We start from the raw sequence: 57,671 nt of genomic DNA on the forward strand, positions 1-57,671 counted from the left end.
CTCGTCGTCCACCTTGTCGAGCACTTGCGCCAGCACGCCGGCCAGCGCCTGGCTCACTTGCCCGGCATTGAGCGGGTCGCACAGCCATGCGCCCGCGCGGCCGGCCAGGTCGGCTTGCCGGATGCGTTCGGCCACGCCTTCCTCGGTCACGAAGTGGTTTTCCACGAAGCTGCCCAGGTTGGCGCCGATGCTCGCTTTGCTGTTGGGGATGATTGCGGTATGCCACAGCGGAATGCCGAGCGGATGGCGGAACAGGGCGACGACGGCAAACCAGTCGGCGATCGCGCCGATCATCGCGGCTTCGGCGAATGCTTCCAGGTAAGCCCAGGCTGGATGTTGCCCGTGCTGCGAGCGGGCGATGGCAAACAGCACGGCGGCGGCCAGCAGCAGGCCGAGCGCCACGCGCTGCATGGTGCGCAGGCGGCTGCGCTTGTAGGTATCTTCGGCGGCGTCGAGCTGGCCGACAATATTGGAATCGTGTGTCATGGGTTGAATCGTCGTTGCTTGCTGTGTTAAGGCCGCCACGATGGATTATCGTGGGCATGGCCGGGAAGGTGAGGCTATGGGGGCAGGCGCCAGGATGTGCCGCACCGGGCAGGCGAGCGGCGCGGCGCCTGGCCAGTCACGCGCGGGCCGGGTCGGCGTCGTAAGCGCCGGCGCTGAGCGCCAGTGCGCAGGGGCCGAACAGGTTCTTTTCCGACGACTCCCCGTCGTTGAGCATATTGAAAACCGTTTCGCCGGCGCGCAGCGGATGGGGGCCGGCGGCCTCGGCGAGCACGAAAGCACGCCACCAGCCCTGGTGGAAACGGATGCGGTGCTTGCGTCGGGATTCGGCGGGCAGCTTGCCGATTTGTTCGCTCAGACTGCGATGTTGTTCCTGCATCAATGCATCCTGTCGTGGTAAGGCCGGGCCTTGCGTGCGCCGGCGGAGAGGTAAAAAGTGGGTCGGGTGCGGCATTGCCGACAAAACTGAATGGCACATTGCGCCAGTCATCCATCTTAGCAAGATACATTGCCAAAAAAAAATAACGACAAACGCTTTCTATCTTTCCAATTAGGCAATAGACTTGCTAAGTGAATTTTGAACGGAACGCGGTTGGGGGTGCTCCGGCCGGCCACACTGCGCGAGGAGATTGCCGGGTTGGCGCGCAAGATGGGAGCAGTACACCAGACAGCCGCGTGGCGGGGCGAGCCGATGCCGGCATCGCCGGGACCTGCCACTTTCAGCGCTAAGACCGGAAATGTTGCTGACTCATGAGCCCGATGCTGTCTTCCGAAATCTACTCAACGTGATTCTATGTCAAAACCAAAAAAGACTGCGTCCAAGCCTAAAAAGGCGCTGCTGCTGCCGCCGCCGCCACCACCGCCGCCCCAAGGCAATCCCTTTACTTACTACGTCCCCAAGTCAGCGACATCGTTAACTGTTGCGACCAAACCGACCGGTAGCGCTGCTTACAAAAAGCCGTTGGGGTTCATCCATGCTAACTTCAAAACGACGTCGGTTGCGCCATTTGGGGCGAAGACGACGCTTGCCGGTCACCCCGTGATCAACAAGCAGGATGTAAAGCGCGCCGCGCTTGAAGGCGGGTATGGACCTCAAAGTATGTGGACCTCGCGTCTGGCGATGAGTGCTGCTGAAGCTGCGGAACTTCAACGATTTCTTTTCTCTCGACTCGAATCAGTTATCTGCTGCGTTCAAAAAGATATCAACGACGCATGGACGATACTTCCCTTCTTGCGACATGTCGAAGCTTCGGATAAAAACCTGTTGTCTTTCACTCTCGGAGGAATCGGGACTTTCTTGACGGCTCAAAACTGGCTTGCAGCCGGAGGCCAACAACTGGAATTCTGCCTCCACAAAAGCATTTACACCAAAGCGCTCATCAAATTCGATTCAGCGAAAAACAAGTCGCCGGACTATTTAATCCAGTCGAAAAAGAAACATTGGCATGTCTTCGAAAGCAAGGGAGGGCGCAGCGATGACCGGGGTCAGCGGATTCTCGAAGGGTTAGAGCAACTTGATTACCAATTTTCGGTCGGATGGAAACATTCTCGCCCAAAGCCGGCAACGACCTCGGTGTGTGTACACACGAGTGTGGATGCTAATAGACGGCTTGAAATCATGGCGGTTGACCCACCAGAAAATGATGTCATTGAAAAAGACAGGCCACGGCAGTCGTTCGCGCTGATTGAAGGCGTATGCAAGCTTTTGCTCATCCTGAAGACGATTGACCAGTTTCGTGCTTTAACCGGGATTGCGGATACGTTCGCCGAGTCTGACCAGGAGTGGACTTTTGAAAAAACAAATCGTTTCGGCGAGCTTGTAGTCGGTATGCCTACAAGGTATTTGAGATATGAATATGGTGTTCGCGCGCGCGTCGCCATCTATCTTGCTGCCGATGAAGCAGCCTCCGACTACCATTCCAAAGGAAATCGTCAAAGCTTCTGGAGACTGCTTCGGGAAAAGATGGAATCGCTGGACCGTGCTCTCCCACCGCATCTGCAAAACGATAACGCCGAAAGGGAGATGGGTTCCTCTTTCATTGTTAACGACATCTTCCGGATTTTTTTCGACGAAGGGAACCGTAGCTTCAGAGAACGGTGTGCTTCACGCCTGCAAATGACTGAATATTGGCGACCGTTGTGGGTCACGGAGGTTGATAAAAGGACGGTTTTGACTGCCGAGCACACTGGGGTCTTCACGAGCGGAGGAATGTATATCCGTCACGACGGAAATCCGACCCCCGCTCCCGGCGACGATGAGTCTGTTTGATCTGACGTGCAACGACGCAGGAGCGCTGCTCTCGGCGTCGTTCATCGCAGCGGCGTCTTCCGGAACGCCGCAGGTTGCGCCCATCGGCATGCCTGAATGTGAATTTGCTAACAGTACAGTCAATCTGTTGTGGGTCTATTTCCTGGCGCGTAGTTCAAGCAGGTAGACATCGTTTTCGCGCAGCGGCAGGGTAAGGGCAAGGCGGCCGTCGGCGCCCACCCGCACCATTCTTTGCTCGTCCGGCTTGCCGCTCGCGAGCGATTTCAGGGCGGCGACCTGGTTTTTCGCCAACTGCTTGGGCGACCCCATGCCGATGTAGGCGGTAAAGGCGTCGTTGCGCCGGTAGCCGACCGTGGAGATATCCACCGTGTAGCTGCCGCGTGCCAGGCCGCGCAGGCGGATATCGACCTTGCCTTTGTCCTTCGGCGGCAGGTCCTTGATGAAGTACTGCTGGTTATTCACCGCCTCGGGCAGGGTGCGCGTGTAATCCCACAGCAGCAGCTGGACGCTGCCCTGCCGGTCGGTGCTGGCGAACGACTGGCTGTCGCTGTTTTTCAGTGCGGCTGGCGCCAGCTGGTTGAGGAACTGATAGGCGAAATAGGCCGGCTTTTTGATTCCCTGGGTATTCATCAGGCCAAAGCCGCCGTGAAATGCCTCCATGCGCGGCCCCGCTTCTTCGAAAATATCGGTAAACACCCAATACGACATCGACTGGGCCGTGGCGCCGACCTGCTTGAGCTTTTGCAGGATATAGGCGGCCTGCTGATAACTGTCGTGGCTCGGGTCGGCCGGCGTGTACGAGGAACTCCATTCGGTGTAGTGCAGCTCCAGGCCGGGCATGGCTGATGCCGCGATTTGCTTGCGGCTGCCGATCACATCGCCGCTGATCGCAGCGTCGTCCTTGCTCAACACCGTGCCCGTGCTGCCATATTCGTCCAGGAAGCCTTGGTCGACACCGTAGGTATGGGTGCTGACGAAATCGAGCGGTACGCCATGGCGGGTGCAGTAAGCGATCATTTCCGGTATCCACGCCGCGCCGGCCGTAGCGGGACCGCCCACCTTGTAATTGGCGTTGACGCTCTTGAGCGCGCGCGCGGCATGGCGGTACAGCTTGAAATAATCTTCCTGCGACCCTGCCCAGAAGCCGTCCAGGTTCGGCTCGTTCCAGACTTCGAAATACCAGCTTGCCACCTCATCGGCCCCATAACGTTCGGTAAAGTGCCCGGCCAGGGCCTTGATCAGGCGCTCCCATGCCGCATAGTCTTTGGGCGGGGTGACGTTACCGCGCCACCAGAAGATGGTTTTATCGCCGCTGGCCATGTGCGACGGCATGAAGCCCAGTTCCACGAACGGTTTGACGCCGATGCTCAGCAGATAATCGTACAGGGCGTCGATATATTGAAAGTTGTATTGTTCCTTGCCCTGCGCGTCGACCCGGTACACGGCCATGTCGTCGGACAGCAGTCCGTGCATGCGGATGTATCTGAAACCGGCGTCGCGTTTGATCTGTGCGAGCTGCTGCTGCCAGTCGGCGCGCAGACCTTCGTTGGCGCGCCCGGCGCCGATGGACATATTGAATGCCGGTGCCAGAGTGCCATCGACCGCGTTGGCATCGAGTTCGATCACGCGGGTTTGCGCGCGCCCCGCCAGGGGCAGCACCAACATGGCGATGAGCAGAAAGAGGCCGGTTTTCCGAGTAATCATGGTCGCGCTCCGAGGCAGGCAGTCGTTAGCAATCTGCCATTCTGCGAGCAAGCCGGTGGCGCGGCAATGCCGAAAAGAGCGTTGTCGCGTTATGAAATTCGCCAGCGCCGCTCACGGGATGGAACCAACGTCCGGCCCGGCAGCGGCGTACGCAGCAGGACGCTCAGGGCGTCATTTCCGGCGCCGACAGCGTGATGTTGGTGAGCGCACCGCTGTCGTGCAGGATTTTCTGCGCAATCACGCGGTTCGCAGGCGCCAGCACGCTGAAGTGATTCGCGCCCTTGACCGGAACGAAACGGATGTGCGGGTTGCTCGTCGCGCTGCGCATGGCGAGCAGCGAATCGATGTTGCCGGTCGCGCCTTCGATGACAAACACAGGCGAGCGCACCGATGCCAGCCAGCGCGCTGGCGAGCGCAGCAAGGCTTCGCGCGGATCGGCGGGATTGAAGCTGGTAAAGCGGCCACCGTAGCTACCGATCTCTCCGACCGGGCCGAAAGCGAAGACAGCGCGAAAGCGCGGTGAGATCTCGGCGGTGAGCAGCGCCAGGGTGCCGCCGGTACTGTGCCCGCCCAGGTAAATCCGGTCCGGGTCGACGTAGGGTTGTTTGGCCAGGTAGGCCGCGGCGGCGAGCACGTCGTCGACTTCACCGAGAAAACCTTCGGGCTCGCCGGGATTATTGTTGCCGCCGCGTAGAGACGGAAACATCATCACGATACCGGCCTTGCGGAAAGCGCTCGCGCTCTGGTCGTTGTCGGCCGGACTCGGCGACCAGACATCGCCAATGCTGCTGGAATCGCCGCCGGTCATCCAGACGATGGCCGGATGCTTTTTCCCATCTTTTGGATCGGGTGTCAGGTAAGCGCCGAGTTTGCCCGGGGCGGCATCGTAACGCACGAGCTTGAAGATATCGGCGGGCGGCGCGGGGATGGGTTCTTGCGCGCGTGGCTTGCGGATCGTTGTGGTGCGAAAACCTTTACGGGCGTCGGCCAGCATGGATGTGTCGGCGGCGTTGGCCGCGCGCGCGGATGGGGTCTGCGCGAGCGCGTGCGAGTGGGCGCCAACAGCGGTCGACACCAGCAGCAACAGTGCGGGTAAGCGGGGGAAATTCATGGTCCATCCTTTCGTTGCGACGCAATGGCGTCGGCAGGTAAAGCGGGCAAGCGTGCCATGGAGTATCGGGCAGGCTCGGGAGCGTTGTGCGGCGGCAGAGGCGAAGACGCGTGTTTTCTGCGGCGCAGCAACACTTGCAATATAGAAAAACTTTAATGGTCTGGCAAGGGTTTTGTGCGGAGGGGGCCGATACGCGCATTGACCAGCGCACAAGCACCGATCTCACCACATCGGTTAGGGAGCGGGACCTGGGGCGCAGCATTGGAGGGCACCTGTCGCGGGCGCCCGGGCCGGGGCCGCGCTTATTTCCCGCTCAGTGGGTCGAACCAGAGTTTGGCGCGCGACAGCGGCGTGCGCGGCGTCCGGCGTGGATTGTCTCGCCAGCGAAGCCGGGCTGGTTCCCGACGGCCCTGGCATCCTGCTTCGGTCGCTTCGAGTGCGTTGCCTGTGCGATGTTGTGTTTAAATGAAATCCTTTTTGATTGGAGCGAGGATGACCGCACATACCGCAATGGCCCCCAAATGGGGCATGGCGCTGGACCTGGAACGCTGCATCGGATGTCATGCCTGCTCGGTGGCGTGCAAAGTCGAAAACTCGGTCCCGCTCGGAAACTTCCGCACCAAGGTGTATTACTACGACTTTGCCGCCATCAATCCCTTCAACAAGAAGGAAACCATGAAGCGTGCCTTTTTGCCGACACTGTGCATGCAGTGCGAGGACGCGCCCTGCCTGAGCGCCTGCGAACAGGACGCGATCACCCGCGACGCCGACGGCATTGTGCGCATCAACGACGACAAGTGCGACGGCGACCGCGCCTGCATCAAAGCCTGCCCTTACGGCGCGATCCACCAGGACCCGGTCACCAAGCTGGCCGACAAATGCGACTTCTGCTCGCACCGGCTGGAAGCGGACCTGCTGCCGGCCTGCGTTGAAGTGTGCCCGGCCGATGTATTCGCCTTCGGCGACCTGAACGACCCGGCCAGCCGCATCAACGCGTTCAAGCAACGGCACGGCAAGGACCTGTCGGTGCTCAAGCCCGAAGAGAAGACCAGGCCCGCTGTCAAATACCGCGGCATCGGCACGGCCGTTCCGCGCGCGATGGAAAAGAAAATCCCCAAGGGCCACAACCACGATCCTTTCTCCTATGAGATCGATACCTGGAGCCAGTTGCAATCGACGTTTGCCCGCTCCACCGTGAAGAAAGGCTGAGAACATGGACCGCAGATCATTCATCAGGAACGGCATCGGATCGATGGCCACGCTCGGCGTTGGCGAGCTTATTCTCCTCAATCCGTCTACCGCGCAGGCGATGTCGTACCGGCCGCTGGCCAACGGCCAACAGCGCAAGATCAAGAACAACTACAAGACGGCCACGCGCATCACCAGCGTATGCCTGAACTGCTCCACCGTGTGCGGCATTGAAGGCTTTGTGCAGGATAACAAGGTGATCAAGATCCGTGGCAATCCGCTCGACCCGAACATGGGCAGCCACATGACGTGCGCCAAGGGCCAGTCCGGCCCCACCGTCAACGATTATCCGGAGCGCTTGCTGTATCCCCTCAAGCGCGCCGGCGAGCGTGGTTCGGGCCTGTGGCGGCGCATCACCTGGGAAGAAGCGTACGAAGAGATCGCCCGCCGCATTCGCGCCAGCGTCGATGCCGGCCACCCGGAACGCGTGTGCATCCACCAGGGCCGCTCGCGCATCGAGGCCGAGATCGGCCGCTTCCTCGACGCCATCGGCACGCCGGTCTTGCTCAATCACCGCGCGATCTGTTCGTCGAACAAGCGCGCGGCCAATTATGTGTCGCTCGGCGAAACGGACTGGGAATCGATCGATGCCGAGCGCTGCACCTACTTCCTGAACTTCGGCGCCAATTTCTATGAGGCGCACCAGGGCGGGCTGCATCTGGTGTCGCGCGTGGTCAAGGCACGCTACGACCATGGGGCCAAGCTGGTCACGTTCGATGTGAGGCTGTCCAACACTGCCGGGCGCAGCGACGAATGGCATCAGCCGTTTCCCGGCACGGAAGGCGCGATTGCCCTGGCGATGGCGCACGTGATCGTGCGCGAGAACGAAGTCGATCGGGATTTTCTGGACAAATTCGTGCAGCCGGGACTCGACACCATCCGCACCTGGCTGGCGCCATGTACGCCAGCGTGGGCGGCGAAGCTGTCGGGCGTGGCGGCGGCCGACATCACCCGGCTGGCGCTGGAATTCGCGCGCAAGCGGCCGGCGGTGGCTGCCTTTACCAATCGTGGCACCGGCGCGCACTACAACGGTTTCAATGCCGAGCGCGCGGTCGTCATGCTCAATGCCCTGGTGGGGTCGGTGGCCAGGGAAGGCGGCTATTGCTACGGCCTCGATGAAAAGCTCTCGCCGGCGCGCTACCCGGCGCCCGAGCCAAGGCCGCCCAAGCCGACCATCAGGACCGACCTGGAAGACCCGCCGGAGTGGCCGCTGGCCAACCGCTGGCAAAAGATGAAGGTCGGCCAGGTCGTGTTCGACTATTTGCGCCAGGGTCGCGCGAAGCTGGACGTCTACCTCAGCTATACGATCGCCGCGCCGATGACCTGGCCGGAAGGCCGAAGCACGACCGTCGAGGTACTCAAGGATGAAAAGCTGATTCCCTTCCACGCCTGTTCGGACGTGGTGTATTCCGAAATGGCGCATTACGCCGACATGATTTTGCCCGATGCCACCTACCTGGAACGCTGGGGCATGGACATCCGCAACAATATGGAGCTGCAGCATTTTGTGACGCTGCGCCAGCCGATGGTGACCCCGCCCGGAAGCGCGACCAGCTTTGCCGACGTGCTGTTCGAAATCGGCAAGCGGCTCGGTCCCGGGCAGGCGAAGTACTTCAAGTTCGGCAAGCACGAAGACTTTGTGCGGCACCAGTGTTCGAAGCTGCCGACCAAAGGCGCGGACGGCAAGATATTCAAGGATGGCTTCGAGTATATGAAGCACTACGGCGTGTACGTCGATAGCGCGGCGCCCAAACCGTACGAGGTGTACCGCAAGCCGCTTGCCGCGGCGCTGGTGCAAGGCAGTCGCGTGGACGAGCAGACACGCGTGATCTACAAGGCCGATGACAAGGGCAAGGAAAAAGCGGTCGGGCTGATGGTGGACGAGGTGCCGGTGCGCGGCTTTACGACGCCGTCGCGCAAGTTCGAGATCTATGCGCCCGAAGTGGCAAAGGTGGCCAGCACGATCGGCATGCGTGATGACGGGCTGCCGACGTTCCATCAGGTCCCGTCGCACGTGGACCTGGCGGCCGATCGCTTGATCCTGACCACGTTCAAATGGAACGTGCACACGCAGGGCAGGACCGCATCGCAGAAGTACCTGGCCGAAATCGTGCATGACAATCCGATGTGGATTCATGCGGCGACCGCGAAAAAACTGGGCATCAAGACTGGCGACACGGTGGAGCTGACCACGTACCGGCCGCTCAGCGGCGCGGCGGGGGACAAGGCGTACCGGGGCACGGGCGAGGTGGTCGGCTTGGCGCGGGTGAAGGCGTTCGTCACCAGGGGCATTCATCCACGCGTGGTGGCGGTGTCCAATTCGCTGGGCTGGATCACCGGTGGGCGTTCTTGCGAGGGCGAGCGCGGACGGCGCGTGGAGGCGGCGGCCAAGGGGCTCGCGCCCGATGCGGCGCAAGCGTTCGGGCCGGCGCCGGCGGTCGACGACCTGGAGTTCGGCTTATGGTGGGACGAGAAGAATGGCGGACGTGGGAGCGGGGTGAATATCAATGCGATCCTGCCGATCAATCCGCAGCCGCTGGTGGGGATGCAGGCGTGGTTCGATACGGTTTGTTCGATCCGGAAGGTGCTCTGACGGCGCGAAACAATACCACATAGCGCAGTGCCAGTCCGACAGGCTGCTAGTTGCTGCCCATGCGCGACGCGTGTCGGCGCACGGGCAGCTTGCCAGGATCTTATTGTGTGGCGATGGACTGCTTTTGCTTGCGGCGCGCGGCGAGCAAGACCGCCAGCCCGGCACCGAACATCAGGTAGCTTGCTGGTTCAGGAACTGGCGACGTGGTCCAGGTGCCCTGGTCGCCGATCAGCACCGCACCTTTGACCCCCGGCGCCCATACCGTCGCCTGATCTATTGCTTCATTCGGGGCGTAACGGACGTGGTTCGCGGACAGTGACATGATCTCTCCCAGGTCATTCGACATGGAGAAATGCCATGCTTTCACGATGCCGTTTTCAATTTGGAAGTAATACCGGTTCAAGTAATTGGACGCGCTTGAACTGAGCTCGAGTGCGCCAGCACTACCGCTCCAGGTAATTTGATTGGTCTGCGAGCCCCGAAAGCCGTCCAACGACCCGGAATAATCGTCGGCCACATTGAACGTGAAGCTCGCCAGCACCCGGCTGTTGGTCGGGTTGATGCCATCGAAGGCAAATTCGTTGCCAGTATAGTTGTAGGTGGCCGCTTGGGCGGACAACGCACTCGCTGCAGTCAACAGCAGGGTAGCGCTAAGGCGAAGCAAGTTCATTGAGATCTTTGGAGGTATTGACGAAGTAGCATCATATAAGAAATTTATCCAAATGGAAACTTTAATGTCTCGTTTGAATGCAATCTTGTTGTTGCCCTGTTCGTGCGCAGGTGGGCGGCGTGATCTTGCGACGCGCCCGGGAGCGCGAAAAGCGATGACGTACCAGCCATGCCGACGCACAGGGCGGAAATGAAAAAGCCCCACTGTCTGGGGCTTTTCTGGTGGTGATTCTCAAGACAAACTTTGGTCGGGGTGAGAGGATTCGAACCTCCGGCCTCTGCGTCCCGAACGCAGCGCTCTACCAGGCTGAGCCACACCCCGACGGGTGGTCGATCTCACACCTGATAAATTAATAGCGTCAGTGGTTCCTGTCAACTGCGAAGGTACACAGTTGCAGCAGGCTTTGCTTGTACAAACTCTCCGGCAAGCTTGCAATGGCGCTTGCGGCCCGCTTGGCCGCAATGTCCGCCTCGCGCCGCGTGAAGTCGAGCGCGCCGCTGCTGGTCACCGCCGCCAGGATCGCGTCGAAATGCTGCTCGTCGCCCTGTTCGATGCAATTGCGCACCAGTTCGCGCTGCTCCGGCGTGCCGTTTTCCATCAGCCAGATCAGCGGCAGGGTGGGCTTGCCTTCGCGCAGGTCGTCGCCGACGTTCTTGCCGATTTCGCTGGCGTCGCCCGCGTAGTCGAGCACGTCGTCGATCAACTGGAAGGCCGTGCCCAGCGAGCGGCCATATTCGCCGGCCGCGCTGATCTGGTCATCGTTGGCGCCGGAAATGAGCGCGCCCAGTTCCGCCGCCGCCTCGAACAGCTTGGCTGTCTTGGAGCGGATGACTTTCAGATAGCTTTCCTGCGTCACATCCGGATCGTGCATATTAAGCAGTTGCAGCACTTCGCCTTCGGCGATCACATTGGTCGCGTCCGACAAGATCTGCATCACGCGCATATTGTTCAGGCCAACCATCATCTGGAACGAGCGCGAGTACAAGAAGTCGCCCACCAGCACCGAAGCGGCATTGCCGAACAGCGCGTTGGCGGTCTGGCGCCCGCGCCGCATCGACGATTCGTCGACCACGTCGTCGTGCAGCAGGGTGGCGGTGTGGATGAATTCGACCACGGCGGCCAGCTCATGGTGGGCCGTGCCCTGGTAACCATAGGCCTTAGCCACCAGCAACACCAGCACGGGCCGGATGCGCTTGCCCCCGGCGCTGATGATGTATTCGGCGATCTGGTTGACCAGGCTGACCTCGGAATGCAGGCGCGCGCGGATCACCGTGTTGACTGCCTCCATGTCCGGAGCGATCGATTGGGCGATGGAATTTTGTTGTGCGTGTAAGATGGCGGCGGACAAGGCGAACCTGCAATGGACATTAGGTGCGGCGATTATACGACAAGCCGCCTGTTTCCGCCCCATGCTCTACGGTTAAGCCCGCCAGCCGGCAGCGCCCGGCGCGTGTGCGCGCCGCACCGTGTCGTTGCCGACATACCACGAACATGTGGCCCTGTGCATGTCTTTTGACGAAAAAAACCAATCCATGTATAATCTGCGGTTCCCCCGGCTCCGGCCAGGGAATTTTTTAACATTTGATGAGGTTTCCTATCATGTACGCGGTCATAAAAACCGGTGGCAAACAATACAAAGTTGTCGCTGGCGAAAAACTTAAAGTAGAACAGATACCGGCAGACATTGGTTCCGAACTCACCATCGATCAAGTTCTCGCAGTAGGCGCGGGCGACACCATCAAGTTTGGTGCGCCATTGGTCGAAGGTGCAACGGTACTGGTAACTGTTGTGGCACACGGTCGTCACGATAAAGTGAAGATTTTCAAGATGCGTCGTCGTAAGCACTACCAAAAGCATCAGGGCCATCGCCAGAATTTCACCGAAATTCAAATCGTTTCGATCAACGGTTAATTCCGTGTGCCAGGCTCGCAAGAGCCCGGCTAGATCAGTCCAAAGTTAACCAGCTATCCAGGAGTATTTAAATGGCACACAAAAAAGGCGGCGGCACAACGCGCAACGGCCGTGACTCAGAATCAAAACGCCTCGGCGTTAAAGTCTACGGCGGCCAGACCATCAATGCCGGCGGCATCATCATCCGTCAGCGCGGCACCCCGGTGCGCGCAGGCGAAAACGTCGGCACCGGCAAGGATCACACCCTGTTCGCGCTGGTCGACGGCAAGGTGAAGTTCGTGGTCAAGGGCGCAGGCTCGAAGCAGTTCGTTACCGTTGTTGCTAACGACGCAGCTCCAGCAGCAGTCGCAGCGTAAGTTGTATCCGCGCTGTCATGGCGCACATTTGTAAGGCGCAAGCCTTCCATTGAAAGGCTCTGCCCAAGGTAGAGCCTTTTTAGTTTTAGGGCGGCACAAAATATGAAGTTTATCGACGAAGCAAAAATCGAGGTCATCGCCGGCGACGGCGGCAATGGCTGCGCATCGTTCTGTCGCGAGAAATTCCGGCCTTTCGGCGGCCCGGACGGCGGCGACGGCGGCAAGGGTGGCTCTATCTGGGCCGTTGCGGACCGCAACATCAACACCCTGGTCGACTTCCGTTACTCCAAAATGCACAAGGGCCGGGACGGCGAACCAGGCCGCGGCGCCGATTGCTATGGCAAGGGCGCGGAAGACATCTATATGCGCATGCCGGTCGGCACCTTGATCGTCGATAACAACAACGGCGAGATCATCGCCGACCTGACCGAACACGGCCAGACCGAACTGCTGGCCAAGGGCGGCGAGGGCGGCTGGGGCAATATCCACTTCAAGTCCTCCACCAACCGCGCTCCGCGTCAAAAGACCGAGGGCAAGGAAGGCGAGCGGCGCGAGCTGCGCCTGGAACTGAAGGTGCTGGCCGACGTGGGCCTGTTGGGCATGCCGAACGCCGGCAAGTCGACCTTTATCACGGCCGTCTCGAACGCCAAGCCGAAGATCGCCGACTACCCGTTCACCACCTTGCACCCGAACCTGGGCGTGGTGCGCGTGTCGCACGAGAAGAGCTTTGTGATCGCCGACATTCCCGGCTTGATCGAAGGCGCTTCCGAAGGCGCCGGCCTCGGCCACCAGTTCCTGCGCCACCTGCAGCGTACCGGCCTGTTGCTGCACATCGTCGACATGGCTCCGTTCGAGACCAATGTCGATCCGGTCAAGGAAGCCAAGGCCCTGATCAAGGAACTCGAAAAGTACGACGAGTCGCTGGTCGACAAGCCGCGCTGGTTCGTCTTGAACAAGCTCGATGTGGTGCCGCAAGAAGACCGCAAGAAGCTGGTCAAGGATTTCGTCAAGCGCATGGCCTGGAAGGGTCCCGTGTTCGAAATCTCGGCCCTGAGCCACGAAGGCTGCCCGGAGCTGGTCAACGCCATCTACCTGCACCTCGAGACCATCAAGAAGAGCGAGCACCGCGCCGAAGAAACGCAGATGACCGAAGAAGCACGCGGCATTGCGTCGATCGACCCGGACGATCCGCGCTTCAAGATCCTCGACTAAGTTGGCTTTACCCATGCTCAAGCAGAAGCTGCGCGCGCAGCTTCTGAGTCTGGTCGCCCTGGCCAGTTCACTGTCCGCCCTGGCGGCCATGATGAACCCAGACCGGGTGGCGACCGCCATGGGCGTGTTTCTCGTCGGCGTGAACGGCTACAGCCAGTTTTTCGCCGTCTATGTCGGTCTCAGGTTCGCACAAGCGTTCCTGGCGCTGCTGGCAGCAAGGCGGGCCGACCAGCCTGTCCTCGGCGACATCACCGCATTGTTCCTCCTGGCGCAGCCGGCCGGCCGCTTTGCAGCGGCCTTCGCCATCGGCCTGCCCCAGGGATTATTGTTAGTCGTTTGCGGGATCGAACTGGCGGCAGGCCTCCTGCTGCTTGCCTTGCGCCCGCGCTGATAAGAGCCGCTGCCCCATGAATTCCGTTATCCAGACCGCCACCCGCATCATCATCAAAGTCGGCTCCTCGCTCGTCACCAACGACGGGCGCGGGCTCGATCACGCCGCCATCGCGCGCTGGGCCGCGCAAATCGCCGCCTTGCGCGCCCTCGGCAAAGAAGTCGTGATGGTCAGCTCCGGCGCCATCGCCGAAGGCATGCTGCGCCTCGGCTTCGAGAAGCGCCCGACCGATATCCACGAACTGCAGGCCTGCGCCGCTGTCGGCCAGATGGGCCTGGCGCAGATCTACGAAACCAGCTTTCGCGCGCACGGCCTGGGCACGGCCCAGGTGCTGCTCACCCACGCCGACCTGGCCGACCGCGAACGCTACCTGAACGCGCGCTCCACGCTCACCACCTTGCTGCGCCTGGGCGTGGTCCCGATCATCAACGAGAACGATACCGTCGTCACCGACGAGATCAAGTTCGGCGACAACGACACCTTGGGTGCGCTGGTGGCCAACCTGATCGAAGCGGACGCCCTGGTCATCCTCACCGACCAGCAGGGCCTGTACAGCGCCGATCCGCGCAAGGACCCGGCAGCGGTGCTGATCGCCCATGGCGAGGCAGGCGACCCGGCGCTCGAAGCGATGGCCGGCGGCGCCGGCAGCAGCATCGGGCGCGGCGGCATGCTGACCAAGATCCTGGCCGCCAGGCGCGCCGCCGGCTCGGGTGCGCACACCATCATCGCCTGGGGCCGTGACAGCGACGTGCTCACGCGCCTGGCCGCCGGCGAAGCGATCGGCACCGAGCTGCGCGCCCAGACCGGCCGCTTGACCGCGCGCAAGCAGTGGATGTCGGACCATCTGCACACCGCCGGCAAGGTGGTGCTCGACGCCGGCGCGGTGCAAAAGCTGTCGAAAGAAGGCAAGTCGCTGCTGCCGATCGGCGTGATCGAAGTGCGCGGCGAGTTCGGACGCGGCGCCGTCATCACCTGCCTGTCCGAAGACGGCGCCGAGGTGGCACGCGGGCTGTCGAACTACACCAGCGGCGAAGCGCGCCGCATCCTGCGCAAGCCCTCGTCCGAGATCGAAAAGCTGCTCGGTTTCCTCGAAGGCCCGGAGCTGATCCACCGTGACAACATGGTCCTGCTCTGATCCTGGCCAGCTTCGACTGATTGCCCAGAGGGCGCCATGAAAGCGTTTTTCTTCAAGTTCCTGGGCTGGGTCGGGGTGCTGGTGTTCCTGCTTTTCGGGATCCTCTACTACGCCATTACCTACAGCGTCGTGCTGTTTTTCGTGACCGTGGCCGGCATGCTGGTATGCGCGCCGCCATCGCGCCGCTGGATCATCGAGCGCACCGGCTTGAACCTGTACGGGCGCGCCATGGGCATCGCGTTCGTCGTGCTGTTCATCGCACAAGCGTGGGTCGGCATTTCCGAAAATGTGGACGTGCTGCTGGCGCGCGACGCCCGGCAGGAGCGCGACAAGGTCCAGGCCCTGGCCAAGGCGCGTGCCGACGAACATGCGCGCTTTTTGGCCGCGAAACCGGCCATCCTGGCCGACATTGCGGCCAGGCGCGATCGAGGCGCGCTGAGCGAGGCGCTGGCGCTGATCGACAAGCACGCCGCCCGCACCCCCGACCCGGACCTCGACAAACTGCGCGTATCGATCGACGTCATCGACACCGAAGCGGGCCTCAAGGACGAAGAGGGAATACCGCTGCGCCAGCGCCTGGCCCTGTACAAGCGCCTGGCGACGCTCGATCCGTCGACTGCGCGCTACGCCGCCAGGGTGGCCGCGCTCGACGCCGAACTGAAGGAAACCGGTGCGCGCGAACAGGCCGAGACCGGGCGCGCCAGCGCCGCCAGCGGTCGCGAGGCCATGCTGGCGCGCCAGTTCGACCAGCGCAGCGGCGCGCATCTGAAGCTGCAGGCGGAAATCAAGCGCGTCATGATCAACCCGGCCAGCTACGAGCACGTGGAAACCACCTTCCTCGATACCGGCAGGGGCATGAGCTTGCGATCGACGATCCGCAGCAAGAACGCGGCCGGCGAGATGGCCGAGAACATCATCGCCGCGACTGTGGACGACAGCGGTAACGTGCTGACCATCACGGATTAGGCATGGTTTGAAGTGCGCCTGCCGAAAACGGCGCGCTCCCGGTATCATGCCATTCTTGCCACCGATTTACCGAGCCCCATGATCAATTCACTCAAGCGTCTCTTCGCCCGCCCGCAAGCCGTGGTTCCGGCCGCGCCGACCGGCGCGACCACGTTGTACAACGTCTACTGCACGCGCCACACGATCGCGCAGCCGGCCTTCGCCCACCAACTGCAAGGACGGCGCGACCTGTCCGACGGCGAACTGCTGGTTCACCTGCACAGCTTCTGCGGCTATGTGTTCAGTCGCGGCACGGAAGCGATGACGCGCGATAAATACCACGTCATCCTGCACATGCAGCGGGTCCAGCATCACCTGAGCATGGAGGTGGCCGACGACGCGCTGCCCGAACTGCACGCGTGGGCGCGCGATGCGAACGCGCTGCTGTTTACGCCCGACGGCCACGTGCGCGATCCCGACGGCCATGTGCTGATCAACGTCGCCGACGGCCAGGCCGTCAGTGACGCCAGCGTGCCGTATCCGGCCCAGGCGTGGACGCGCAAGAGCGCCACCGAAGCGCTGCTGGCCGTGCGCGGCATCACGGTGCCCGACAGCCTGCCGCCGCTGGTGTGCGAAGAAGAACTGACCCTGCGCGACCGCGACGAGGTCATCGGCCGCGCGCGCGCCTTGCTGCTGGTCGCCCTGCGCGCCGAATCGGTCGCTGCCGGCGAGCCGATGCCGGTCGCCACCCTGCTCGATAAAATGCCGCTGGCGGACGACAGCCTGTCGCCGGCCGAACGCGCCTTCCTGGCGCTGGAGGCGCCGTCCGAGCACGAATGCGCGCAGTTCCTGTGGCGTTACGAGAGCTTGTACGTGCTGCAGTGGGCGCTGGGCATGGTCGACCAGCTGCCGTATCCGGATGCGCCGTGCGATACCGCCGCCGCGGTGGCGCGCCAGATCGAGATGCGCGGGCCGCAACTGCGCGACGCGGGCCAGATTGTCGACGCGCTCGACCAGACCTACCGCCTGCACTGGAATATCCGCCAGATCCGCCTGAAAAAGACCGGCGCCGACTTCGGGGCGGACGCCGACGTGGTCATGGAACGCCACCACGCCCTCAACTGGCTGGTGCGCTTCCAGCACGCCGACTGGGACTTCGTCGATACCCCGACCTGACCTGAAGGCTAGCGCGTGAGGAGTTCTGCTTCGTACAGCGCCAGGTCGGCGCCGGAAAAACAGCAAAAAACGATCTCGCGCAGGCTTGGCGCCGTCAACAGCGCTTCTCGTACGGTCGCTACCGCCAGGTTGGCGGCAAGCGCCGGCGGGTAGCCGTAAATGCCGGTGCTGATCGCCGGGAAGGCGATCGACGCCAGCTCGCGCGCCGGTAGCAGCTCGCCAGCAGCGCCGCTTCATCGTAGCCGCCTCCGCGCCAGACCGGGCCGACGGTGTGGATGATGCATTTGGCCGGCAGGCGATACGCCTTGGTGGCCTTGGCCTCGCCGGTTTTGCAGCCAGCGAGCAGGCGGCATTCGTGTACCAGCTCCGGTCCGGCCGCGCGGTGGATCGCGCCATCGACCCCGCCGCCGCCCAGCAGGGACGAGTTGGCGGCGTTGACGATGGCATCGACCTGCAAGGTGGTGATGTCGGCGCGTACCGCGCGCAGCAGCGCGCCATTCTGATGAAGCACTTCACCTGTCATGCGATTCTCCAAAAAAGCGCGTCCGATCACGAGCCTACTTCACCGCCGGCGCCGGCGTCTTTGCCTTGTACTCGCACAAGTCGGCGATCATGCAGTTCCAGCACAGGGGTTTCCTGGCGATGCAGGTGTAGCGCCCGTGCAAAATCAGCCAGTGGTGCGCATCCTGCAAAAACTCCTTGGGCACGAATTTGAGCAGCTTTTGCTCGACCACCACCACATCCTTGCCCGGCGCGATGCCGGTCCGGTTCGACACCCGGAAAATATGCGTGTCGACCGCGATCGTCGGGTCGCCAAAGGCCGTATTGAGCACCACGTTGGCGGTCTTGCGTCCCACTCCCGGCAGCGCTTCGAGCGCCTCGCGCGAATGCGGCACTTCGCCGCCGTGCAGGTCGATCAGCATCTGGCACGTCGCCATGACGTTCTTGGCCTTGGTGTGATACAGGCCGATGGTCTGGATGTAGGATTTGAGTTCGTCGATCCCTAGCGCCAGGATGGCCGCCGGCGTATTGGCCACCGGGTACAGCAGGCGCGTGGCCTTGTTCACGCCCACGTCGGTCGCCTGGGCCGACAGCAGCACCGCGATCAACAGTTCGAACGGCGTGGTGTAATTCAGTTCCGTGGTCGGGTGCGGATTGGCCGCGCGCAGGCGGCTGAAAATTTCAAAACGTTTAGCTGGATTCATTTCATTTTTCTGCGGGCGGCGCGGCCTTCTGGCGTGCGCGCTCCATGGCGGCGGCGATGATGGCGCGCTTGCGCTCCTTCTCGGCGATTTCGTCGGGCGTGTTGGTCGGCTGCGCCGTCACTTCCTGCATCTTGGCGACGGCCTTGGCGGCCAGGCGCGCATCGTTTTCCTCGCGTTCGCGCTGCAGGCGCGCGCTGCGCAAGTCGTGCCGCTCGCGCGCCGCGTCGGCCTGCTCCTGCGACCACGCGGCCCAGCCGGTGCGCCCGCCCGTCACCGGCATCATGCTGATGCAGTCGACCGGGCAGGGCGCCACGCACAGGTCGCAGCCGGTGCACAGGCTCGGCAGGATCGTGTGCATCTGCTTGGCCGCACCCATGATCGCGTCCACCGGGCAGGCCTGGATGCACAGGGTGCAGCCGATGCACAGCGCTTCATCGATAAACGCCACCGGGCGCGGACGCTCCACGCCGTTGGCCGGATTGATCGGGATGACCTTGCGTCCCAACAGCGCGGCCAGGCGCGCCACGCCCTCGATGCCGCCCGGCGGGCACTGGTTGATGTCGGCCGTGCCGTCGGCGATCGCTTCGGCGTACGGGCGGCAGGCGGGGTAGCCGCATTTGGTGCACTGGGTCTGCGGCAGCAGGTCTTCGATGTGGTCGGCCAGGGTCTTGGTCACGGCGGCGGGCGGCAAGCGGGTGGGAAAGCGACATTATAGTCGCCGCCCGCCATCCTCAGCGCGCGCGGCGCCACGCGGCGCGCCGCCACGGACGAAAAAATGCCGCACACGGGATGCAAGCCGCGTGCGGCATGTTTGGGAGGGAACGGAAAATCAGCCGTGCTTCAGGATGAATTCGCCGATCTTCGGGCAAATCACCTCGCGCCAGCGACGGCCCGAGAAGATGCCGTAGTGGCCGCATTTCGGCGCCACGAAATCCTGCTGCATGTCGGCCGGGATGCCGCTGCACAGATCATGCGCGGCCTGGGTCTGGCCGGCGCCGGAGATGTCGTCCAACTCGCCTTCGACCGTAAACAGCGCCACCGTGGTGATGTCCTGCGGACGCACCAGCTTGCCGCCGACGGTCCATGTGCCTTTTGGCAGGCGGTGTTCCTGGAATACCGTCTTGATGGTGTCGAGGTAGTACTCGGCCGGCATGTCGAGCACCGCGTTGTACTCGTTGTAGAACTGGCGATGGCCTTCGGCCGGTTCGTCGTCGCCCGCCACCAGGTGGTTGTAGAACTCGCGGTGGCTCTGCGCATGGCGGCCGGGGTTCATGGCGATGAAGCCGGCGTGCTGCAGGAAGCCTGGGTACACCTTGCGCCCGAAGCCCGGATAGTTGGCCGGCACCGCGTAGATCACGGTGTTTTCGAACCACGAGAACGGCTTCTCGATGGCCAGGTCGTTGACCGCGGTCGGCGACTTGCTCGGGTCGATCGGGCCGCCCATCATGGTCATGGTTTTCGGCAACTGCGGATCCTTGGCGGTGGCCATCAGCGAGATCGCCGCCAGCACCGGCACGGTCGGCTGGCACACCGAAATGACATGCAGATCGGGTGCCAGCAGGCGGATGAAATCCTGCACGTAGTAGATATAGTCGTCCAGGTGGAACGCGCCTTCGGTCAGCGGCACCATGCGCGCATCGGTCCAGTCGGTGACGTACACGTCGTGGCCGGTCAGCAGCCCGCGCACGGTATCGCGCAGCAGGGTCGAATGGTGGCCCGACAGCGGCGCGACCAGCAGCACTTTCGGCTGGGCCAGCTTTTCAATGGCCTTGTCGTTCAAGTCTTTTTTGAAGTGCAGCAGGCGGCAGAATGGGCGGGTCTGGACGACCTGCTCCACGATGCCGACCGTTTCACCGTCGATGACGGTCGATGTGATGTCGAAAGCCGGTTTTTCATAATCCTTGCCGAGTCGGTACATCAGCTCGTAGCCAGCGGCGATACGCTGCGCGAACGGCGTGTGCGCGAACGGGGACACCGGATTGGAAAAGAGCTTGGATGAGGCGTCGGCCCACTGCATCAGTGGTGTCAGGAATGAGCGTTGCATCTCGTGCAATTGGTAAAGCATACATATTCCTTCGTTGTAATCGTTGCCTTGCAATCGTTTGCGTAAGGTGTGCTGAGTAATTATAGGCCATTTGAAAGGCCGGTCTGCAATTTGCAATTCTTGTTGGAAATTACGCGGCTGTCAGTTTCAGGCAAGCCAAGCGTGTTCGATACACCGTTTTATCACACAATGCTGCGCTGCGTTTATGAGCTACCTAACGCAGCATGAAAAATGCCCCGGCTGAGCGGGGCATTGTTGTGGCGGGAAGACTGATCCGAGCGTCTGTTTTTGCCGATAGCTTAAGCACCGTCTTTCCCGGCCTCGGCGGCCCCCTTGGCGGGAATCCAAGGCACTGTCGCTTAGCAAAGATGCCTTGGGTTCCCGCCTCCGCGGGAACGACGGTGGCGCTTAGTCGAACGTCGGCGTCTCGACACCGAGGATCTTGTGCAGTTTCGGCGAGGTCGTCGTGTACTGCATGTGGATCTTTTTGTCCGGGAAGATGTACGGCGCGGCGCCGAAGGCAGCCAGCGCCGCTTCGTGGAAGCCCGACAAAATCAGCTTCTTCTTGCCCGGATAGGTGTTGATGTCGCCCACCGCGAAAATGCCCGGCACGTTGGTTTCGAACTTCTCGGTGTTTTGCACCTTGAGCTGGCGGCGCTCGATGTCCAGGCCCCATTCGGCGATCGGGCCGAGTTTCGGCGACAGGCCGAAGAACACCAGCAGCATGTCGAGCGGTACGCGGCGGGTCACGCCGTCGGCACCGGTCACTTTGACTTCGCTCAGCTTGCCGTCTTTTTCATCGAAACCGGTTACCTGGCCGATGATCAACTGCATTTCATACGCTTCGCACAGCGCCTTCATCTTCGCCACCGACGCCGGCGCGGCGCGGAAGTCTTCGCGGCGGTGCAGCAGCACGACCGATTCGGCCTTGCCCACGAAATTGAGGGCCCAGTCCAGCGCCGAGTCGCCGCCGCCGCAGATGATCAGGTTCTTGCCTTCGAACTGGCTTGGATCCTTGACGCGGTAGTGCACCTGGGTGCCGTCGAACGCTTCGATGCCGTCGACCTTGATCGTGCGCGCCTGGAACGAACCGACGCCGGCCGCGATGAAGATGGTCTTGGTGATGAACTGGGTGCCGGTCGAGGTTTCAACGTTGAAACGGCCGTCTTCACGGCGCTGCACCACGGTTACTTCCTGGTTCAGGTGGAAGGTTGGCTCGAACGGCTCGATCTGCTTGAGCAGGTTGTCGGTCAGTTCCTGGCCGGTGCACACTGGCACGGCGGGAATATCGTAGATCGGCTTGTCGGGATACAGTTCCACGCACTGCCCGCCCACGGCCGGCAGCGAATCGATCACATGGGCCTTAATTTCCAGCAAGCCGAGCTCGAACACCTGGAACAATCCGACCGGGCCTGCGCCGATGATCACGGCATCGGACTCGATGGCGCCGGCAAAGGAACTATTGGCAGCGACGCTGCCTGCTTCGTGGTTGGCGATGATAGTCATGCGCTTACTTCCTGTTGATTTTGGGGTGGGGTTGCAGCTTGCAGCGCTGCATCGGGCGTTGCTGCGAATGGCCGACAGTGTGCCACGATGAAGACGATCTTGCTGGCGCGAACCCTGGCGCCGGGCCGCGTGGCGGTCCGGCGGGGCTGCTGGCTGGCTTAACGGATCAGCTGATCGATCTTGTTCTGGACGTCTTTCCACTGTTCCGCGTCGGGCAGGGCCGGCTTGGTCTTGGTGATGGACGGCCAGGCGCGCGCCAGTTCAACGTTGATCTTGATGAACTGCTGCTGGTCGGCCGGCACATCTTCTTCCGCGAAGATGGCGTTGACGGGACATTCGGCCACGCACACAGCGCAATCGATGCACTCGTCCGGATCGATCGTCAGAAAATTCGGGCCTTCCCGGAAACAATCTACCGGGCATACATCGACGCAATCGGTGTAACGACAGCTGATGCACGATTCGGTGACAACGTGGGTCATAACAGTCCTATCAGTGAAAAGGGTGCTGCGGGCCGGTGGCAGGGATAACGCCAACCATAGCAAAGCACTGTATTTTAAGGCAATTCGCTTGTTCCCACAATTGAGGCTTATACACAATCCACATAAGCAAATGCGCTCTTGCTTGCTCAAAAACCAAGACTTGTTTTCCTGCCAATTCAAGCGAACTGAACAGAAATGGTCGCCCTGATAACGCTGCGCGGGTTTGACGCAGCGCAAGCGAGCCGCCAAATCGGGCTACAGCAGGAACATGATCATCGCCACGATGGTTGGCGGCAGCGCGCCCGCCAGCAGCCCGGCCACGCCGATCGATTCATCCTCGAAGCCATCGCGCACCAGCGCCGCGCCGGCCGGATTGGGGGCGTTGGCGATGATGGTCAGGCCGCCGCCGGCCACCGCCCCGGCCACCAGCATGTACTTGGCCTGGTCGGACAAGCCGCCGATCAGCGAGCCGAGGTAGGTGAGGGCGGCGTTGTCGGTGATCGCGGTCAGCGCGGTGGCGCCGAAAAACAGGGCGGTCGGCCCCATGCTTGACACGATCGGTTGCAGCCACCACTGCTGCATGCCGCCCAGCACCACCAGCCCGGCCAGGAAGAAGCCGACCAGCAAGCCTTCCTTCAGGATCAGGGGATTCTGGTACTTGTCATAGGCATGGGTGAAGCCGATGAAGAACATGAACAGGCCCATGAAGATGACCGGATGGTGCGCAAAGCCGACCACGGCCGCCAGGAAGGCCAGGTGGATCGCGCTCACCAGCGGCGGCACCTTGACCTCATCCGGCGCCGGCGCGGGCGCCTCGACGATGTGGCGGCGCAGCATGATGCTCACCACGGTCGCGTTGATCAGCACGGCGATGGCGGCGCGCCAGCCGAAGGTCGAGGCCATGAAGGCGCTGTCCCAGTGCCAGGTGGAGGCCACCATCAGCACCGGCGGCGCGGCGAACGAGGTGAGCGTGCCGCCGATCGACACATTGACGAACAGCACGCCCAGGGCGGCGTACTTGAGCCACTCGGGCATGTCCTTGCGAAAAATCTGGGGCGCGAGCATCAGCGCGGCCAGGGTCATGGCGGCCGGTTCCGTGATGAGCGAGCCGAGCAGGGGCACCAGGGACAGGCACAGCCACACATTGACCATCGGCGTGCGCAGCGGCGCCAGGCGTGCCAGGGTGGCGATGACGGCGCGGATCGCTTCGAGCACCGGCCTGGAGGCCGCCACCACCATGATCACGAACACGAACAGTGGTTCGGTGTAGGTGCGCGATTCGGCATAGGCGATCGCTTCCTTGCCGCCGACCATGAAGGCCATGGCCAGGATCAGCACCAGCGCCCACAGGCCGAACACGACCTCGACTTCGCCGAAGAAATGGAACAGCCCGGCGTGGCGCGGATAGCGGTCGGCCAAGCGTTCGAAACTCTTGGCGGCAAAGGTGTGCGCCAGGGCGAGCCCGAACAGGACCGCGGCGATGAGTTGCATGTCGCTCATGTCATTCCGATAAAAAGTAGCCGAGAAGCATTATAGGACGGGAAGCGGCAGCGGGCGGAGCCGAACTAGGCGGGGCGAGCTCAACAAGGTATCATGTGCGCGAAAAACACAACAAGGAAAGTCATGGCTGACATCAGCATCGTTCAGGAGCATAGCCTGACACCGATCAAGGCGCGCGAAGCGGCCCAGAAAGTGGCCGACAAGATTGCCGCCGAATATGGCCTGACCTGCGCGTGGCAGGGCGACGTGCTCCATTTCGAGCGCAGCGGCGTGCACGGATCGCTGGCGCTGGAAGCGCAGCGGGTGGCGATGCATATCCGCCTGGGATTCCTGATGAGTGCGTTCGCGTCGACAATCGAGGCGAAAGTGACGGAAAAAATGAAAGCGGTCTTCGGCGCAGCCTGACGCGGCCGCGCCGGGGTGGCCTCTCAGCCCTTCAATTCGTCGATCAGGTCGACGTACTGCTGCATGGCCTCGTCCTTGGGCGTGCCCTTGACGGCATCCCACGCATCGTACTTGGCACGGGCGACGAAGTCGGTCATGCCGGGACGGTTGCCGTCGGTGTCGCCGGCCGATGCTTGTTTGTAGAGCGCGTAAATCTTCAACAAGGTTTGATTATCCGGACGCTCGGGCAGATTTTTGGAATCGGCCAAGGCCTGGTCAAACTGTTCCTGCAAACTCATCGTATCTCCTGGGGTGGCTGAAATATAGGATGAGAATCTTAGCGCAGCTTGCACGCCAAACCCCGGAAAAGCGCAAGAGATTAGAGGACATGCTCAGCTTAGCGGGCCGCTTCCCCGAACAAGCGGGTTAGCAACAAGCCGAACTTCTCCTTTTGTTCCGGCGCGGTCGGCTTGATCACCCCCTGTTCTTGCAATACGGCGATCAGCTTCACCGGCCCGTTGCGATTGTTGCCCACAATCTCGACATGACCCGCCTTCACCTCCACGATCTTGACCCGTGGATCGTTGTCAATCGCCGGGTTGCGTTGCTCCGCCAGGGAAAAAATCGCATCCGACTCCACGCAAGCGCCCTGGCTCATGCGCCGGCAGCTGCCGCCTTCATCGGTCACGATCTTGAGAAAATCCGTCACGCGCGGATCGAGCGGGGGTGGATCGACGATGAACGGCGAGGTGTAGGTAATTTCGGACCATTTATCGCCCGTGACGATCTGGCAGATCGGCCCGACCAGTCCAAGCGAGAGGGTCTTCCACAAGCGGCTGCCGCAATGGCGCGCCGCCGCAATGCCGCCGAACGGTCCCGATACGGTCACCAGGCGCAGCGACCCATCCTTGCCCTCGATGGCATCGGCTTGGCCTATGGACATCGCCTTGCGCGCGATCAGGGCGCCCTGACTGTGGCCCAGGACGGTAATGGGCTGCTTGTCCAAACCCCGGGCCAGCCCGGTGATTGCGGCGTCGAGCTGGGCGGCACTGCGCAGCAGGCTGTCGCGGTCGTTGTAGTTGAAACACACGGTCTGCTGGCCGTGAAAAGCCAGTACCTGGGCCATTCCACGGTAGCGCCCGGCCGAGCTGAAACAGCCATGGACCAGCACCGTGACCGGCTGCTGGGCGTTCAATCTCAGGGTCTGGTCGCCACTGTCGGTGCAGTGACTCAGGTTCGGCACGCTCATGCTGACGTTGACCGGCGGCAGGCGCGACCCATCGATGAGCAGCAGTGCCGGCTCGTCCGGTGCCGGGGTGGCGCAGGCGCTCATCAGTCCCAGGGCGGCCACGCGCATGACCGCTGCAAGAATTTTCATCATTGATGGCTCGATGGTAGGCAGGGACTACGAGTCTACTTGGTCGCGCCAACAGCCGGGTTGAAAATCTGTCGACTGACCGGATTGCGCAGGCTTGCGCAGCAAAAAAGTGACGCTGCGGGCCAGGGATCCAGGAGAATGGAGTTTCCATAAGGCAAATGCCACTGTTTGGGTGTATGATTTCGTATCGACATACCGTTGTCCTGATCCGTGGTGCCTATGATGCGAGCGGGCGTACATGTTTTTTCGGCGTGGGCTTGTGGCTTGGCCATGCTGTTCTGTAGCGACGCGACAGGCGCTACGCCCGTGCGCCCGCCGCTGGCCGATGCCAGCCGCGTCATCCGGCTCTCCTCGCTCGAATGGCCTCCCTACACTGGCGCGTCGCTGCCGCGGCAAGGCGTGACGACGGCGGTCATCGCCGCCGCGCTTGCCAGCATGGGTTATCGCCTGGAAGTTCACTACTTTCCATGGACCCGAGCGATCGCCCTGATCAAACACGATTCTCCATTTGCCGGGTATTACCCCGAATACCACTCGGCCGGGCTGGAACGCGACTTTCTCGTATCCGACCCGATCGGCAGCGGTCCGCTCGGCTTTGCCTACCGCGCGGACGCACCGGTTCAATGGGAAACCGTGGCCGACCTGTCAAAGTACCGGATCGGCGTCGTCGAAGGTTATGTCAATACAAACGAGTTCGATACGCGGGTGCGCCAAGGAAAGCAAATGATCGATACTGCGGTGAACGACAAGCAAAACCTGCGCAAGCTGGCCGCCAGGCGGGTGCCGCTGGTATTGATCGACCGGCGCGTGTACGAGCACCTGATCCTCAACGACGCCGTCCTGCGCGCCGTGGCGCCGACGCTGCGTTTCCATCCCCGCCTGCTGGAAGAGAAGCGGCTCTACATTTGCTTTCGCTCCAACGCCGAAGGCGAGCGCGTGCGCAAGATTGTCAATCAGGGCTTGAAACGGATTGATATCGAGGCAGTGACGGCGGCAGCCTTGAGCGCCGGCGCTGCGCAGTAAGCTTAGTTGGCAGCCTGCCGGACCTGGATGTCGAGACGAAAAAATCGCGCGACGCGCGCGCGAACTCCTAGTCCCTGCCCTCGGCCTCGGCCTTCGCCTTGGCCGCTTTTTCCTCGTCGCTGTCGCGGAACGGGTAGGTGGCCACCTTGACCGCACCCTTGGTCACCGCGACCCCGGCGCCAACCGCCGCCGAGCCGACCGCCACGCCGGCGCCAACCACCGCGCCGGTCACCGCAACGACGGCGCAGCCGCTCGAGGCGGCTACCACCAGCAGCGCCAGCGCGTAACGCAGGGCGCCCGTCGACATGCTTAAACCTTCAGCAGTTCGACGTCGAAAATGAGCGTGGCGTTCGGCGGAATCGCACCGCCCGCGCCGCGCGCGCCGTAACCGAGGCTGGCCGGGATCGTCAGGCGCCGCGCGCCGCCGACTTTCATGCCCTGCACGCCTTCGTCCCAGCCCTTGATCACTTCGCCGGCGCCCAGCGAAAACTTGAACGGGTCGTTGCGGTCCTTGCTGGAGTCGAACTTGGCGCCGGCAGTGCCGTCGTCGTTGCGCAGCCAGCCGGTGTAATGAACGGTGACGCGCTGGCCGGCTTGCGCCTGTGCGCCTTCGCCAACGGTGGTGTCTTCGTACTGGAGGCCGGAATCGGTAGTAATAGTGGACATGGTTTTCCTTAGTGGATCGATGTGATTGGCGATTGTAGTGCATGCCGTGCCGAAGCGCTATTGGCTCCACCCCCGCAAGCGCCCAAAGCGCGCTACACTGCGTGGACTTTTTGACTACCATCGGGCCGCTTTCCATGACCAAGACTCCCTGGCGCCCCGTCGCCACCGCCTACCGCCGCGCCCTCGTCTCGCAGGCCAATCCCAAGATGCTGCTGCTGACGGTGATTCCCTTCGTGCTGTCGGTGCTGCTGTGGGCCGTCCTGCTGGCCTTCGGCTTCCAGCCGCTGCTCGACTACGTCCAGACCCTGTTCCAGGACCACGGCTGGTTCAAGACCACCAGCGGCATGCTCGGCACGTTCGGCATGGGTGCCCTGAAAACCGTGATCGTGCCGCTGATCGCCATGCTGCTCCTGCTGCCGCTGATGATCGTCACCGCCCTGATCTTCATGGGCGTGGCCGCCATGCCGCCGATCACGCGCCACGTCGCGACGCGCCATTTCAGCACGCTCGAAGCCAAAAACGAAGGCAGCTTCATGGCCGGCCTGGCGATCAACATCAGCACCTCGCTGCTGTTCGTGGTGGTCTGGATCGCGACCCTGCCGCTGTACATTGTGCCGCCGGTGGCGGTGCTGGTGCAGGTGGTGTTGTGGGGCGCCCTGACCACGCGCGTGATGGTCTACGATGCCCTGGAAGACTACGCCAGCGCCGACGAAATGAAGGCCATCCGGCGCCGCCACCGCGCGCAACTGACCTTTATCGGCATCGTTTCCGGCTTTATCGGCGCGCTGCCGGGCATCGTCTGGCTCGGCGGCGCGCTCATGTCGTTCGTGCTGTTCCCGTTCCTGGCGGCCATCTCGATCTGGCTGTATGTGCTCATCTTCGTCTTTACCGCGCTCTGGTTCCAGTACTACTGCATGCAGGCGCTGGCCGACCTGCGCGCGTCCCAGGCCCCGCCGCTGGCCGGCGCTGCCGTCGCGGTCGGGGCGGACACGCCGCCACCGGCCTGAGTCTTTCATGGCACACTGACGACTTTTACAACAGCGTTTGCAACAGCGTTTGCACCAACGGAGAATCACATGGCAATCGGTTTGATCATCATCGGCGACGAAATTTTGTCGGGCAAGCGGCGCGACCAGCACTTTCCCAAAGTGCTAGAGCTGCTGGCCGAGCGCGGCCTCAAGCTGGACTGGGCCGAGTACCTGGGCGATGATCCGGCGCGCATCAGCGCCACCCTCAAGCGCACCATGGCCAGCGGCGACATCGTGTTCTCCTGCGGCGGCATCGGTGCCACCCCGGACGACCACACGCGCCAGTGCGCCGCCACCGCGCTCGGCGTGCCTTTGGCCTTGCACCCGCAGGGGCGGCTCAACATTGAAGAGCGCATCGGCGACATGGCGCGCGAAGCCGGCCAGGAAGTCGACCTCGGTTCCCCGGAAAACCTGCACCGCCTCAAAATGGCCGAGTTCCCCGAAGGCGCCTCGCTGATCCCCAACGCCTACAACAAGATCGCCGGTTTCACGGTCGGCACCCACCACTTCGTGCCGGGCTTTCCGGTGATGGCCTGGCCGATGATCGCCTGGGTGCTCGACAACCGCTACAGCCACCTGTTCAACCGCCAGCCGCACAGCGAACAGTCGGTGCTGGTGTACGGCTCGATGGAGTCGACCCTCAATCCGCTGATGGAAGAACTCGAAGCGCGTTACGCCCCGCTCAAGGTATTCAGCCTGCCGAGCGTGGGCGACGCGCTCACGCGCAGCCATATCGAACTGGGCGTCAAGGGCGAGCCGGCGCTGACCGCGACGGCCTTCGCCGACATGTGCGCGCAGCTGGCCGCCATGCGGATCGATTTCGCTCCGTGCGGGCCATAGTGTGACCGGCATGTGACGCGTTTTGCGGCAGCGCTTTTGCGCGGCGCGCTGAGCCGTTGTTTTTTTGCGAAAAACAATCGACCAGATCAAGTTTTCTTGAACATGCCTTCGCCACGGTCACCCGATGTGGTGGAATGGTGACCGTGCAGCACTCGTTTGCGCATGACTCTTGCGTGAGATTCGAGTGAGAATTGAATGCGTGACATTTTAAATATTTCAGGAATGCGATTGACCACCCGATCACACGAAGCGACCCGTTGCACGATGGCGAAGGTTGATGCGGTGATTGCAGGTACGATTGATTTGAACCGGTTGAGCCATCATGGAAAGTAATCGTCGTTCTCGACGGCCCCGCATCGTCGCCAGCGCGGTGCGCAAATTGCGCGCCCGTGCGGCAATGATCCAACTCGGCCAGGTGCCGCCCGCGCCGGACGACGGCACGGCGGCGCCGCATTCCCACCTGTCCCTCGTGTCCGGCGACGCCGCCAGCGCCGCCGCCACGCCCACCGATACCGATACCGACACCTTGCTCACTTCCGATACCGACAGCGCTACCTTGCCCGATTCCGAACACGCCACCGAGCCGCAAGGCACCCCTCCGCGCCGCCGCAGCCGCATCAAGCTGGTCCTGTGGTTGCTGTTACTGGTCCTGCTGGGCGCCGGCGTCTGGTGGCTGCTCGATGAAGTGCGCACCTCGGCGATGCAGGCCAAGTACTTTGCCGGCATCGCCAAGAAGATCAACTACAAGGTCGAAAAAGGCCCGAGCACCAACATCCGCTTCCCGCACGACAGCCCGTACGACGAGCGGCTCGGCTACGCCAACATGCCCGAGTATCTGGCCAAGCTCAAGGCGCGCGACTTCATGATCGATTCGCAGGCGCGCCTGTCGCCCAAGATGGTCGAACTGGCCGACCAGGGCCTGTTCGCCACCTACCGCGAAAAAACCAAGGTCGGCCTCGAAATCCTCGACTGCCGCGGCGAGCCACTGTTTTTGGCGCGCTACCCGGAGCGTTTCTACGAAAAGTTCGACGACGCGCCATCCTCGCTGGTCAAAAGCCTGCTGTTCATCGAAAACCGCGAACTGCTCGACCCGACCTACCCGAAACGCAATCCGGCGGTCGAGTGGGACCGTTTCAGCAAGGCCGTCTTCGACAAGTCGCTGCACGTGTTCAGCGGCGGCGACAAGCGCTCGGCCGGCGGCAGCACGCTGGCCACCCAGATCGAAAAATACCGCCATTCGCCGGATGGACGCACCAGCTCCTTGTCGGAAAAAGCGCGCCAGATGGTCTCCGCGACCCTGCGCGCCTACCAGTACGGCGAAGACACCACCAAAGCGCGGCGCCAGATCGTCATCGATTACCTGAACACGGTGCCGCTGTCGGCCAAACTCGGCTACGGTGAAGTCAACGGTATCGGCGACGGCATGTGGGTCTGGTACGGACGCGATTTCGCGGCCATGAACAAGCTGCTCAAAGACGAGCCGCATTCGCCCGACGCCGCGCTGGTGTACAAACAGGCGCTGTCGCTGATGATCGCCCAGCGCCGTCCGGCCCACTACCTGGGCGCCGGCGCCAACGACCTCGAAAACCTGACCAACACCCACCTGCGCGTGCTGGCCCAGGCCGGCGTGATCACGACCCAGCTGCGCGACGCCGCGCTGGCGGTCAAGCTGGAACCGGCCAAGGGTTCCGGCGTGGCGCCGCCGGCGGCCAATGCCTTCGTGTCGCGCAAAGCCTCGAACGCCGTGCGCACGCACCTGGCCGGTTTGCTGGGCGACCCCCGCCTGTACAACGTGGACCGCCTCGACCTGTCGGTGGTCAGCACGCTCGACTCGGAAGCGCAAAAAGCCGTCACCGCCATGCTGCGCAAACTGCGCGACACCGATTCGGCGCGCGAGGCCGGCCTGACCGGCAAGGGCATGCTGGGCAACGGCGACCCGGCCAGCGTGGTGTACAGCTTCACGCTGATGGAACGCGGCGAAAAGGCCAACTACCTGCGCGTGCAGACCGATAACTACGACCAGCCGCTCGACATCAACGAAGGCGCCAAGCTCGATTTGGGCTCCACCGCCAAGCTGCGCACCCTGGTGACCTACATGGACATCATCGACCAGCTGTACCAGCGCTACAACGGCATGAGCGCCGCCGAGCTGCGCAAGGTGGTGGTCGATCCCAAGGACCGCCTGTCGCAATGGGCGATCGAATACTTTTTGACGCTGCCGGCGAATGCCGCGCGCGACCTACCGGCCATGCTGGAAGCGGCGATCGAACGCCAGTACTCGGGCAACCCGGGTGAAGGCTTCTTCACCGGCGGCGGCATGCACACCTTCGGCAACTTCAGCAAGCTCGATAACTCGCGCGTCATGAGCGTGCGCCAGGCCCTGCGCAGCTCGACCAACCTGGTGTTCGTGCGCCTGATGCGCGACGTGGTGCGCTACTACATGTTCCAGCTGCCCGGTTCCTCGGCCGCGCTGCTGGCCGACGCCGACGATCCGCGCCGCGCCGAATACCTGGCCCGCTTCGCCGACCGCGAAGGACGCGAGTTCCTCGGCCGCTTCTATAACAAGTACAAGGGCAAGAACGCGGCCGACGCCGAAAAAGTCCTGCTTGCGAGCTTCCGTCCGACCCCGACCCGGCTGGCCAACGTGCACCGCACGATCGCCCCGAACGCCACCCTGGCCCAGTTCTCGGCCTTCGTGAAGGACAACCTGGTGTCGGCCAACGAAGTGCCGGAAGATCGCATCGCCCGCATGTACGACCAGTACGCCCCGGCCAACATGTCGCTGGCCGACCGCGGCTACCTGGCCTCGATCCACCCGCTCGAACTGTGGCTGGTCGGTTACTTCCGCGCCAATCCGACCGCGACTTACTCGGACATGATCGGGGCCAGCGTCAAGCAGCGCCAGGAAGTGTATGCCTGGCTGTTCAACACGCACCGCAAGCACGCGCAGGACCGCCGCATCGCCGGCTTGCTGGAAGTCGAAGCGTTCTTGAAGATCCACGCGCAGTGGAAGAAGATGGGTTATCCCTTCGATTCGCTGGTGCCGTCGTATGCGACGACCCTGGGCGCGTCGGCCGACCGCCCGGCGTCGTTGGCCGAGATGATGGGCATTATCGTCAACAAGGGCGTGCGCAAACCGGTGCAGCGCATCGACTCGCTGCATTTTGCCGAAGGTACGCCGTACGAAACCCTGGTCAAGCAGGCCAAGAGCGCGCCGGGCGAGCAGATTCTGTCGCCGGAAGTGGCGCGCGCGGTGGCTGATGCGATTCGCGGCGTGGTGTCGGACGGTACCGCCAAGCGGGTCAAGACGGCCTTCAAGATGGCCGACGGCAGCATCATCGCCGTGGGCGGCAAGACCGGTACCGGCGACCAGCGCTTCGAGGTGTATGGCGCTGGCGGGCGGCTGATCGAATCGCGTTACGTGAATCGTTCGGCGACGTTCGTCTTCAACATCGGCGAGCGCTTTTTCGGCAGCATGACGGCGTATGTGCACGGACCGTCGTCGGCCGACTACGACTTTACCAGTGCCTTGCCGGTGCAGTTGCTCACAGTGCTGGCGCCGACCCTGATGCCGATGATCGAGCCGCCGACGGATGGCACTGTCAAGCAGTGCGTGCGGTGATCGCGGCGGAGCTTCGAAACGGTCGAGCGTAGACCTGGGTCGGATTTAGTGCCGCAGACCTTTTAGCCGTCTTTCCCGGCCTCGGCGGCCCCCTTGGCGGGAATCCAAGTTCGTGTCGCAGCCACAGGCGGCTCGACAAAATTGGATTCCCGCCTGCGAGGCTGTCTCAAAAGGGACGCCTTCAACGACTACCACCTCCAGCACCGTCATTCCCGCCCAGGCCGGGAATGACGGATAAGAGTCTACCGCCTAGCGGTGATTTTAGCGTTTTGAGACAGCCTCCTGCGCGGGAAAGACGGCTTTTAGGTTTTCGGCATTAAGATCGGCCCGTGCTTGCATAGTTCGGAAAATGTTGGCATCGTACCGAACCATGAAACCTTTGCAACGTGCGATGTCCAAAATCCGGAAGTTTACCCAGTTCTCGTTTCGCGACCTGGTTGCCACCGCCGGTCCCACCGTCCTCACCATCGTCGCCCTGTGCGCGCTCGCCTACCTGCTGGTCGACCCTTCGCCGCCGCGCAGCGTCACGCTCGGCACCGGCCAGGAAAACAGCGCCTACGAAGAATTCGGCAAAAAATACGCGGCCAAGCTGGGCAAGCATGGCATCAAGGTCACCCTGCAGCGCTCCCTCGGCTCGCAGGACAACCTGCAGCACCTTAATGAAGGCAAGGTCGATATCGCCTTTGTCCAGAGCGGATCGACCGAGCAGGCCGAAGCCCAGCGCAAGGGACTGGTCTCGATCGGCAGCCTGTTCACCGAACCGGTCTGGCTGTTCCTGCGCGAAGACGCTCACGTGTCCCAGCTCACCGAACTCAAGGGCCTGAAAATCAACCTCGGACCGGAAGGCAGCGGCGTGCCGAAGCTGTTTCGCCAGGTGCTGGCGCTGAACGGCGTCGAGCCGGGCGACCTGACCATCGGCGCGCTGGAGAACACGCCGGGCACGGTGGAACTGCTGGAAGGGCGCATCGATGGCCTGGTCTTCAGCTCCGGTCCGGACGCGCCGCTGGTGCAGATGCTGCTGCAAACGCCGGGCTTCAAGCTGTTCGATTTTTCCCAGGCCGAGGCCTATTCGCGGCGCTTGCCGTTCGTCTCGCACGTGGTGCTGCCGCGCGGGATTGTCGACGTCGGGCGCGACATCCCTGCCCAGGATTACCATCTGATCGCCCCCACCGCGACCCTGGTGGCGCGCGAGGATCTGCATCCGGCGCTGATCGACCTGTATGTGCAGGCGGCCAGCGAGATCCATGGCGGCACCGGCTGGTTCCAGCAGCAGGGACAGTTTCCGTCGGCGCGCTACACCGAAATTCCCGTGGCGCGCGAAGCGGCCAAGTTCTACAAAGATGGCGCGCCGCTGCTGCAGCACTACATGAGCTTCTGGCTGGCCAATTTTTTTGATCGCATGTGGGTCGTGGTGGTGGCGCTGGCCGCCCTGGTGCTGCCGCTGTCGAAGGTGGTGCCGCCCTTGTACGTATGGCGCATCCGCTCGCGCGTGTACCGCTGGTACGGGCAGCTACGCACGGTGGAGCAGGAGCTGGAAGCGGCCCACGGACCGCAACGCGCGCAAGTGTGCGCGGGCCTGTTGAAGCGCCTCGATGAAATCGAAGAAATGGTAAACCAGATTTCGATTCCGCTGGCGTTTGCAGATGGCTTGTACGGACTGCGCAGCCACATCAATTTTGTGCGGCAGCGGGTAAAAAACGCCGATAGCGCGATCGTGCCGGCCAAATAACGGCCCACCGATGATCTTGCGCGCATGGAGGGCCTGGTGTCTGCTGGTGCTGGCGGCCGGCTGTCAATGCGCTTGCGCGGCCGCTCCCCGGCCTTTACTCACCGACTACACCCACACGGCCTGGACCGAACTCGATGGCGCGCCGACAGGCGTGACCAAATTTGCGCAAGGCCCCGACGGCTGGCTCTGGATCGCGACGCCGACCGGCTTGTACCGCTTCGACGGCGTGCGTTTCGAGCGCACCGACACCGTCCATGGCCATCGGCTCGACTCCAGCAATATCATGGCGCTGGCCACCACGCCCGACGGCGCGCTCTGGATCGGCTACCGTGCCGGCGGCGTGTCGGTGTTCAGGCAGGGCAGCGCGCATACCTATGCGGAAGGCGGCGGCTTGCAACCGGTCGGCGTGATGCACATCGAAGCGGCGCCCGACGGGGCGATATGGGCAGCCATGCGCGACGGCGTGGCGGTGCTGGCCCCTGGCGCTCCCCGTTTCCGCTACCTTGGCCCCGAGTCCGGGCTGCCGGCCCTGGGCGTGTTCCAGATTCTGTTCGCCCGCGACGGCACCACCTGGGTCGGCACCAACACGGGCGCCTGGTTTCGCAAGCCGGGCGAGACCCGCTTCACGCGCGCGTGGCCGCACGTGACGCTGGTGTGGCTGTGCGAGGCGCCCGACGGCACCATCTGGGGTAACGATTTCAAGCAGGGTTACTACCGCGTTCGCGCGACAGCGCTTGCCGCCGGCGAGCCGGCCGCGCCTGAACTGGAAGGCTACGGGATGTACTTCGACCGCCACGAAACCATGTGGATGATGCATCCCGATGGCCTGGAACGCAGGCTGGCCCCGAACCTGCCGGACCAGCGCCTGTCGAGGGAAAACGGTATCAGCGGCCCGCTCCCGAGCACACGGTTCGAAGACCGGGAAGGCAATCTCTGGATCGGCACGCAGCGCGGGATGGACCGGCTGCGCCCGAATCGCCTGCGCACCGTGCCCCTGGCCCGGCAGCTGGAGTCTCCCGCGCTGGTGAGCGGGCCGGCGGGCGAGATGTGGGTGGGCGACTATGCCGGGGACCTGTGGCGTTTCGGCCGCGAAGGGCGCATCAGCCGCGAAGTGCCGGGCCAACTGACCGCCAGCTACACGTCCCCTGACGGCGTGCTGTGGCTGGGTGGGATGGTGGGCGTGCAGCGGCGCGATCGCGACGCTGTGCTGACCACGTTCCGCTTTCCGGGCGAACTGGCGCGATTGCGTGTGCACGCCATGCAGCAGGACCGTCACGGCGCGCTGTGGGTCTCGTTCTCGGCGGGCAAAGGTGTGTACAAGCTGGCCGAGGGCGCGTGGACCAAGCCGGGAGGCGTTCCCGATCTCTTGACGACGTCGATGGCGGTTGATGCCGACGGCAATGTCTGGATGGGGCATCTGCGCAGCCAGGTCAGCATCGTCAACGACGGCGCCGTACGCCAGCTTGGCGCGGACCAGGGGCTGAAACTCGGTACGATCCTGACACTCCACCCCGACGGGAAGAGTATGTGGGCGGGCGGCGAAAACGGCGTTGTGCTGTACCGCGATGGACGCTTCACCGCCTTGCACGGCGAGCGCAACGAGCAGTTTCGGGGCGTATCGGGCATCGTCCGCGAGCCTGGCGGCGACCTGTGGCTGCACGGCGCCGACGGCCTGTATCGCATCGCCGCCGCTGCCCTGCATGGATGGTTGACGGACCCGCGCAGCGCGGTGGCGTTCGAGCGCTTCGATGCGCAGGACGGCATGCAGGGCCACGCGCCGCAATTGCGGCCAGTGCCATCGCTGAAACGCGCGCAGGACGGCGTGCTGTGGTACGCCACCACGGGATCGGTGGGCACCATCGATCCGGCCAACATCCTGCGTAACCGGCTGGCGCCGCCGGTACACGTCACCGGTGTGATGGCCGATGGCGTGCGTTACCCGCTTGCCGATGGACGCGTGCCTACCCTGCCGCAAGGGGCGCGCACTCTGCAGATCGACTTCACCGCACTGAGTTTGTCGATTCCCGAGCGTGTGCGCCTGCGCTACCGGCTGCTTGGGTTCGAGCGCGTGTGGCAGGAAGCGATCGGGCGTCGCCAGGCGTATTACACCAACCTGGCGCCCGGCACATATCGCTTCGAGGTCATCGGATCGAATGAGGACAATGTGTGGAATAGCGTGGGCGCCACGGTGGACATCGAGATTCCCCCGACGTTCGTGCAGAGCGGCTGGTTCAAACTGCTGGCGGCGGCGCTTGGCGTAGTGCTGTTGTATGCCGCCTATGCCCTGCGCATTGGCTACCTTACGCAGCGCATGCAGGAGCGTGTGCAGGAACGGCTGGCGGAACGCACGCGCGTCGCGCGCGCCTTGCACGATACCTTGCTGCAAAGTGTGCAGGCGCTGCTGATGTCCTTCGACGCCCACAGCCGCAAGGTGGAAGAGGGCACGCAGGAGCGCACGCGCCTGGACCAGACGCTCAATCTGGCGGAGCAATTGCTGGCGGAAGGGCGAGACCAGATCATGGGCTTGCGCACCCCATCCTCGGACGAGGTGCTGGAACAGACTTTGGGACAGTTCGGCCAGGGGCTGGCCGAATACTGGCCGCACGCGTTCGGCATGCAGGTCAATGGCAAGCCGGTCAAGTTGCGCCCGGACGTCCATGCGGAAGTCTACGCGATCGCGCGCGAAGCGCTGTTCAATGCGTCACGCTATGCCGATGCCACGCGGATCGACCTGGAACTGACTTACAGCGCCAGTGCGTTCCTTGTGCGCATTCGCGACAACGGGCGCGGACTCGATGACATTGTCGCCGCGACCGGCCAACGCCCCGGCCATTGGGGGTTGGTGGGCATGCGCGAGCGTGCCGGCAGCATTGGCGCGGTGCTCGATATCAGCAGCAAAGCCGGTGCGGGCACGGACATCACGGTGACGGTACCCGGCAAGATGGCGTATTCATGAGCTATACTGTCAATAGCGGGCACGCTTGTTTCAGGCTGCCCAGAAGCTTTCCTTCGGAGCATTGTCGTAGCTGTTCCCCCCTGCGCGACATGGATGCCTGCCAGGTAGAGCCAGTCCTCGCCGCCCCGCCGTAACGTCCTGCGCTTCCAGTTCCGGCGGCATGCGCAGCGAACTACGTCGGGCGGCTCTGCGCACGGGCGGCCTCAATGGCGACCGTCAGGCGCGCATCATCCTGCGCGCGCGGCGACAGCTTGCCGTCCGTCCACGCATAGAAGCCGCTGCGCGAAACCTCAAACACGCGACACAGAGCGGTGACGGGATAGTCGAGTCGTCACTGTTTCATCATCGCGTACTTTGGTAGCGACGCCTCTGCGAGCTCCTTGCGCAGTTTGACGACCTCGGCCTCAAGTTTCGGAACGGCGCGGCTGCCAGGGGCCAGCTTGGGCGCGGTGCCGCGCCTGGCGCCGCAGCTTAGGTGACCAGAGTGCCCGAAAGAGTCAGGCTACCTCAATCGACAGGAGTCGGCCAGGAGCGGACGTTCGGTCACAGCAAAGCATGGGATGGAAAGCAGCAAATAACTGGTATGAACCTAACAGAGTACATAAAATTGAAAATATCCTATCATGTTCGTTAACCTTCAAATCAAGAACGATGTGCAGCTCGTCGCCCCCGTCGATTCCTGCTGCAACTGTGGCTCGACACAAGATGTTCGGATGGAGGCAACGGATCTTCGTCGGCTGCCGCTTTTTGGACTAGCCGGTGCTGAGATCAAGATCGAACTGCCATTTCCTTATTGTTCTGGCTGTGTTTCTTCGTCGCAGCGCAGGCGACCTACCGTATTGGGTATTGCTGCGGTTACGGCTTTGCTTTCACTTGTCCTCGGGATGTGCTGGATTTTCTTCGGCCCCCAATTTGCGGAGGAAAAAATAGTTACGATTGTTGTACCAATGCTGGTGATAACAAGTCTCTGCATCGTGTTGGGTTTCTATGGCCTGCGGCGACCATCTGCGAAGCAATCAAGTTTCTATCAACCAGTCAAACTTCGGAATACAGGGCATCAGTGGCCTGCCGATATCACTGGCCTCGAACTCGCATTTACGAATCACGATTACGGGAAAAAATTCGCTGATGCCAACAGGACAGCGATCGCGGCCAAGAAGTTAAAGGTCGTTGACGCATAGGCAGGAGGCGCAGCGTGCTGGTGGCCCAGAACATGCGAAATCGGCTTAGTTTGTATTCAATTTCTCAATCGTCCGCAATCGGACGACAGCAGCCGAGGTCGGCAGCGCGACCGTCGAGTGCAATCGGCAGTGAGCGCCAGGACTGGACGTTTGACGTGACACGCAAGCTTGCCGTTACCTGAGCCTTTGCAATAGCTCGCACCCCGCGCGGGCCAAAGAAGAACGGCGCAGTATAAGTCGCGAAGAATTATGGATCTAAGAAAAATTCAGTTACTCACGCAGCTTCCTTAAAAAGAGCCGTTGGCGCAGGCCGTCGTGGCCGAGCGACGCCAGGTCATTGATGTGCCGCGTGCGCGTTCGATGACATCGAGCACCGCACGCTGGCCGTGGCCTGCGGCTGCGGCCAGGCCCACGTGAGCCGTTTTTCCACCGGTGCAACAGAACCGGTGCAGTATGGCCGCGATGTGCGCGCCCTGGCGGTGCATTTGACCCGAGGTTAATCAGGCTATGAACCTATACGGGTGTCAAGCCCCCATCCACGGCAAGCCCGCCTTGCACCATCCCCCCACGCTCTTGCGGTGCCCGTCCGCATCCTTGTCGCCCTCGAAACCTTCCAGGATATCGAAGGCGTGCGCATAGCCGTTCTCCGTCGCCACCCTGGCCGCGTGGCGCGAGCGCACGCCCGAGCGGCACAAAAACAGCAACACTTCATCCTTCTGCGCCACCGCTTGCAGCTGCTGCACAAAATCGGGATTGGGCACCCCTTCCGGCCACACGCTCCACTGCACCGCGCAGTGCTGCTGCGCCGGAATGGCGACCTTGCCGACCCACGCGCGCTCGGCGTCGGTGCGCACGTCGACCAGGCGCACGCGCGCTTCGCTTTGCAGCAGTTCCCAGGCTTCCTGCGGCGTCACCGCTCCGGCATACGGTTCGCCCGGCGCGCGGGTGCGGGCGGCGGCAAGCAGGGTCTCGACGTTACTCATGGCGTATTCCTCGGTGAAGTTTGCGATTATTATATGAGCGACGCACCATGGCGCGGCATATTTCCCTTTTCGGTGCATGGCGCATCAAACTGGTGCAATCGGCAGCGTTTGCACCAATGCAGTGCGAGCGCAGCCAGGCGCCACGGGCATGCCGCCAACAGGAACCCAGAAGTTTAGTGCCATTTGGCAGCATTTTCAACGCTGCTATTGCCTTTGGTCTATGTGGTCTGGCTGGCACGCTTTCTGCTATGATTCCTGTAAGTTTTGCCGCCCGGGCGGCAACCCCCCATTTATCTTAGGAGAGATACGCATGGCAATGACGGCCGCAGAAGTCTTGGAAATGGTTAAAGAGAAGCACGTTCGCTTTGTGGACTTTCGCTTCGCCGATACGCGCGGCAAAGAGCAGCACGTAACGGTTCCCGTATCGCACTTCGATCTCGACAAATTTGAATCGGGCCACGCTTTCGACGGCTCGTCGATCGCCGGCTGGAAGGGCATCGAAGCGTCCGACATGCTGCTCATGCCAGACCCGAATACCGCCAACATCGACCCGTTCATGGAAGAAGTCACGCTGTTCATGCAGTGCGACGTCATCGAACCGGCCGACGGCAAGGGCTACGACCGCGATCCGCGTTCGATCGCCAAGCGCGCCGAAGCCTACCTCAAGTCGACCGGCATCGGCGACACCGCCTACTTCGGCCCTGAGCCGGAATTTTTCATCTTCGACAGCGTGCGCTGGAAGATCGACATGTCGGGCTGCTTCGTCAAGATCGATTCGGATGAATCGTCGTGGGCGACCGACGCCAAGACCGAAGGCGGCAACAGCGGCCACCGTCCAACCGTCAAGGGCGGCTACTTCCCGGTGCCACCGGTCGATTCGTTCCAGGACATGCGCTCGGAAATGTGCCTGATCCTCGAAGAACTGGGCATCCCGGTCGAAGTGCACCACCACGAAGTGGCCGGCGCCGGCCAGAATGAAATCGGCACCCGGTTCTCGACCCTGGTCGAGCGCGCCGACTGGACCCAGAACCTGAAATACGTGGTCTGGAACGTGGCCCACAGCTATGGCAAGACCGCCACCTTCATGCCGAAACCGATCGTTGGCGACAACGGCTCGGGCATGCACGTGCACCAGTCGATCTGGAAAGACGGCAAAAACCTGTTCGCCGGCGACGGCTATGCGGGCCTGTCGGAAGATGCGCTGTTCTACATCGGCGGCATCATCAAGCACGCCAAGGCATTGAACGCGATCACCAACCCGGGCACCAACTCGTACAAGCGCCTCGTGCCTGGCTACGAAGCGCCGGTCAAGCTGGCTTACTCGGCCAAGAACCGTTCGGCCTCGATCCGTATTCCGCACGTGGCCAATCCAAAAGGCCGCCGCATCGAGACCCGCTTCCCGGATCCACTGGCAAACGTGTACCTGTGCTTCGCCGCGCTGCTGATGGCGGGCCTGGACGGTATCGCCAACAAGATCCATCCGGGCGAAGCGGCGTCGAAAGACCTGTACCACCTGCCGCCGGAAGAAGACGCGCTGATCCCGACCGTGTGCGCTTCGCTGGAAGAAGCACTGGATAACCTGAACAAGGACCGCGAGTTCCTGACCCGCGGCGGCGTTTTCAGCGACAGCATGATCGATGCCTACATCGAACTCAAAATGCAGGACGTGCAACGCATGCGCATGACCACGCACCCGGTTGAATTCGACATGTACTATTCGCTGTAATTGTTTTTTGTTGGCAAGCATTGCCAACTTGCAGCACCTGTGGCCGTAGAGACATCAAAACGTATCTCTACGGTATAAAAACGCGAGGAAGGCCACGGCTTTCCTCGCGTTTTTCATTGGATGTTGTATATTCGGTTGAATCTAATTACTCCACGGAATTCCGTGAAACAACGCTGATGCTTATGATAACGAGGATGTCCCGGATTCGCCTGCTCCGCCCGCTGCGCTCGCCGAAGTTGCCTTTACTGGCGCTGGCGCTGCTCGCCGGCCTGGGCGTGCAACCGCTGGCCCGGGCCGACATCTATTTGTGCGTCGACGCCAATGGCAAAAAGGAGTTGACCGACAACCCCAGGAGCGGCTGCAAGCAGCTCGACGTGCCGAACAATATCCCGGCGCCGTCCGCGCGCAAGAATACCGGGCCGGCCAAGCCGGTGACCACGCCGACCGATTTTCCCAAGGTGGGCGGCAGCGAGCAGCGCGCGCGCGACGCCGACCGGCGCGAAATCCTCAATCAGGAACTGCGCGCCGAAGAGAAGAAGCTGGCCGAACTCAAACGCGAATACAACAAGGGCGAGCCTGAACGCCAGGGCAACGAGAAGAACTACGCCAAGTACGAAGAGCGGGTCAAGCAAATGGCGGAAAACGTCGCGCGCGCCGAAAAGAATGTCGAAGCGCTGCGCCGCGAAATCTCGAACATCAAATGACCCCGGCCGCTCCCCCGGCGCCACGACGGGACGGCCTGGCCGGCCTCGACCTGCTGGCGTCGGCCGTGCTGCTGGTCGACGCCGGCGGCGCCATCACCTTCGCCAACGCCGCCTGCGAGAACCTGCTCGAAAGCTCGCTGCGCGCCCTGCAACGCCAGCAACTGAACACGCTGTTCCTCAATGCCGAGGAGTTGATCAAGCTGTGCGAGCAGGCGCTGGCCCATAAATACGCCGACCTGCGCCAGGACCTGACCCTGGAGCGCAGCGGGCGCGAGCCGCTGCATGTGCACAGCATCGTCAGCGAAGCCGGCGAGTGGGGCATTGTGATCGAGCTGCGCGAGAACGTCCAGCAACTCAAACTCGACCGCGAAGAGCGCATCCTCGACCAGAGCCAGGTCAACAAGGAACTGGTGCGCAACCTGGCGCACGAGATCAAGAACCCGCTGGGCGGCATCCGCGGCGCGGCGCAACTGCTCGAACTCGAACTGCCGGCGCGTCACCTGACCCAGCTGCGCGAGTACACCCAGGTGATCATCAAGGAAGCGGACCGCCTGCAAACCCTGGTCGACCGCCTGCTGGCGCCGCACCGGCGTCCGCACATCGTCGGCGACGTCAATATCCACGAAGTGCTCGAGCGCGTGCGCAGCCTGATGCTGGCCGAGTTCCCGGCTGGCCTCTCCATCCGGCGCGACTACGACGCCTCGATTCCCGAGTTCAGGGGCGACAAGGAACAGTTGATCCAGACCGTGCTCAATATCGCCCACAATGCGGCGCAAGCGTTGTCGGAGCAGATTGTGGCGGGCGACGCCCAGCTGGTTTTCAAGACCCGCGTGGCGCGCCAGGTGACCCTGGCCAAGGTGCGCTACGGGCTGGCATTAGACTTGCATATCATCGACAATGGACCGGGCATCCCGCCGCAGATCCGCGACCGCATTTTCTATCCTTTGGTATCGGGACGGGAGGGCGGCAGCGGCCTGGGGCTGACACTGGCGCAGACCTTCGTGCAGCAGCACATGGGTGTGATCGAGTGCGAAAGCCGGCCTGGATTTACGGATTTCAGGATCCTGTTGCCGCTGCCATAAGCCGCGCATCAGCCTTGTCGTCCGGGTCCCATCAATTGAAGATCCATATTGCGGGGAAGCGCGAACACATGAAACCAATCTGGATAGTCGACGACGACGCCTCCATCCGCTGGGTGCTTGAAAAAGCACTGGCACGCGAGAACCTCGCCACCAAAAGCTTTTCGAACGCGCGCGATGCGATGGCCGCGCTCGAATTCGATACGCCGCAAGTGCTGGTGTCCGACATCCGCATGCCGGGCGAGTCGGGGCTGGACCTGCTGCAGACCGTCAAGGCCAGCTATCCCGGCCTGCCGGTCATTATCATCACCGCGTTTTCCGACCTCGATTCGGCCGTCGCCGCCTTCCAGGGCGGGGCCTTCGAATACCTGGCCAAGCCGTTCGACATCGACAAGGCGGTCGAACTGATCCGGCGCGCGCTGGAAGAAAGCCTGCGCGAGACCAGCGTCGAATCGGGGCCCACCGAAACCCCCGAAATCCTGGGCCAGGCGCCGGCCATGCAGGAAGTGTTCCGCGCCATCGGGCGCTTGTCGCAATCGAACGTGACGGTGCTGATCACGGGCGAATCGGGCACCGGCAAGGAACTGGTGGCGCGCGCCTTGCACAAGCACAGTCCGCGCGCGCAACAGCCCTTCATCGCCCTGAACACCGCGGCGATCCCGAAGGACTTGCTCGAATCCGAACTGTTCGGCCACGAACGCGGCGCCTTCACGGGGGCGCAGACCACGCGCCGCGGGCGCTTCGAGCAGGCCGAGAACGGCACCCTGTTCTTGGATGAAATCGGCGACATGCCGTTCGACCTGCAAACCCGCTTGCTGCGGGTGCTCTCGGACGGTCACTTCTACCGCGTCGGCGGGCACCAGCCGATGAAGGCCAATGTGCGCGTGATCACGGCGACCCATCAGAACCTGGAACAGCGCGTGCGCGACGGCCTGTTTCGCGAAGACTTGTACCACCGCCTGAACGTGATCCGCCTGCGCCTGCCCAGTTTGCGGGAGCGGCGCGAGGATATCCCCCTTTTGGTGCGCCACTTCCTGGTGCAGAGCGCGCGCCAGCTCGGGGTCGAGGCCAAGCGCATGAGCGAGCCGGCGATGCAGTTCCTCGCCGGGCTGGACTTGCCGGGCAATGTGCGCCAGCTGGAAAACCTGTGCAACTGGATCACCGTGATGGCGCCCGGCCAGACGGTGGAAGTCAAAGACATGCCGTTCGAACTGACGCAGGAGGGCGCGGCCGACGCGGCGCTGCCGCTGGCGCCGGGCGAGAGCGCTGCGCTGCAGGCCAGCGGCCAGGCCGGCATGGTGGGCGGCGGCGCCGGCATGGCGGCGCTGGACGCGGCGGGCGGCTGGATCGGTTTGCTGGAGCTGCAGGCGGCCGGCATGCTGGCCGCCGGGCAGTCGGAAGTGATGGATGTGCTGGGACGGCAGTTCGAGTCGGCCCTGATCAAGACGGCGCTCAAGCACACCCACGGGCGCAAGAACGATGCCGCGGTGCGCCTCGGGATCGGGCGCAACACCATCACGCGCAAGATCGCCGAACTGGGGATCGACGGCGCCAAGGACGAGTAGGGCAGGGGGCGCTGATATCACCGCAGCAGCGTCGCCCCCGCGCAGGCGGGGGCCCAAGTTGAAGGCTCAGTCGCGGGATGTGCTGCGAACTTGGACCCCCGCCTGCGCGGGGGGGGACGGTTCGCCGGCTAATGGCGGCTGAAAATGCATCCCTCGGCGCTGTATCCGCGCAACCGCCGCATGGTGTAAGCTTCTGTCCAATTTATCGTTGGAACCATCATGCTGATCAACTGCGTCGCCTACCAGGAAGGCAAAAAGCTGTCCGACATTTCCGTCGAAGCCATCAGCGACTACATTCAAAAACCCGACTGCTTCGTGTGGGTGGCCCTGAAGGACGCCCAGCCGGACGAACTGGCCATCATGCAGCACGAATTCGGCCTGCACGAACTGGCGGTGGAAGACGCGCTGCGCGGCCACCAGCGTCCCAAGATCGAGGAGTACGGCGACTCGCTGTTCGTGGTCGTGCAGACGGTGGAAACCGATGGCGATGAACTGAGCGTGGGCCAGGTGGCCATGTTCGTCGGCGAAAATTACGTGCTCTCGGTGCGCAACAACGTCATGCGCGGTTTTCTCGGCGTGCGCGCGCGCGCCGAACGCGAACCGCACCTGCTGGCCAAGGGGTCCTCGTTCGTGCTGTACGCGCTGATGGACGCGGTGGTCGACCGTTACTTTCCGGTGGTGGACGCGCTCGAATCGGAACTCGAAACGATCGAGGACCGCATTTTTATCCGCGGCTCGCAGCGCGACAACATCGAGCGCCTGTATGAACTCAAACGCAAGGTGCTGACCTTGCGCCACGCGGTCACGCCGCTGCTCGACGCCATCGGCAAGCTGCATGGCGGGCGCGTGCCCCCGTTCTGCCGCGACACCCAGGAATACTTCCGCGACGTGCACGACCACCTGCAGCGCATCAACGCTTCGCTCGACACCATCCGCGACACCATCGGCACGGCGATCCAGGTCAATCTGTCGATGGTGGCGATCGACGATGGCGAAGTCAATAAACGGCTGGCCGCATGGGCCGCGATCTTCGCGGTGTTTACCGCGTTCGCCGGCGTGTGGGGGATGAACTTCGAATTCATGCCGGAGCTGAAATGGCATTTCGGTTACCTGGCGGCGCTGTGCGTGATGATCAGCGTGTGTTTCTACCTGTATTACCGGTTCAGGAAGTCGGGCTGGCTGTAGGGATTTCTGACAAGTTGTTCGGCGGTCGCGCAGAGTGCGCTAAGTAAGTGTGCAGAGATTATTGTGATTTATAGCGAACAGAAGCGGATGCCTTGCAAGGCGCACGCCGCTAGCAGTGCGAGCACTGCTAGCGGTGGGCAACACAGCAAGGCGCCGCTTATGGAAGCTGGAAATCACAAGAATTTATGCGCACTTACTTAGCATTCCTGGTGACCAGGTTCATTTCTTGGGTTGATTCAGATCTGCTTGGTGGCCAAGGCATCTTTCCGAAGGCTATGCCGGCTCATTTGACCGGTTCAGGCTGGATGACGCCCGAGGGAGGCGGCTGAGTGAGCTTAGGAGCTGGCGTTTCAGTGACCACCGGTACGTTAGCAATTTTTTCCACGTTAGCGTTAAACTTCGCCATCGCTTGGTAGCCGCCAAAAAGGGCTCCGATGACAATGATCGTTAGAATGTTGACGCCTAGATTTCCAACGATGTCACCAAGCCAAGCGAGAAGATTCTTTTTGCTTTTCAGTTCAGCGAGCACAGCCGACATATTCTGGTTGAGGACGCTTTCGCGTACCTCGTCTTCAAATTCCTGCATCCGTTGGGCCACTCCAGCGTTGAGGAACGCCTCCGCAAGCTGCTGTGCCTGCGCACGATAGGTTGCGATTTTTGTAAGTTCGCACGTTTGCGTATGGAAGACTTTCAGTTCATCCGGTGTGGGCAGGCGCCCGTGGGCGGAAATGGTGGCTTCAATAAAAGCGATTTTGTCCCGTTTGTACAGAACATAGGCAATTGCTCCGACGGCATCGTTGGGGTCGTTGACCAGTTCCTTGTAGATCCAGTTATAGGACGAAGCGGCAGGCGACACTCCGGCAGCTGGCGGAGCGGCGGGCGCCGCCGGTACTGAAGGCGTACTTGGCGCAGGAGGGACTGGTCCCGCCATCAATCAGGTCCCGCTGACGACGCGGCGCGCTTCGGCGAAAGCGTGGTTGATCTCTTCCGGACTGAAGCGCGAATGCCGCAGCAGTTTTGTGGCGGCCGGCGAGAGGCCGTCTGGTACCTTGTCTTTGCGGGCAATGAGCTTGTTGTTGGCCTGGCGCACATCATCGGACGTGAAACGCTTTAACACTGGCTTCATGTTTCCTCCACGGTCAATCCACTTCTATTTTACTCCAATTTATGCACGTGCCAACGCTCGGTCCGGGCTTGCAGTCGATCAAGCGCATGTGACGAAATGATCGTCCAGTCACCCCTGCGGGAAGTCACTTTCATCGCGCCATCGACAACGCCACCGCTTCCGCCACCTTGATGCCGTCCACCGCCGCCGACAAAATCCCGCCAGCGTAGCCGGCGCCTTCGCCGGCCGGGAACAGGCCGCGCGTGTTCAGGCTTTGCAAGTTGTCGTCGCGCCGCTTAATGCGGATCGGTGACGAGGTGCGCGTTTCCACGCCGGTCAGCACCGCGTCTTCCTGGTAGTAGCCGCGAATCTGCTTGTCGAACGCCGGAAAGGCTTCGCGCATGGCGACGATCGCGTAGTCGGGCAGGGCGGTGGCCAGGTCGGTCAAATGCACCGCCGGCTTGAACGAGGGCAGCACCGAGCCAAAGGCGGTCGACGCGCGCCCCTTGACGAAGTCGCCCATCAACTGTCCCGGCGCATCATAGGTGCCGCCGCCGAGCGCGAACGCGCCTTCTTCGAGCTGGCGCTGCAGGGCGATGCCGGCCAGCGGATGGCCCGGATAGTCGGCCGGCGTAATCCCCACCACGATGGCGCTGTTGGCATTGCGCTCGTTGCGCGAGTATTGGCTCATGCCGTTGGTGACCACGCGCCCCGGCTCCGAGGCCGCCGCCACCACCGTGCCGCCCGGGCACATGCAGAAGCTGTACACCGAGCGCCCGTTGGCGGCGTGGTGCACCAGCTTGTAGTCGGCCGCGCCGAGGATCTTGTTGCCGGCGTTCGGGCCGAAACGGCAGGCGTCGATCAGCGACTGCGGGTGCTCGACCCGAAAGCCCACCGAAAACGGCTTCGCCTCAATATACACGCCGCGCTCGTAGAGCATCTCGAAGGTGTCGCGCGCGCTGTGGCCGATGGCCAGCACCACGTGGCGCGTGGGAATATGCTCGCCGCTGGCCAGGGTCACGCCGCGGATCTGGCGCGCGTCTCCCTCGCCTTCGACCTCGATATCGGCGACCTTGCTCTCGAAGCGGTATTCGCCGCCCAGCGCGATGATGTTTTCGCGCATCTGTTCGACCATCTTGACCAGGCGGAAAGTGCCGATGTGCGGTTTGCTCACGTACATGATTTCGTCCGGCGCGCCGGCCTTGACGAACTCGGTCAGCACCTTGCGCCCGTAATGCTTGGGGTCCTTGATCTGGCTGTACAGCTTGCCGTCGGAGAAGGTACCGGCCCCGCCTTCGCCGTATTGCACGTTCGATTCCGGATTGAGCTCGCGCTTGCGCCAGAAGCCGAAGGTGTCGACAGTGCGCTCGCGCACCACCTTGCCGCGTTCGAGGATCAGCGGGCGCAGGCCCATCTGGGCCAGGATCAGCGCCGCGAACAGGCCGCACGGCCCGGTGCCGATGACCACCGGGCGCTCGTTGCGGTCGTGTCCCTGCAACTGCTCGCCGCCGGCCACGAAGGTGTAGCCGGTGTCGGGCGCGGGCAGGATGTGGGCGTCGTGCTGGAGGCGGGCCAGCACGCCGGCCTGGTCGCGCACCTCGGCCTCGATCGCATAGATCAGCACGATGGCGCTGCGCTTGCGCGCGTCGTAGCTGCGCTTGAACACACTAAACCCGAGCAAGTCGGCGCCGGCAATGCCCAGGCGCGCGAGGATGGCCTGGCGCAGATCGGCCTCGGCATGGTCGAGCGGGAGTTTGAGTTCGTTAATTCGCAGCATAGTAAGTTGGTCGTCGTTCAGGGTGGGGAAAGCAAGGCAGGGCGCTATTTTACCGGCTGCATCGGCGCATGGGCGAATCGGGGCATCCAGCACGGGTATTTTCGATGTCAACGTGTTGCTACGCCTCCATTATTGTCTCTATGAGAAATTTTGTTGCAAAACAGACTCATTCATTATTCTTATTTTGCGGCAATGCACAATATTTCATTCGGTGCATATACGTATAGGAAGAATTTTCGCTGTAGTCGCAGGAAAAGTTGCATTTCGGTTCTTTTTGCCCTCCATTTTTTTGGCGCTGACCCGATAATGCCCCTTGCAGAAAAAATGATGCGACGCCCGTGCCGCGCGCGGCCTGCCCTGATGATTTCTAATGGGCAATGTGCCAGCGCGGTTTGCGGTCCGAAAGGCTGTCGTACAAGCAAGCTGCTGTAGTGTCATTATCCTCATCCTAAACGGAGTTCTAAAAATGATGTTTCAAGAGAAGATTGGCGTACGTTCCGTTCGCCTCGCCCTCGGCCTGTTAGCTGGCTTCGTCGCCGGTCAAGCCCTGGCCCAGGATGCTCCTATCCAGCGTGTTGAAATCACCGGTTCGAGCATCAAGCGGATTGTGAAAGAAGGCGCATTGCCGGTGCAGGTGGTTTCCAAGGAAGTCATCGCACGTTCGGGCGCCACTACGGTAGCCGACCTGATCCAGAAACTGCCAGCGATGCAGGGTTTCACGATTGAAGCCGTGGCAGCCGGCACCAACACTGGCGGCCGCACCACCGCGTCGATCCACGATCTGGGCGGCAGCTACACCCTGGTCCTGCTGAACGGCCGCCGCATGGCGCCTCTGCAAGACAGCGGCAGCGCGGTCAATCTGAACTCGATCCCCATGGCTGCGGTTGAGCGCGTCGAAGTGCTGACCGACGGTGCTTCGGCACTGTACGGCGCCGACGCCATCGCCGGCGTCATCAACTTCATCCTGAAGAAAAACTTCCAGGGCCTGACCCTGGACGCGGGCGTGTCGGTACCGACCAACCCGGGCGGCAAGAACGCCAACGCCAGCATCACCTGGGGCTTCGGCGATCTGGAAACGAATCGCTACAACCTGTTGATGACCTACCGTCACGACGAGCAGAAAAAAGTCAAGGCGACCGAGCGCGAATTCAGCAAGACGTCGTACATTCCACTGGGCCACGACGGCCAGAGCTACATCTATGACCGTACCTCGACTTCGGGCACCGCTGCCAACGTCAACGTGGCGTTCAACAGCAAGGCCAATTCGGCAATGGGCTTCAACCCGTACCGCGCCGTCAACGGCCAGTGCGCCCAAGGCTTCTTCCCGTACCTGTCGAGCACCCCTGCGGCCAACTACTGCGCCGTGGACAGTGCCTCGACCATCGAAACCGTGCCTGAATCGAAGCGCGACACCCTGTATACCTCGGGTCGCATCAAGTTCTCGGACAGCGTCACCGCCTTCGCCGACTTGTCGCTGGGCCGCTTCGACCTGACCGCGCGTATCGCCGCCAACCCGGTCAGCGTCGCAGTTCCGCTGAACTCGCCAGTGTACAACCAGTACGTCAAGCCGTTCATCAATCCTGCTCAGCAAGACGATGTCAAGAGCGCTACCGCGACCTACCGCGCCAGCGAATTCGGCACCCGTGACAGCAAGACCATCACCGACGTGATCCACGCCGTGACCGGCCTGGACGCCAACTTCGGCGGCTGGGACATGAATGCGGGCGTGACGTACTCCAAGTACAAACTGGAAGAGAGCTACACCGGCGGCTACCTGTTGAACAAGGAATTCCGCAGCCTGATCGCCGGCCCGACCTTCAACCCGTTCCTGCCAACAGGTTCGGCAGGCTCGCCAACGGCCGACCAGATCCGAGGTTCGATCTTCCACGGCGCGGTACGTGAAGCGTATTCGGACCTGCGTGGCATTGACGCGCGCGGTTCGCGCGAATTGTTCTCCCTGCCAGGCGGCAAAAGCAGCATTGGTATCGGCGCCGAATACCGCAAACTGAACCAGGTTCAGAGCGTGTCGGCCGCCGCCAAGAACGGCACCATCTACGGTTACAGCCCAAGCGCCGAATTCGACTACACGCGTAATTCGACCGGTGTGTTCGGCGAACTGGCCCTGCCGATCGTCAAGGACCTGGAAGTGACCACGGCCGTGCGTTACGACCGTTACTCGGGCGTGAAAGACAAGGCCGCCGGCCGTACCAAGGGCGAGACCCAGGACGCGAGCACCTACAAGATCAGCGCGCGCTACACCCCGACCACTGCGGTACTGCTGCGCGGCTCCTACGGTACGGGCTTCCGCGTCGCCGACCAGAACGACATCGCCAACACCCTGGTGTCGAACGGCTACACTTCCGCCGCGTACGACTGCCCTGCTGCGCTGAGCGCCGCTGACGCCAGCCTGTGCCGCACCGGCAAGCTGCAGTACTACTCGTACCTGGGTGGTAACGAGAAGCTCAAGCCCGAGAAATCGAAGCAGTACACCATCGGTTTCCGCCTCGAGCCATCGTCGAGCGTGACCTTCGGCGCCGACCTGTGGGATGTGCGCATGACCAACCAGGTATCGTCGGTCAGCGAAATCCAGGCCTTCGGCAATGCCGGCAAGTTCCGCGACCTGTTCACCGACTTCGCCGATCCTGCCACCGGTATCAAGAGCTGGGCATACATCAACGCCCCGATCAACATCGGCCGTACGCACAACCGTGGTATCGACTGGGACCTGACCGTCGGCGAGAAGTATTCGTTCGGCAAAATGACCCTGAACGTCAACGGCACCCACATGCTCAAGGCCAGCTACACCGTGCCGGGTACCGACAACGAGTGGACCGACAGCCTGGATAAATACGGCATCAACGCGCAAGTTACCTTCCGTAACATCGCTAAAGCCGTGGCTACCCTGGAAACCGGTAACATGACCAATGCGCTGACGGTCAGCTACCGCAATGGTTACAAGGACCAGTCCACCACGCTGTACAACGTGGCGACCCAAGCCCCGTCGCTGGCTCCGGTCCGTCTGAACGTGCCGTCGTACAGCACTATCGACTACCAGGGCAAGTTTGCGATCAGCAAGCAATGGGAAGTTCGTGGCGGTATCAAGAACCTGATGGACAAAGAGCCACCACTGACCCTGCGCACGTCGTCGGGCCACCAGATTGGTTACGATGCCCGTTACGCGGACACGATGGGCCGTACCGTCTACGTCAACACCAGCTACAAGTTCTAAGCTGATTCGACCTCAGTCATGATGAAAGGCGCGTTGCTTCGGCAACGCGCTTTTTTTCGTGGTGCGCCCAGCATGGGCGTACTCCTGCGGGTGCAAGTCCCGTCGCGAGCTGACCACAGTGAGCGAAGTGAAGCGCAACTGCGGAAGGGTAACTGACCGTGGGAAGGAAGCGTGGAGCGTAAATCATGAGCCGATGGACAAGAATCGCATAGAAGGCGCTGCCGATCAGGGCGAGCGGGCCATGAACCGCGAAGCTCTTGTGGTCAAGGAGAGGCGGCGTAGATGCGGCGGTTGTGTGATGAAGGAGTGCGGCCCTTACCTGGGGACGCCCCGCCTTATGTCTGAAAGGGCGACGGTGAAGGCCGGAGCGGGGTCTCAGCAGAGGTCATAGTAGTTGGTGGTAGCGCCGGGAAGGCTCGACCCCGCCAACGAAGGACCGAACGAGTAGAAGTGAATCCGATATGTCGATGCAGAAAACACAGCGTCAGATGCTTGCTAACGCGGGGCGGGAGGCCGCAGGGCAAGGTGAAGCCATGCCTGATGCTTTCAGCGACGAAGCGTTCTGCCCGCGACATGCAACCGGAGACACGGGGTCAGCGCTGCTGCAAGCGGCGCTGACGAAAGAGAACCTGCGGCGAGCGTTCAAGCGTGTGCGTGCCAACAAGGGAGCGGCTGGTGTGGATGGTCTGGATATCAACCAGACTTCACAACATCTGGCGACCGCGTGGCCGTTCATTCGAGAGCAATTGCTGACGGGGACGTACCGGCCTAGTCCGGTACGTCGGGTGACGATCCCGAAGCCCGACGGTGGCGAGCGCGAGCTGGGCATCCCGACGGTGACGGATCGCCTGATCCAGCAGGCTCTGCTACAAGTGTTGCAACCGATACTTGACCCCACTTTCAGCGAGCACAGCTACGGCTTCCGTCCGGGCAGGCGTGCGCAAGACGCGGTGCTAGCCGCGCAAGCGTATGTCCAGTCTGGCCTGCGGGTCGTAGTTGATGTGGACCTGTCGAAGTTCTTTGACCGGGTCAACCACGACATCCTGATTGATCGCCTACGGAAACGCATCGACGATGTCGGAATGATCTGGCTGGTCCGCGCGTATCTGAACAGCGGCATCATGGATGATGGCGTGGTGCAGTCGCGGGACGAGGGAACGCCGCAAGGCGGACCTTTGAGTCCGTTGCTTGCCAACGTGATGCTCGATGAAGTGGACAAGGAATTGGAACGGCGCGGCCATCGCTTTGCGAGATACGCCGACGATGCGAACGTCTATGTTCGTAGTGTGCGGGCGGGAGAACGGGTGATGGCGCTGCTACGGCGCTGCTATGCCAAGTTGCACCTCGTGGTCAACGAAAGCAAGAGCGCCGTAGCCAGCGTCTTCGGTCGCAAGTTCCTCGGTTACAGTCTGTGGGTGGCGCGTGGGGGCGAAGTCAAACGCAAGGTGGCCAAGAAGCCGCTGGAAACGTTTAAACAACGGATTCGTGAGCTGACCGGCCGCTCCGGTGGGCGTAGTATGGGCCAAACGGTGCAGCGACTTCGTGCCTATATGCTGGGATGGAAAGGCTACTTCAACCTGGCGCAGACCCCCAAGGTCTGGCGGACCCTAGCAGCCTGTCGGGCTTTGAGCCGTAATCGAAGTCACATCGTCCGCTTGCCCGGGCCGAAGTCAACGACCTTTTCTTGTGCTAATTCAACCTGCGCATGAGAAAATATTGTCTTCGCAATTTCGCACGCCCATCATGTCCGGATTCATCCTCGTCGACCGCAAGACCGCCTATCTGATGCCACCGTCGCTGGAAGATTGGCTCAACGAAGATCATCTCGCACGGTTCATCGTCGAGGTCATCGACCAATTGGATCTATCGAATCTGACGCGTCGATATGCGGGACGCGGGTCGAAGGCGTATCACCCGTCCATGCTCCTTGGGATTCTGGTGTACGGCTACGCCAGCGGCATCTTCTCGAGCCGCCGACTCGAACGCGCGACGTACGACTCCGTCGCGTTTCGTTTCATTGCGGCGGGCAGCCATCCCGATCATGACACCCTGGCCACGTTCCGGCGGCGCTTCCTTGCAGAGGTCGTGGACGTGTTTATGCAGGTGCTCGAATTGGCCAAGGAAATGCATCTGCTTAAGTTGGGCACGATAAGCCTCGACGGCACCAAGATTCATGCCAACGCCTCCCGTCATAGCGCCCTGTCGCACGGTCATATTGAAAAACTTGAAGTGCAACTCAAGGCGGAAGTGCAGGAACTACTGGCGCTGGCCGAACAGGCCGATCAGGCCGACGTTCCAGACGGCGCCAACTTGCCCGAGGAAATCAAGCGGCGCGAAGACCGTCTCAGCGTCATGGCCGACGCCACGCGCAAGATCGCGGCAAGGGCCGAGGAACGCTTCCAACGCGAGAAGGCAGAATACGAAGAGAAGATGGCGCGCCGCGCCGCCAAGGAAAAAGAAGCTGGCAAAAAGCTCGGCGGCAAGCCACCGAAAGCACCCGAGCCGGGACCGAGAGCGAGCGACCAAATCAATTTGACGGACGAACAATCGCGCATCATGCCGGTCTCGGGCGGCGGTTTCGAGCAGTGCTACAACGCGCAAGCATCGGCTGATGTCGCCACGCTGCTGGTCGTGGCCACGCACGTCACGCAGGCGCCCAACGACAAGGAGCAAGTCGCGCCGATGCTGGCGCTCGTGAAGGCGCAGTCCGAGGTCTTGGGTATGCCGAACTGCCTGCTCGCCGACACCGGATACTGCAGCGAGAAGAACATCCTTGCCTGCGAGGCCGCTCAATTGACACCGTTCATTGCCGTCGCCCGCGACCAGCACCATCCCGACTGGCGTGAACGCCACAGCGAACCGGCACCGTTGCCTCCAAACACTACCGCCGTGCAGAGCATGGCGCACCGGCTCAAAACGAAGGCCGGCCGCGCGCAGTATGCGTTGCGCAAGCAAACCATCGAACCCGTCTTCGGCATCATCAAATCGGTGATGGGGTTTCGTCAGTTCTCACTGCGCGGTTTGGCGAACGTCAACGGCGAATGGAGCTTGGTCTGCCTGGCGTGGAATTTGAAACGCATGGCCGTATTACGTCCAAAATTCGGATAGATAGGGAAAATTAGCCACAAAACCGTCCAGAACGATCCTAAATTGCCGCAATTTGCCTATTTTTTGTGCAAAGCCAAGATTGGGGGCAGGCGCGGCGATTCAAGGCCGACAGGTTGCTAGATGAATGGCTGCGTCACAGACTGCGGGCTATACAGCTCAAACACTGGAAACGCGGAACAACCATGTATCGGGAACTGCTAAAGCTAGGGGCTGCTCCGTCGGTGGCGAAACAAGTGGCGGTCAACAGCCGCCTCTGGTGGCGCAATAGTGATAGACTGCTGAAAACAGTGCTGACTATAGGCTATTTCGACCGACTGGGAGTGCCTCGCCTGTCTTAACCTCAACTACTCGAACCGCCCGGTGCGGACCCGCATGCCGGGTGGTGTGGCAGGGGAGCGGCCCATCCGGGCCGCCCCCTATGCCGATCGCCCAGCATGGGCGCACCTGTGTGGGTCAAAGTCGCAGCGGGCATACGCAATCGAGCAAGGCTTTGCGGTGCGCCAAATTTGCGACTGAGTACGGCGCTTGATCAAGCTGGAGGGGATGCCTGCGGTGCTGCGAATGCGGTTGCATCGGCAGTGATGATTGCCAATCAGCATACCGATGATGCCATCCAGACGTTCTTCTTTGCCCGGCAGTTCGCTGCATGATAATCGCTAACAGCCTTGCCAGATCCCGTGCAGAAGCGGTAAGCATGCCTGCGCACAGGTAGCGACACTACTCGAATAGCACGTTCTCATTGGCACCATGCTTGAGCCAGCTTTGATACTGGCACGCGCCAGATTCACACTCTGCAACTGCTACTCGTCTTTCGAAGAGCGGGACAAATCGTCGTTCTTTTGGATTTCCCGCTGCATTACCGTGTTTACAATCGCCCCTACCGAAGAGTAATGGGGAACTACGTCGCTAACGTGTACTTGCTCCCTACAGACTGTGTTCGTACGACACCACTTTTAGAGTAGTTGCACCATCACATATGCGCATGGAATGTCGCAATGTTGTCATTAAACAACGATGGCCATTTTGATAAATAAACCAACATTTCTGTTATTTTAAGAGATAGAATAGATTCGGCTGAAAGATAAATGAACCAATATTGAAACTCGAAGGAGATATTTTGATGAAAATGAAGTCTGTTGCCATTGCTATTTTTTTGCTTTCTACTTCATTAGGCGAAGCAAAGTTCGCTGATGCGTCGACGCTGCAAGTGAGCGCTGCCGACGTTGAGGAAAAATATAAATACATTTTTTCCCAACGGGCATTGGCCGTTCGGGTCGCACCTGTGAAATCAAAAGCGACATTGGCCTCATATATGAAAATGACCCCTGCAAAAGACAACCCTATTAATCTCCTCAGCTTCGCTTCACGCAAGACATTTTTAGATAGCGCGACCTTTAACGAAAAGGGGCTGAGTGGGTTTAACTATGCCGTTCTTAAAAATGAATTGTCCCTTCCTCAAATTGAAGCGGTCTTGGCGCTGTTCGGATCACAGGATACTGCTCCCATGGCCAAGAATAGTGGAGCGGAAGACACTGTTAATTGTAACGACAGTCCGAGCGATCCTTTTCGCGTTGGTATAAATAAAGACGACGCTATTGACAATTTCGCCTTACAGAGCGCGAAGAAAGCGCCAATAGAAAAACGCGGTTCGCCGGGGACGAACTGTGTACCTGATATTGGGGGCGGCGGTTCGGGCGGTTGGGGTGGTGGCGGTGGTTGGGGGGGCGGAGGAGTAACTTTGCCGCCTCCAGACCCTTTGCCTTCTCCAGAACCTTTGCCATACCCTCAGGATAATCTAAACATGTCGTGTTTTTCACGGGGAACGTGTGCGCCACAGGTTGGTTTCATTTGTAAGAGCAGTTGCTAATCGACTGATCGCACAATTTGGAGCAGACCTTGCATATTTTTTTTGCGTTGCGTGTTTTTTTTCTCGGTCCTAATAATAAAGCCTTGTAGCGGGAACACACTCTTTCCCGAGGAAGAGCTGCTCCGATTTACAGTGGATGTTGATGAGATATTGAAAAGGAGAACTTATTCTGGCGATCCAGGAAGCGCTATTGCGGGCCAGTATGATAGGGAGGTGAGGCCATATCTCAGCACGCTTGATACAAGTAATGTAGTTGCCCTTTCACTACATTTTCGTGCAGCCATGCTCGCGTTTTTTTACTCCCATGAAAACCGCTATGCGGATACAATGGAGCGCTGTCTCGCTATTTTGCATAGCCAGGGTTTGGCCAAGAAGACGCATTATGACGATATGTATGCAACTTACATAACACAGCGAAAATTTGTCAAAGCCAATGAGTTTGTTAAAAAACACAACATGATGGTGGAGGAAGAAATTCCGAAAGTGATCGATGTTGAGCAAGTCAACGCCAAGCCGAAGATATGGTATATAGATGTTCGGACGCGTTCGTTAGTAGCGGACTCCTTTACATGGC

The 57,671-nt window shown here is 61.7% G+C and carries 49 protein-coding genes, 1 tRNA gene and 2 pseudogenes (2 of these 52 running past the window's edge); 30 read left to right on the forward strand and 22 right to left on the reverse strand.

Annotation, left to right across the window (positions count from 1 at the left end):
- Positions 1-486 carry the 5' portion of a DUF445 domain-containing protein gene (locus tag F2P46_RS19040; protein ID WP_166893041.1) on the reverse strand. The gene continues 801 nt to the left of window position 1, outside the view, so the window shows 486 of its 1,287 coding nt (coding positions 1-486); the start codon lies at positions 484-486; its stop codon lies beyond the left edge, outside the window.
- Positions 487-622: 136 nt separating this feature from the next.
- Positions 623-883, reverse strand: coding sequence for a hypothetical protein (locus F2P46_RS19045; RefSeq protein WP_166893043.1), 261 nt, complete (start codon positions 881-883; stop codon positions 623-625).
- Positions 884-1,297: 414 nt separating this feature from the next.
- Here F2P46_RS19045 and F2P46_RS19050 point away from each other — a divergent pair, with 414 nt between their 5' ends.
- Entirely contained in the window at positions 1,298-2,773 is a 1,476-nt protein-coding gene (locus F2P46_RS19050; protein WP_166893045.1) for a hypothetical protein, read from the forward strand.
- Between the two features lie 135 nt (positions 2,774-2,908).
- Here the strand turns inward: F2P46_RS19050 and F2P46_RS19055 are convergent, their stop codons facing one another.
- Together F2P46_RS19055 and F2P46_RS19060 are read right to left on the reverse strand one after the other, a co-directional pair.
- A complete protein-coding gene (locus F2P46_RS19055; RefSeq protein WP_166893047.1) occupies positions 2,909-4,477 on the reverse strand; it encodes a glycoside hydrolase in 1,569 nt (522 codons plus the stop codon).
- 163 nt (positions 4,478-4,640) lie between these two features.
- A complete protein-coding gene (locus F2P46_RS19060; protein WP_208296688.1) occupies positions 4,641-5,588 on the reverse strand; it encodes a prolyl oligopeptidase family serine peptidase in 948 nt (315 codons plus the stop codon).
- A gap of 492 nt (positions 5,589-6,080) precedes the next feature.
- Between F2P46_RS19060 and F2P46_RS19065 the strand changes: the two genes are divergently transcribed.
- Positions 6,081-6,797 carry a 4Fe-4S dicluster domain-containing protein gene (locus tag F2P46_RS19065; RefSeq protein WP_166893049.1) on the forward strand — a complete coding sequence of 239 codons (717 nt, stop codon included), beginning with the start codon at positions 6,081-6,083 and terminating at the stop codon, positions 6,795-6,797.
- 4 nt (positions 6,798-6,801) lie between these two features.
- Positions 6,802-9,429 (forward strand): molybdopterin-dependent oxidoreductase, encoded by a 2,628-nt coding sequence (locus F2P46_RS19070; protein WP_166893051.1) that lies wholly within the window; start codon positions 6,802-6,804, stop codon positions 9,427-9,429.
- 100 nt (positions 9,430-9,529) lie between these two features.
- On the opposite strand, the gene F2P46_RS19075 is transcribed toward F2P46_RS19070, so the two are convergent.
- The 3 genes from F2P46_RS19075 to ispB all read right to left on the reverse strand — a co-directional run bounded on the left by F2P46_RS19075 (position 9,530) and on the right by ispB (position 11,447).
- Entirely contained in the window at positions 9,530-10,099 is a 570-nt protein-coding gene (locus tag F2P46_RS19075; RefSeq protein ID WP_166893053.1) for a PEP-CTERM sorting domain-containing protein, read from the reverse strand.
- Positions 10,100-10,343: 244 nt separating this feature from the next.
- Positions 10,344-10,420, reverse strand: a tRNA-Pro gene (locus F2P46_RS19080).
- 37 nt (positions 10,421-10,457) lie between these two features.
- The gene (gene ispB / locus F2P46_RS19085) at positions 10,458-11,447 is read right to left on the reverse strand and encodes an octaprenyl diphosphate synthase (protein WP_166893055.1); all 990 of its coding nucleotides are present in this window, start codon (positions 11,445-11,447) and stop codon (positions 10,458-10,460) included.
- A 251-nt stretch (positions 11,448-11,698) separates the two neighbouring features.
- On the opposite strand from ispB, the gene rplU reads away from it, so the two are divergent.
- From rplU to F2P46_RS19120, 7 genes are all read left to right on the forward strand, one after another.
- Entirely contained in the window at positions 11,699-12,010 is a 312-nt protein-coding gene (gene rplU / locus F2P46_RS19090; RefSeq protein WP_054268134.1) for a 50S ribosomal protein L21, read from the forward strand.
- A gap of 71 nt (positions 12,011-12,081) precedes the next feature.
- Positions 12,082-12,366 (forward strand): 50S ribosomal protein L27, encoded by a 285-nt coding sequence (gene rpmA / locus F2P46_RS19095; protein WP_166879937.1) that lies wholly within the window; start codon positions 12,082-12,084, stop codon positions 12,364-12,366.
- A gap of 102 nt (positions 12,367-12,468) precedes the next feature.
- Positions 12,469-13,578: a GTPase ObgE gene (gene obgE / locus F2P46_RS19100; RefSeq protein ID WP_166879939.1), complete on the forward strand. Its 1,110-nt coding sequence runs from the start codon at positions 12,469-12,471 to the stop codon at positions 13,576-13,578.
- Between the two features lie 13 nt (positions 13,579-13,591).
- Positions 13,592-13,969 carry a hypothetical protein gene (locus tag F2P46_RS19105; RefSeq protein ID WP_166893057.1) on the forward strand — a complete coding sequence of 126 codons (378 nt, stop codon included), beginning with the start codon at positions 13,592-13,594 and terminating at the stop codon, positions 13,967-13,969.
- 16 nt (positions 13,970-13,985) lie between these two features.
- Positions 13,986-15,104 (forward strand): glutamate 5-kinase, encoded by a 1,119-nt coding sequence (proB, locus tag F2P46_RS19110; RefSeq protein WP_166893059.1) that lies wholly within the window; start codon positions 13,986-13,988, stop codon positions 15,102-15,104.
- A 36-nt stretch (positions 15,105-15,140) separates the two neighbouring features.
- Positions 15,141-16,070, forward strand: a complete 930-nt coding sequence (locus F2P46_RS19115; protein ID WP_166893061.1) for a hypothetical protein — start codon at positions 15,141-15,143, stop codon at positions 16,068-16,070.
- A gap of 78 nt (positions 16,071-16,148) precedes the next feature.
- Complete coding sequence (locus F2P46_RS19120; protein WP_166893063.1) at positions 16,149-17,225, forward strand: DUF4272 domain-containing protein; 1,077 nt, start codon at positions 16,149-16,151, stop codon at positions 17,223-17,225.
- Between the two features lie 98 nt (positions 17,226-17,323).
- Here F2P46_RS19120 and F2P46_RS19125 read toward each other — a convergent pair.
- The 7 genes and pseudogenes from F2P46_RS19125 to F2P46_RS19155 form a co-directional block, all read right to left on the reverse strand.
- Positions 17,324-17,748: pseudogene (locus tag F2P46_RS19125) on the reverse strand (macro domain-containing protein); the annotation flags it as partial.
- A 34-nt stretch (positions 17,749-17,782) separates the two neighbouring features.
- Positions 17,783-18,430, reverse strand: a complete 648-nt coding sequence (gene nth / locus F2P46_RS19130) for an endonuclease III (RefSeq protein ID WP_166893066.1) — start codon at positions 18,428-18,430, stop codon at positions 17,783-17,785.
- Between the two features lies 1 nt (position 18,431).
- Complete coding sequence (gene rsxB, locus F2P46_RS19135; RefSeq protein WP_166893068.1) at positions 18,432-19,106, reverse strand: electron transport complex subunit RsxB; 675 nt, start codon at positions 19,104-19,106, stop codon at positions 18,432-18,434.
- 153 nt (positions 19,107-19,259) lie between these two features.
- Positions 19,260-20,495 carry a polyhydroxyalkanoate depolymerase gene (locus F2P46_RS19140; RefSeq protein ID WP_166893069.1) on the reverse strand — a complete coding sequence of 412 codons (1,236 nt, stop codon included), beginning with the start codon at positions 20,493-20,495 and terminating at the stop codon, positions 19,260-19,262.
- A gap of 387 nt (positions 20,496-20,882) precedes the next feature.
- A complete protein-coding gene (locus tag F2P46_RS19145; RefSeq protein WP_187362653.1) occupies positions 20,883-21,980 on the reverse strand; it encodes an NAD(P)/FAD-dependent oxidoreductase in 1,098 nt (365 codons plus the stop codon).
- A gap of 158 nt (positions 21,981-22,138) precedes the next feature.
- Positions 22,139-22,462, reverse strand: coding sequence for a ferredoxin FdxA (fdxA, locus tag F2P46_RS19150; RefSeq protein WP_166879954.1), 324 nt, complete (start codon positions 22,460-22,462; stop codon positions 22,139-22,141).
- A gap of 255 nt (positions 22,463-22,717) precedes the next feature.
- Positions 22,718-23,962 (reverse strand): putative Na+/H+ antiporter, encoded by a 1,245-nt coding sequence (locus tag F2P46_RS19155; RefSeq protein WP_166893070.1) that lies wholly within the window; start codon positions 23,960-23,962, stop codon positions 22,718-22,720.
- Positions 23,963-24,085: 123 nt separating this feature from the next.
- Here F2P46_RS19155 and F2P46_RS19160 point away from each other — a divergent pair, with 123 nt between their 5' ends.
- Positions 24,086-24,367 carry a polyhydroxyalkanoic acid system family protein gene (locus F2P46_RS19160; protein WP_166893071.1) on the forward strand — a complete coding sequence of 94 codons (282 nt, stop codon included), beginning with the start codon at positions 24,086-24,088 and terminating at the stop codon, positions 24,365-24,367.
- Between the two features lie 23 nt (positions 24,368-24,390).
- Here F2P46_RS19160 and F2P46_RS19165 read toward each other — a convergent pair whose 3' ends face one another.
- Together F2P46_RS19165 and F2P46_RS19170 are read right to left on the reverse strand one after the other, a co-directional pair.
- Positions 24,391-24,645 (reverse strand): acyl-CoA-binding protein, encoded by a 255-nt coding sequence (locus tag F2P46_RS19165; protein ID WP_166893072.1) that lies wholly within the window; start codon positions 24,643-24,645, stop codon positions 24,391-24,393.
- Positions 24,646-24,743: 98 nt separating this feature from the next.
- A complete protein-coding gene (locus tag F2P46_RS19170) occupies positions 24,744-25,727 on the reverse strand; it encodes a hypothetical protein (RefSeq protein WP_208296691.1) in 984 nt (327 codons plus the stop codon).
- Positions 25,728-25,994: 267 nt separating this feature from the next.
- On the opposite strand from F2P46_RS19170, the gene F2P46_RS19175 reads away from it, so the two are divergent.
- Complete coding sequence (locus tag F2P46_RS19175) at positions 25,995-26,747, forward strand: ABC transporter substrate-binding protein (RefSeq protein ID WP_229509355.1); 753 nt, start codon at positions 25,995-25,997, stop codon at positions 26,745-26,747.
- A gap of 67 nt (positions 26,748-26,814) precedes the next feature.
- On the opposite strand, the gene F2P46_RS19180 is transcribed toward F2P46_RS19175, so the two are convergent.
- Entirely contained in the window at positions 26,815-27,054 is a 240-nt protein-coding gene (locus F2P46_RS19180) for a hypothetical protein (RefSeq protein ID WP_166893074.1), read from the reverse strand.
- A 2-nt stretch (positions 27,055-27,056) separates the two neighbouring features.
- Positions 27,057-27,413 (reverse strand): FKBP-type peptidyl-prolyl cis-trans isomerase, encoded by a 357-nt coding sequence (locus F2P46_RS19185; RefSeq protein WP_166893077.1) that lies wholly within the window; start codon positions 27,411-27,413, stop codon positions 27,057-27,059.
- Positions 27,414-27,547: 134 nt separating this feature from the next.
- On the opposite strand from F2P46_RS19185, the gene F2P46_RS19190 reads away from it, so the two are divergent.
- From F2P46_RS19190 to F2P46_RS19215, 6 genes are all read left to right on the forward strand, one after another.
- Complete coding sequence (locus tag F2P46_RS19190) at positions 27,548-28,420, forward strand: EI24 domain-containing protein (protein WP_166893079.1); 873 nt, start codon at positions 27,548-27,550, stop codon at positions 28,418-28,420.
- Positions 28,421-28,489: 69 nt separating this feature from the next.
- Entirely contained in the window at positions 28,490-29,281 is a 792-nt protein-coding gene (locus F2P46_RS19195) for a molybdopterin-binding protein (RefSeq protein ID WP_166893081.1), read from the forward strand.
- A 322-nt stretch (positions 29,282-29,603) separates the two neighbouring features.
- Positions 29,604-32,903 (forward strand): transglycosylase domain-containing protein, encoded by a 3,300-nt coding sequence (locus F2P46_RS19200; protein WP_229509354.1) that lies wholly within the window; start codon positions 29,604-29,606, stop codon positions 32,901-32,903.
- A 391-nt stretch (positions 32,904-33,294) separates the two neighbouring features.
- Positions 33,295-34,632 (forward strand): TAXI family TRAP transporter solute-binding subunit, encoded by a 1,338-nt coding sequence (locus F2P46_RS19205; protein WP_166893083.1) that lies wholly within the window; start codon positions 33,295-33,297, stop codon positions 34,630-34,632.
- Between the two features lie 10 nt (positions 34,633-34,642).
- The gene (locus F2P46_RS19210) at positions 34,643-37,588 is read left to right on the forward strand and encodes a sensor histidine kinase (RefSeq protein WP_166893085.1); all 2,946 of its coding nucleotides are present in this window, start codon (positions 34,643-34,645) and stop codon (positions 37,586-37,588) included.
- A 623-nt stretch (positions 37,589-38,211) separates the two neighbouring features.
- Positions 38,212-38,769 (forward strand): hypothetical protein, encoded by a 558-nt coding sequence (locus tag F2P46_RS19215; RefSeq protein ID WP_166893087.1) that lies wholly within the window; start codon positions 38,212-38,214, stop codon positions 38,767-38,769.
- A gap of 524 nt (positions 38,770-39,293) precedes the next feature.
- Here the strand turns inward: F2P46_RS19215 and F2P46_RS19220 are convergent.
- Positions 39,294-39,752 carry a rhodanese-like domain-containing protein gene (locus F2P46_RS19220; protein WP_166893089.1) on the reverse strand — a complete coding sequence of 153 codons (459 nt, stop codon included), beginning with the start codon at positions 39,750-39,752 and terminating at the stop codon, positions 39,294-39,296.
- 310 nt (positions 39,753-40,062) lie between these two features.
- On the opposite strand from F2P46_RS19220, the gene glnA reads away from it, so the two are divergent.
- From glnA to corA, 5 genes are all read left to right on the forward strand, one after another.
- A complete protein-coding gene (glnA, locus tag F2P46_RS19225; RefSeq protein WP_166893091.1) occupies positions 40,063-41,478 on the forward strand; it encodes a type I glutamate--ammonia ligase in 1,416 nt (471 codons plus the stop codon).
- A gap of 194 nt (positions 41,479-41,672) precedes the next feature.
- Positions 41,673-42,182: a DUF4124 domain-containing protein gene (locus F2P46_RS19230; RefSeq protein ID WP_166893093.1), complete on the forward strand. Its 510-nt coding sequence runs from the start codon at positions 41,673-41,675 to the stop codon at positions 42,180-42,182.
- Positions 42,179-43,264 (forward strand): nitrogen regulation protein NR(II), encoded by a 1,086-nt coding sequence (gene glnL / locus F2P46_RS19235; protein ID WP_166893095.1) that lies wholly within the window; start codon positions 42,179-42,181, stop codon positions 43,262-43,264. The genes F2P46_RS19230 and glnL overlap by 4 nt, the downstream gene beginning before the upstream one ends.
- A 68-nt stretch (positions 43,265-43,332) precedes the next feature.
- Positions 43,333-44,826 carry a nitrogen regulation protein NR(I) gene (ntrC, locus tag F2P46_RS19240; protein WP_166893096.1) on the forward strand — a complete coding sequence of 498 codons (1,494 nt, stop codon included), beginning with the start codon at positions 43,333-43,335 and terminating at the stop codon, positions 44,824-44,826.
- A 219-nt stretch (positions 44,827-45,045) separates the two neighbouring features.
- A complete protein-coding gene (gene corA / locus F2P46_RS19245; protein ID WP_166893098.1) occupies positions 45,046-46,011 on the forward strand; it encodes a magnesium/cobalt transporter CorA in 966 nt (321 codons plus the stop codon).
- A gap of 283 nt (positions 46,012-46,294) precedes the next feature.
- Here the strand turns inward: corA and F2P46_RS19250 are convergent, their stop codons facing one another.
- The 3 genes from F2P46_RS19250 to F2P46_RS19260 form a co-directional block, all read right to left on the reverse strand.
- Positions 46,295-46,942, reverse strand: a complete 648-nt coding sequence (locus F2P46_RS19250) for a hypothetical protein (RefSeq protein WP_166893101.1) — start codon at positions 46,940-46,942, stop codon at positions 46,295-46,297.
- 3 nt (positions 46,943-46,945) lie between these two features.
- Positions 46,946-47,137: a hypothetical protein gene (locus tag F2P46_RS19255; protein WP_166893103.1), complete on the reverse strand. Its 192-nt coding sequence runs from the start codon at positions 47,135-47,137 to the stop codon at positions 46,946-46,948.
- 130 nt (positions 47,138-47,267) lie between these two features.
- Positions 47,268-48,893 (reverse strand): NAD(P)/FAD-dependent oxidoreductase, encoded by a 1,626-nt coding sequence (locus tag F2P46_RS19260; RefSeq protein ID WP_166893105.1) that lies wholly within the window; start codon positions 48,891-48,893, stop codon positions 47,268-47,270.
- Positions 48,894-49,359: 466 nt separating this feature from the next.
- On the opposite strand from F2P46_RS19260, the gene F2P46_RS19265 reads away from it, so the two are divergent.
- From F2P46_RS19265 to F2P46_RS19290, 7 genes and pseudogenes are all read left to right on the forward strand, one after another.
- Complete coding sequence (locus tag F2P46_RS19265; RefSeq protein WP_166893107.1) at positions 49,360-52,122, forward strand: TonB-dependent receptor; 2,763 nt, start codon at positions 49,360-49,362, stop codon at positions 52,120-52,122.
- Between the two features lie 461 nt (positions 52,123-52,583).
- Positions 52,584-53,831, forward strand: coding sequence for a group II intron reverse transcriptase/maturase (ltrA, locus tag F2P46_RS19270; RefSeq protein WP_166893109.1), 1,248 nt, complete (start codon positions 52,584-52,586; stop codon positions 53,829-53,831).
- 34 nt (positions 53,832-53,865) lie between these two features.
- The gene (locus F2P46_RS19275; protein WP_166893111.1) at positions 53,866-55,230 is read left to right on the forward strand and encodes an IS1182 family transposase; all 1,365 of its coding nucleotides are present in this window, start codon (positions 53,866-53,868) and stop codon (positions 55,228-55,230) included.
- A 116-nt stretch (positions 55,231-55,346) separates the two neighbouring features.
- A pseudogene (locus F2P46_RS37760) lies at positions 55,347-55,568 on the forward strand (group II intron reverse transcriptase/maturase); the annotation flags it as partial.
- Between the two features lie 96 nt (positions 55,569-55,664).
- Entirely contained in the window at positions 55,665-55,880 is a 216-nt protein-coding gene (locus tag F2P46_RS19280; RefSeq protein ID WP_166893112.1) for a hypothetical protein, read from the forward strand.
- A 446-nt stretch (positions 55,881-56,326) separates the two neighbouring features.
- The gene (locus F2P46_RS19285) at positions 56,327-57,097 is read left to right on the forward strand and encodes a hypothetical protein (RefSeq protein WP_166893114.1); all 771 of its coding nucleotides are present in this window, start codon (positions 56,327-56,329) and stop codon (positions 57,095-57,097) included.
- Between the two features lie 132 nt (positions 57,098-57,229).
- Positions 57,230-57,671 carry the 5' portion of a hypothetical protein gene (locus tag F2P46_RS19290; protein WP_166893116.1) on the forward strand. It continues 395 nt past the right edge of the window, so only the first 442 of its 837 coding nucleotides appear in the window; it begins with the start codon at positions 57,230-57,232; its stop codon lies beyond the right edge, outside the window.

Source organism: Massilia sp. CCM 8734 (assembly GCF_011682155.1).
Classification (GTDB): domain Bacteria; phylum Pseudomonadota; class Gammaproteobacteria; order Burkholderiales; family Burkholderiaceae_D; genus Telluria_A; species Telluria_A rubra.

Coding starts and splice junctions, on each gene's coding strand:
- F2P46_RS19060 (WP_208296688.1), bottom strand. CDS start 5,588: ATGAATTTCCCCCGCTTACCCGCACTGTTGCTGCTGGTGTCGACCGCT.
- F2P46_RS19050 (WP_166893045.1), top strand. CDS start 1,298: ATGTCAAAACCAAAAAAGACTGCGTCCAAGCCTAAAAAGGCGCTGCTG.
- F2P46_RS19065 (WP_166893049.1), top strand. CDS start 6,081: ATGACCGCACATACCGCAATGGCCCCCAAATGGGGCATGGCGCTGGAC.
- F2P46_RS19210 (WP_166893085.1), top strand. CDS start 34,643: ATGATCTTGCGCGCATGGAGGGCCTGGTGTCTGCTGGTGCTGGCGGCC.
- F2P46_RS19220 (WP_166893089.1), bottom strand. CDS start 39,752: ATGAGTAACGTCGAGACCCTGCTTGCCGCCGCCCGCACCCGCGCGCCG.
- F2P46_RS19195 (WP_166893081.1), top strand. CDS start 28,490: ATGGCAATCGGTTTGATCATCATCGGCGACGAAATTTTGTCGGGCAAG.
- F2P46_RS19255 (WP_166893103.1), bottom strand. CDS start 47,137: ATGAAGCCAGTGTTAAAGCGTTTCACGTCCGATGATGTGCGCCAGGCC.
- F2P46_RS19160 (WP_166893071.1), top strand. CDS start 24,086: ATGGCTGACATCAGCATCGTTCAGGAGCATAGCCTGACACCGATCAAG.
- F2P46_RS19170 (WP_208296691.1), bottom strand. CDS start 25,727: ATGATGAAAATTCTTGCAGCGGTCATGCGCGTGGCCGCCCTGGGACTG.
- F2P46_RS19175 (WP_229509355.1), top strand. CDS start 25,995: ATGCTGTTCTGTAGCGACGCGACAGGCGCTACGCCCGTGCGCCCGCCG.
- nth (WP_166893066.1), bottom strand. CDS start 18,430: ATGAATCCAGCTAAACGTTTTGAAATTTTCAGCCGCCTGCGCGCGGCC.
- F2P46_RS19265 (WP_166893107.1), top strand. CDS start 49,360: ATGATGTTTCAAGAGAAGATTGGCGTACGTTCCGTTCGCCTCGCCCTC.
- F2P46_RS19185 (WP_166893077.1), bottom strand. CDS start 27,413: ATGTCCACTATTACTACCGATTCCGGCCTCCAGTACGAAGACACCACC.
- F2P46_RS19070 (WP_166893051.1), top strand. CDS start 6,802: ATGGACCGCAGATCATTCATCAGGAACGGCATCGGATCGATGGCCACG.
- F2P46_RS19275 (WP_166893111.1), top strand. CDS start 53,866: ATGTCCGGATTCATCCTCGTCGACCGCAAGACCGCCTATCTGATGCCA.
- F2P46_RS19260 (WP_166893105.1), bottom strand. CDS start 48,893: ATGCTGCGAATTAACGAACTCAAACTCCCGCTCGACCATGCCGAGGCC.
- F2P46_RS19200 (WP_229509354.1), top strand. CDS start 29,604: ATGGAAAGTAATCGTCGTTCTCGACGGCCCCGCATCGTCGCCAGCGCG.
- obgE (WP_166879939.1), top strand. CDS start 12,469: ATGAAGTTTATCGACGAAGCAAAAATCGAGGTCATCGCCGGCGACGGC.
- F2P46_RS19165 (WP_166893072.1), bottom strand. CDS start 24,645: ATGAGTTTGCAGGAACAGTTTGACCAGGCCTTGGCCGATTCCAAAAAT.
- F2P46_RS19190 (WP_166893079.1), top strand. CDS start 27,548: ATGACCAAGACTCCCTGGCGCCCCGTCGCCACCGCCTACCGCCGCGCC.
- rplU (WP_054268134.1), top strand. CDS start 11,699: ATGTACGCGGTCATAAAAACCGGTGGCAAACAATACAAAGTTGTCGCT.
- F2P46_RS19120 (WP_166893063.1), top strand. CDS start 16,149: ATGATCAATTCACTCAAGCGTCTCTTCGCCCGCCCGCAAGCCGTGGTT.
- F2P46_RS19180 (WP_166893074.1), bottom strand. CDS start 27,054: ATGTCGACGGGCGCCCTGCGTTACGCGCTGGCGCTGCTGGTGGTAGCC.
- corA (WP_166893098.1), top strand. CDS start 45,046: ATGCTGATCAACTGCGTCGCCTACCAGGAAGGCAAAAAGCTGTCCGAC.
- F2P46_RS19155 (WP_166893070.1), bottom strand. CDS start 23,962: ATGAGCGACATGCAACTCATCGCCGCGGTCCTGTTCGGGCTCGCCCTG.
- glnA (WP_166893091.1), top strand. CDS start 40,063: ATGGCAATGACGGCCGCAGAAGTCTTGGAAATGGTTAAAGAGAAGCAC.
- F2P46_RS19215 (WP_166893087.1), top strand. CDS start 38,212: ATGTTCGTTAACCTTCAAATCAAGAACGATGTGCAGCTCGTCGCCCCC.
- F2P46_RS19145 (WP_187362653.1), bottom strand. CDS start 21,980: ATGACTATCATCGCCAACCACGAAGCAGGCAGCGTCGCTGCCAATAGT.
- ltrA (WP_166893109.1), top strand. CDS start 52,584: ATGTCGATGCAGAAAACACAGCGTCAGATGCTTGCTAACGCGGGGCGG.
- F2P46_RS19105 (WP_166893057.1), top strand. CDS start 13,592: ATGCTCAAGCAGAAGCTGCGCGCGCAGCTTCTGAGTCTGGTCGCCCTG.
- proB (WP_166893059.1), top strand. CDS start 13,986: ATGAATTCCGTTATCCAGACCGCCACCCGCATCATCATCAAAGTCGGC.
- ntrC (WP_166893096.1), top strand. CDS start 43,333: ATGAAACCAATCTGGATAGTCGACGACGACGCCTCCATCCGCTGGGTG.
- F2P46_RS19280 (WP_166893112.1), top strand. CDS start 55,665: ATGGGCGCACCTGTGTGGGTCAAAGTCGCAGCGGGCATACGCAATCGA.
- glnL (WP_166893095.1), top strand. CDS start 42,179: ATGACCCCGGCCGCTCCCCCGGCGCCACGACGGGACGGCCTGGCCGGC.
- F2P46_RS19205 (WP_166893083.1), top strand. CDS start 33,295: ATGTCCAAAATCCGGAAGTTTACCCAGTTCTCGTTTCGCGACCTGGTT.
- F2P46_RS19250 (WP_166893101.1), bottom strand. CDS start 46,942: ATGGCGGGACCAGTCCCTCCTGCGCCAAGTACGCCTTCAGTACCGGCG.
- F2P46_RS19230 (WP_166893093.1), top strand. CDS start 41,673: ATGTCCCGGATTCGCCTGCTCCGCCCGCTGCGCTCGCCGAAGTTGCCT.
- F2P46_RS19140 (WP_166893069.1), bottom strand. CDS start 20,495: ATGCTTTACCAATTGCACGAGATGCAACGCTCATTCCTGACACCACTG.
- F2P46_RS19115 (WP_166893061.1), top strand. CDS start 15,141: ATGAAAGCGTTTTTCTTCAAGTTCCTGGGCTGGGTCGGGGTGCTGGTG.
- F2P46_RS19075 (WP_166893053.1), bottom strand. CDS start 10,099: ATGAACTTGCTTCGCCTTAGCGCTACCCTGCTGTTGACTGCAGCGAGT.
- fdxA (WP_166879954.1), bottom strand. CDS start 22,462: ATGACCCACGTTGTCACCGAATCGTGCATCAGCTGTCGTTACACCGAT.
- F2P46_RS19045 (WP_166893043.1), bottom strand. CDS start 883: ATGCAGGAACAACATCGCAGTCTGAGCGAACAAATCGGCAAGCTGCCC.
- rpmA (WP_166879937.1), top strand. CDS start 12,082: ATGGCACACAAAAAAGGCGGCGGCACAACGCGCAACGGCCGTGACTCA.
- F2P46_RS19055 (WP_166893047.1), bottom strand. CDS start 4,477: ATGATTACTCGGAAAACCGGCCTCTTTCTGCTCATCGCCATGTTGGTG.